Source organism: Nitrosomonas sp. (assembly GCF_040256045.1).
GTDB lineage: Bacteria > Pseudomonadota > Gammaproteobacteria > Burkholderiales > Nitrosomonadaceae > Nitrosomonas.
The window spans coordinates 1-57671 of the sequence record NZ_JBDZWD010000001.1; the positions used below are offsets into that span (position 1 = coordinate 1).

Annotated in this window: 53 protein-coding genes, 2 tRNA genes and 1 riboswitch (1 of these 56 running past the window's edge); of the genes, 22 read left to right on the plus strand and 33 right to left on the minus strand. The window is 49.1% G+C overall.

Annotation, left to right across the window (positions count from 1 at the left end):
* The first annotated feature begins 725 nt into the window (after nt 1-725).
* Nucleotides 726-1886 carry a flagellin gene (locus ABUL11_RS00005; protein ID WP_350281813.1) on the plus strand — a complete coding sequence of 387 codons (1161 nt, stop codon included), beginning with the start codon at nt 726-728 and terminating at the stop codon, nt 1884-1886.
* Between the two features lie 180 nt (nt 1887-2066).
* On the plus strand, nt 2067-2423 hold the full coding sequence (locus ABUL11_RS00010; RefSeq protein WP_350281814.1) for a flagellar protein FlaG: 357 nt from the start codon (nt 2067-2069) through the stop codon (nt 2421-2423).
* Nucleotides 2424-2554: 131 nt separating this feature from the next.
* Here the strand turns inward: ABUL11_RS00010 and ABUL11_RS00015 are convergent, their stop codons facing one another.
* The gene (locus tag ABUL11_RS00015) at nt 2555-2830 is read right to left on the minus strand and encodes a type II toxin-antitoxin system RelE/ParE family toxin (protein ID WP_350281815.1); all 276 of its coding nucleotides are present in this window, start codon (nt 2828-2830) and stop codon (nt 2555-2557) included.
* A gap of 3 nt (nt 2831-2833) precedes the next feature.
* Nucleotides 2834-3091, minus strand: coding sequence for a type II toxin-antitoxin system Phd/YefM family antitoxin (locus ABUL11_RS00020; RefSeq protein ID WP_350281816.1), 258 nt, complete (start codon nt 3089-3091; stop codon nt 2834-2836).
* 319 nt (nt 3092-3410) lie between these two features.
* Here ABUL11_RS00020 and fliD point away from each other — a divergent pair, with 319 nt between their 5' ends.
* From fliD to ABUL11_RS00040, 4 genes are all read left to right on the plus strand, one after another.
* Nucleotides 3411-4856, plus strand: coding sequence for a flagellar filament capping protein FliD (fliD, locus tag ABUL11_RS00025; protein WP_350281817.1), 1446 nt, complete (start codon nt 3411-3413; stop codon nt 4854-4856).
* A gap of 47 nt (nt 4857-4903) precedes the next feature.
* A complete protein-coding gene (fliS, locus tag ABUL11_RS00030) occupies nt 4904-5374 on the plus strand; it encodes a flagellar export chaperone FliS (RefSeq protein WP_350281818.1) in 471 nt (156 codons plus the stop codon).
* The gene (locus tag ABUL11_RS00035; RefSeq protein ID WP_350281819.1) at nt 5371-5742 is read left to right on the plus strand and encodes a flagellar protein FliT; all 372 of its coding nucleotides are present in this window, start codon (nt 5371-5373) and stop codon (nt 5740-5742) included. Before fliS ends, ABUL11_RS00035 begins: the two co-directional genes overlap by 4 nt.
* 392 nt (nt 5743-6134) lie before the next feature.
* Entirely contained in the window at nt 6135-6422 is a 288-nt protein-coding gene (locus tag ABUL11_RS00040; protein ID WP_350281820.1) for a GIY-YIG nuclease family protein, read from the plus strand.
* Nucleotides 6423-6831: 409 nt separating this feature from the next.
* Here the strand turns inward: ABUL11_RS00040 and ABUL11_RS00045 are convergent, their stop codons facing one another.
* Complete coding sequence (locus tag ABUL11_RS00045; RefSeq protein ID WP_350281901.1) at nt 6832-6948, minus strand: PEP-CTERM sorting domain-containing protein; 117 nt, start codon at nt 6946-6948, stop codon at nt 6832-6834.
* Between the two features lie 196 nt (nt 6949-7144).
* A complete protein-coding gene (locus ABUL11_RS00050) occupies nt 7145-9286 on the minus strand; it encodes a S8 family serine peptidase (protein WP_350281821.1) in 2142 nt (713 codons plus the stop codon).
* A 77-nt stretch (nt 9287-9363) separates the two neighbouring features.
* Nucleotides 9364-9446, minus strand: a riboswitch (cyclic di-GMP riboswitch).
* A gap of 191 nt (nt 9447-9637) precedes the next feature.
* Between ABUL11_RS00050 and apaG the strand changes: the two genes are divergently transcribed.
* Nucleotides 9638-10021, plus strand: coding sequence for a Co2+/Mg2+ efflux facilitator ApaG/CorD (gene apaG / locus ABUL11_RS00055; RefSeq protein ID WP_350281822.1), 384 nt, complete (start codon nt 9638-9640; stop codon nt 10019-10021).
* A 13-nt stretch (nt 10022-10034) separates the two neighbouring features.
* Nucleotides 10035-10781, plus strand: a complete 747-nt coding sequence (locus ABUL11_RS00060; protein WP_350281823.1) for an SAM-dependent methyltransferase — start codon at nt 10035-10037, stop codon at nt 10779-10781.
* A gap of 285 nt (nt 10782-11066) precedes the next feature.
* Here ABUL11_RS00060 and mutL read toward each other — a convergent pair whose 3' ends face one another.
* Nucleotides 11067-12881, minus strand: a complete 1815-nt coding sequence (mutL, locus tag ABUL11_RS00065; protein WP_350281824.1) for a DNA mismatch repair endonuclease MutL — start codon at nt 12879-12881, stop codon at nt 11067-11069.
* Between the two features lie 217 nt (nt 12882-13098).
* Between mutL and rpiA the strand changes: the two genes are divergently transcribed.
* From rpiA to ppx, 3 genes are all read left to right on the plus strand, one after another.
* Entirely contained in the window at nt 13099-13758 is a 660-nt protein-coding gene (gene rpiA / locus ABUL11_RS00070) for a ribose-5-phosphate isomerase RpiA (protein ID WP_350281825.1), read from the plus strand.
* Between the two features lie 142 nt (nt 13759-13900).
* Entirely contained in the window at nt 13901-14608 is a 708-nt protein-coding gene (phoU, locus tag ABUL11_RS00075; protein WP_350281826.1) for a phosphate signaling complex protein PhoU, read from the plus strand.
* A 25-nt stretch (nt 14609-14633) separates the two neighbouring features.
* Complete coding sequence (gene ppx / locus ABUL11_RS00080) at nt 14634-16169, plus strand: exopolyphosphatase (RefSeq protein WP_350281827.1); 1536 nt, start codon at nt 14634-14636, stop codon at nt 16167-16169.
* Nucleotides 16170-16313: 144 nt separating this feature from the next.
* On the opposite strand, the gene ABUL11_RS00085 is transcribed toward ppx, so the two are convergent.
* The 7 genes from ABUL11_RS00085 to ABUL11_RS00115 form a co-directional block, all read right to left on the minus strand.
* The gene (locus ABUL11_RS00085; RefSeq protein WP_350281828.1) at nt 16314-16718 is read right to left on the minus strand and encodes a type IV pilin protein; all 405 of its coding nucleotides are present in this window, start codon (nt 16716-16718) and stop codon (nt 16314-16316) included.
* A gap of 32 nt (nt 16719-16750) precedes the next feature.
* Nucleotides 16751-20191, minus strand: a complete 3441-nt coding sequence (locus ABUL11_RS00090; protein WP_350281829.1) for a pilus assembly protein — start codon at nt 20189-20191, stop codon at nt 16751-16753.
* Nucleotides 20192-20204: 13 nt separating this feature from the next.
* Entirely contained in the window at nt 20205-20777 is a 573-nt protein-coding gene (locus ABUL11_RS00095; protein ID WP_350281830.1) for a pilus assembly PilX family protein, read from the minus strand.
* Between the two features lie 24 nt (nt 20778-20801).
* A complete protein-coding gene (locus ABUL11_RS00100; RefSeq protein ID WP_350281831.1) occupies nt 20802-21809 on the minus strand; it encodes a PilW family protein in 1008 nt (335 codons plus the stop codon).
* Nucleotides 21810-21823: 14 nt separating this feature from the next.
* Nucleotides 21824-22255, minus strand: a complete 432-nt coding sequence (gene pilV, locus ABUL11_RS00105; RefSeq protein ID WP_350281832.1) for a type IV pilus modification protein PilV — start codon at nt 22253-22255, stop codon at nt 21824-21826.
* Nucleotides 22249-22770 carry a GspH/FimT family pseudopilin gene (locus ABUL11_RS00110; protein WP_350281833.1) on the minus strand — a complete coding sequence of 174 codons (522 nt, stop codon included), beginning with the start codon at nt 22768-22770 and terminating at the stop codon, nt 22249-22251. The genes pilV and ABUL11_RS00110 overlap by 7 nt, the downstream gene beginning before the upstream one ends.
* Before the next feature lie 423 nt (nt 22771-23193).
* Nucleotides 23194-23844, minus strand: coding sequence for a Spy/CpxP family protein refolding chaperone (locus ABUL11_RS00115; protein WP_350281834.1), 651 nt, complete (start codon nt 23842-23844; stop codon nt 23194-23196).
* A gap of 160 nt (nt 23845-24004) precedes the next feature.
* Here ABUL11_RS00115 and ligA point away from each other — a divergent pair, with 160 nt between their 5' ends.
* The 3 genes from ligA to def all read left to right on the plus strand — a co-directional run bounded on the left by ligA (nt 24005) and on the right by def (nt 27474).
* Nucleotides 24005-26053, plus strand: coding sequence for an NAD-dependent DNA ligase LigA (ligA, locus tag ABUL11_RS00120; protein ID WP_350281835.1), 2049 nt, complete (start codon nt 24005-24007; stop codon nt 26051-26053).
* Between the two features lie 151 nt (nt 26054-26204).
* The gene (locus ABUL11_RS00125) at nt 26205-26951 is read left to right on the plus strand and encodes an S-methyl-5'-thioinosine phosphorylase (RefSeq protein ID WP_350281836.1); all 747 of its coding nucleotides are present in this window, start codon (nt 26205-26207) and stop codon (nt 26949-26951) included.
* A complete protein-coding gene (gene def / locus ABUL11_RS00130; RefSeq protein WP_350281837.1) occupies nt 26944-27474 on the plus strand; it encodes a peptide deformylase in 531 nt (176 codons plus the stop codon). Before ABUL11_RS00125 ends, def begins: the two co-directional genes overlap by 8 nt.
* A 23-nt stretch (nt 27475-27497) precedes the next feature.
* Here def and hemJ read toward each other — a convergent pair whose 3' ends face one another.
* The gene (gene hemJ, locus ABUL11_RS00135; protein WP_350281838.1) at nt 27498-27911 is read right to left on the minus strand and encodes a protoporphyrinogen oxidase HemJ; all 414 of its coding nucleotides are present in this window, start codon (nt 27909-27911) and stop codon (nt 27498-27500) included.
* An 87-nt stretch (nt 27912-27998) separates the two neighbouring features.
* Between hemJ and ABUL11_RS00140 the strand changes: the two genes are divergently transcribed.
* From ABUL11_RS00140 to ABUL11_RS00155, 4 genes are all read left to right on the plus strand, one after another.
* On the plus strand, nt 27999-28412 hold the full coding sequence (locus ABUL11_RS00140; RefSeq protein ID WP_350281839.1) for a hypothetical protein: 414 nt from the start codon (nt 27999-28001) through the stop codon (nt 28410-28412).
* Nucleotides 28409-30676, plus strand: coding sequence for a VanZ family protein (locus tag ABUL11_RS00145; RefSeq protein WP_350281840.1), 2268 nt, complete (start codon nt 28409-28411; stop codon nt 30674-30676). The genes ABUL11_RS00140 and ABUL11_RS00145 overlap by 4 nt, the downstream gene beginning before the upstream one ends.
* A 21-nt stretch (nt 30677-30697) precedes the next feature.
* Nucleotides 30698-30773 (plus strand) — tRNA-Lys (locus ABUL11_RS00150).
* 148 nt (nt 30774-30921) lie between these two features.
* On the plus strand, nt 30922-31572 hold the full coding sequence (locus tag ABUL11_RS00155; protein ID WP_350281841.1) for a DedA family protein: 651 nt from the start codon (nt 30922-30924) through the stop codon (nt 31570-31572).
* 35 nt (nt 31573-31607) lie between these two features.
* On the opposite strand, the gene ABUL11_RS00160 is transcribed toward ABUL11_RS00155, so the two are convergent.
* From ABUL11_RS00160 to htpG, 3 genes are all read right to left on the minus strand, one after another.
* Nucleotides 31608-34253 carry an MMPL family transporter gene (locus ABUL11_RS00160; protein ID WP_350281842.1) on the minus strand — a complete coding sequence of 882 codons (2646 nt, stop codon included), beginning with the start codon at nt 34251-34253 and terminating at the stop codon, nt 31608-31610.
* A 331-nt stretch (nt 34254-34584) separates the two neighbouring features.
* Nucleotides 34585-35634, minus strand: a complete 1050-nt coding sequence (locus tag ABUL11_RS00165; RefSeq protein WP_350281843.1) for a hypothetical protein — start codon at nt 35632-35634, stop codon at nt 34585-34587.
* A 205-nt stretch (nt 35635-35839) separates the two neighbouring features.
* The gene (gene htpG / locus ABUL11_RS00170; protein WP_350281844.1) at nt 35840-37762 is read right to left on the minus strand and encodes a molecular chaperone HtpG; all 1923 of its coding nucleotides are present in this window, start codon (nt 37760-37762) and stop codon (nt 35840-35842) included.
* Between the two features lie 109 nt (nt 37763-37871).
* On the opposite strand from htpG, the gene ABUL11_RS00175 reads away from it, so the two are divergent.
* Nucleotides 37872-38972, plus strand: coding sequence for a PQQ-dependent sugar dehydrogenase (locus ABUL11_RS00175; RefSeq protein WP_350281845.1), 1101 nt, complete (start codon nt 37872-37874; stop codon nt 38970-38972).
* Nucleotides 38973-39004: 32 nt separating this feature from the next.
* Here the strand turns inward: ABUL11_RS00175 and nuoN are convergent, their stop codons facing one another.
* From nuoN to tpiA, 17 genes are all read right to left on the minus strand, one after another.
* A complete protein-coding gene (nuoN, locus tag ABUL11_RS00180) occupies nt 39005-40450 on the minus strand; it encodes an NADH-quinone oxidoreductase subunit NuoN (protein WP_350281846.1) in 1446 nt (481 codons plus the stop codon).
* 63 nt (nt 40451-40513) lie between these two features.
* Nucleotides 40514-41995: an NADH-quinone oxidoreductase subunit M gene (locus tag ABUL11_RS00185; protein ID WP_350281847.1), complete on the minus strand. Its 1482-nt coding sequence runs from the start codon at nt 41993-41995 to the stop codon at nt 40514-40516.
* 85 nt (nt 41996-42080) lie between these two features.
* Nucleotides 42081-44027, minus strand: coding sequence for an NADH-quinone oxidoreductase subunit L (gene nuoL, locus ABUL11_RS00190; RefSeq protein ID WP_350281902.1), 1947 nt, complete (start codon nt 44025-44027; stop codon nt 42081-42083).
* Nucleotides 44028-44092: 65 nt separating this feature from the next.
* Nucleotides 44093-44398, minus strand: a complete 306-nt coding sequence (gene nuoK, locus ABUL11_RS00195; RefSeq protein ID WP_350281848.1) for an NADH-quinone oxidoreductase subunit NuoK — start codon at nt 44396-44398, stop codon at nt 44093-44095.
* A 56-nt stretch (nt 44399-44454) separates the two neighbouring features.
* Nucleotides 44455-45060: an NADH-quinone oxidoreductase subunit J gene (locus ABUL11_RS00200; protein ID WP_350281849.1), complete on the minus strand. Its 606-nt coding sequence runs from the start codon at nt 45058-45060 to the stop codon at nt 44455-44457.
* 17 nt (nt 45061-45077) lie between these two features.
* The gene (gene nuoI / locus ABUL11_RS00205; protein WP_350281850.1) at nt 45078-45566 is read right to left on the minus strand and encodes an NADH-quinone oxidoreductase subunit NuoI; all 489 of its coding nucleotides are present in this window, start codon (nt 45564-45566) and stop codon (nt 45078-45080) included.
* Between the two features lie 13 nt (nt 45567-45579).
* On the minus strand, nt 45580-46680 hold the full coding sequence (gene nuoH / locus ABUL11_RS00210) for an NADH-quinone oxidoreductase subunit NuoH (protein ID WP_350281851.1): 1101 nt from the start codon (nt 46678-46680) through the stop codon (nt 45580-45582).
* A gap of 23 nt (nt 46681-46703) precedes the next feature.
* Nucleotides 46704-49109 carry an NADH-quinone oxidoreductase subunit NuoG gene (gene nuoG, locus ABUL11_RS00215; protein ID WP_350281852.1) on the minus strand — a complete coding sequence of 802 codons (2406 nt, stop codon included), beginning with the start codon at nt 49107-49109 and terminating at the stop codon, nt 46704-46706.
* 62 nt (nt 49110-49171) lie between these two features.
* Nucleotides 49172-50449 (minus strand): NADH-quinone oxidoreductase subunit NuoF, encoded by a 1278-nt coding sequence (gene nuoF, locus ABUL11_RS00220; protein WP_350281853.1) that lies wholly within the window; start codon nt 50447-50449, stop codon nt 49172-49174.
* Nucleotides 50446-50922 (minus strand): NADH-quinone oxidoreductase subunit NuoE, encoded by a 477-nt coding sequence (nuoE, locus tag ABUL11_RS00225; RefSeq protein WP_350281854.1) that lies wholly within the window; start codon nt 50920-50922, stop codon nt 50446-50448. Before nuoE ends, nuoF begins: the two co-directional genes overlap by 4 nt.
* Nucleotides 50923-50930: 8 nt before the next feature.
* Complete coding sequence (locus tag ABUL11_RS00230) at nt 50931-52184, minus strand: NADH-quinone oxidoreductase subunit D (protein WP_350281855.1); 1254 nt, start codon at nt 52182-52184, stop codon at nt 50931-50933.
* Nucleotides 52185-52244: 60 nt separating this feature from the next.
* Nucleotides 52245-52865: an NADH-quinone oxidoreductase subunit C gene (locus tag ABUL11_RS00235; RefSeq protein ID WP_350281856.1), complete on the minus strand. Its 621-nt coding sequence runs from the start codon at nt 52863-52865 to the stop codon at nt 52245-52247.
* Nucleotides 52866-52881: 16 nt separating this feature from the next.
* On the minus strand, nt 52882-53358 hold the full coding sequence (locus ABUL11_RS00240) for a NuoB/complex I 20 kDa subunit family protein (protein ID WP_350281857.1): 477 nt from the start codon (nt 53356-53358) through the stop codon (nt 52882-52884).
* Between the two features lie 3 nt (nt 53359-53361).
* Entirely contained in the window at nt 53362-53718 is a 357-nt protein-coding gene (locus ABUL11_RS00245) for an NADH-quinone oxidoreductase subunit A (protein ID WP_350281903.1), read from the minus strand.
* Nucleotides 53719-53798: 80 nt separating this feature from the next.
* Nucleotides 53799-53883, minus strand: a tRNA-Leu gene (locus ABUL11_RS00250).
* Nucleotides 53884-53920: 37 nt separating this feature from the next.
* Nucleotides 53921-54295 (minus strand): preprotein translocase subunit SecG, encoded by a 375-nt coding sequence (gene secG, locus ABUL11_RS00255; protein ID WP_350281858.1) that lies wholly within the window; start codon nt 54293-54295, stop codon nt 53921-53923.
* Nucleotides 54296-54311: 16 nt separating this feature from the next.
* Nucleotides 54312-55070 (minus strand): triose-phosphate isomerase, encoded by a 759-nt coding sequence (tpiA, locus tag ABUL11_RS00260; protein WP_350281859.1) that lies wholly within the window; start codon nt 55068-55070, stop codon nt 54312-54314.
* 208 nt (nt 55071-55278) lie between these two features.
* Between tpiA and gpmA the strand changes: the two genes are divergently transcribed.
* The 3 genes from gpmA to ABUL11_RS00275 all read left to right on the plus strand — a co-directional run.
* Nucleotides 55279-56028 carry a 2,3-diphosphoglycerate-dependent phosphoglycerate mutase gene (gene gpmA / locus ABUL11_RS00265; RefSeq protein ID WP_350281860.1) on the plus strand — a complete coding sequence of 250 codons (750 nt, stop codon included), beginning with the start codon at nt 55279-55281 and terminating at the stop codon, nt 56026-56028.
* Complete coding sequence (locus ABUL11_RS00270; RefSeq protein ID WP_350281861.1) at nt 56028-57299, plus strand: murein hydrolase activator EnvC family protein; 1272 nt, start codon at nt 56028-56030, stop codon at nt 57297-57299. The genes gpmA and ABUL11_RS00270 overlap by 1 nt, the downstream gene beginning before the upstream one ends.
* Before the next feature lie 91 nt (nt 57300-57390).
* Nucleotides 57391-57671: the 5' end (the start) of a S41 family peptidase gene (locus ABUL11_RS00275; protein WP_350281862.1), read on the plus strand. Its footprint extends 1150 nt past the window's final position; 281 of the gene's 1431 nt are visible here — the first part of the coding sequence; its start codon is at nt 57391-57393; its stop codon lies off the right edge, out of view.

The window sequence follows — 57671 nt, forward strand, 5'->3', positions numbered from 1 at the left end:
CCAAGAAAATTATTGGATTTGCAGCTTGGTAAATGTATGGTTATCGACAGATTCTGCACCGTTTGCACCTCAGGAAACATAGCTATAAACAGGCGAAAAACTCCGCCCTCCAACAAGGTTTTCTAAACCAATCAAACCTTGCATTCTCATCAAACGACACTTCGCTTTTTGCATTTAGGCAAATCTAAAAAATTCCGGGTCATTTGGATGGTTGACGCTGGCTGAAGGCAGTTACCTTATCCAAGCTGAGCAGCAGATAAAGCAAGCACATGTGTGAGTGTAATGTGGCAGGTAGTAGTCCAGTACCGGCCAGTGATAAAAATTGCCATCTTTGCGAGGAAGCGCAGCTGACGAAGCAATCCAGTGCCTTCGTTATCATTGCTGCTGGATTACCGCGTCGGCCTGCGGCCTCCTCGTAATGACGGGGAGGTGGATACTAGATTGCTTCACGCTGCGCGTTCGCAATGCCGCCTTTTAGTCAAACACCCAAATAGCCGCTGATTTTCCCTTCAATTCCAGCCTTCACTGGTTAAAAAATAAAACTGTTTTTTCTGTTTATTCCGCTAAACCTTTCCGCAGGCTGTCCGTTTACTGCTCTCAACGGCGGTTGAAAACTCTGCAAACATTGAACGCGGATCAAGGCCGGGAAACGATGGTGGGCCTTATGGAAAAGGCGCCACAATACTTTAAAAAGTAACCCCCTTTACAAGGAAGGAGAAATACAAATGGCACAGGTCATTAATACCAATATCGCATCGCTGAACGCGCAACGTAACCTCAATACCTCGCAAAGTGCACTGAGTACCGCACTGGAACGCTTATCCAGCGGGCTGCGCATCAACAGCGCCAAGGACGATGCCGCCGGGCTCGCAATTTCCGAACGGATGACCGCACAAATCCGTGGTCTGAATCAGGCTGCGCGCAATGCCAACGACGGTATCTCACTGGCACAGACGGCTGAAGGTGCACTCGGTGAAATTGGTAACAATCTGCAGCGTATCCGCGAGCTGGCCGTACAGTCGCGCAATGCCACAAATTCCATTGATGACCGTGAAGCATTGCAGAAGGAAGTAGCCCAACTGAAGTCTGAAATCGATCGCGTCGCCACCCAGACCAGCTTCAATGGCACCAAACTGCTTGATGGCAGCTTTTCCAACAAGGCTTTCCAGGTCGGCGCCAACGTTGGTGAAACGATCAGTATTGCCAGCATTACAAGTGCCACAAGCGCCACGCTCGGTACCTCCAGCATCGCTCAGGTAACAGGAGCCGCCGCTAGCGCATTCACTGCAATCACCGCCGGCCACTTGACTATTAATGGAGTAAGCGTCGGCGCCATCGCTGCTGATACCAATGCCGCAAACCGTGCCTCAAGTATCATGAGCGCTATTAACTCTTACTCCTCTCAAACGGGAGTTTATGCAACAATTTTATCCTCTGCTCCGGAACAGGTGGTGTTAACCAACTCTGGTTCTGTGCCTGCCACACCGAATATCGTAATCGCCTTCGCCGGAGCTAGCGCAGATGCCACGACAACTGGTCTGACTGCTGCAACTACCAATCCTACAACCAGCACAGGGTTTGCTGCTTTAGACGTTTCCAGTATTGCCGGAGCCGATACAGCGATCACAGCGATGGATGCTGCGCTCAAAGCCGTTAACTCAGCCCGTGCTGATCTCGGTGCGATCCAAAATCGCTTCAGCTCAGTCATCACTAATCTGCAAACAACCAGCGAGAACCTGTCTGCTTCCCGCAGCCGGATTCAGGATACCGACTTCGCCGCTGAAACCGCTTCTCTGACCCGTGCGCAGATTCTGCAACAGGCTGGTGTCGCGATGCTGGCACAGGCCAATGCATTACCGAACAATGTGTTGTCCCTGTTGAGATAAGCCCCACGTCATCGCGAGGAACAACGTGACGTGGCGATCCAGTGACGCAGGTTGATTACTGGATTGCCGCGTCGGCCTGCGGCCTCCTCGCAATGACGGCAAAAGGGGAAGTGGCTGGATTGCCACGGCGGTTTACAACCGCCTCGCAAAGACTGGTAAGTAGATTAAAAGGAGATTGACATGAATATCAACGCAGTCGCTACTGAACTATTCCAGACGGTAGCACCTGTTCAGCCGGCAGTATCGGCCACCCGGACAGGAGAGCACGAAACGGCTGCTGCTCGCAGAGCGCCGGCTGAAACCGGCGATATCAAACCGGAGCAGGTGGAAGAGGCGGTACAGCAAATCGAGCAGTTCACTCAGACGCTATCACAGAACCTGAAATTCTCGATCGATGAAGATACCGGTAAAACGGTGGTCAAAATCGTGGATATACAAACTCAGGAAGTGATTCGCCAGATTCCTTCGGAAGAAGCGATCACGATTGCCCGCACGCTGGGAAAAATTCAGGGATTGCTGTTCAACGGCCAGGCGTAGTGGACACCCAGGCAGCGAACATGCTGCCACCCCTCTCCTTTCTCACCTCTCCCCGTGCAACGAACCGTTTTCTTGCTTTGTTCAAGGTAAAAACCGGATGCGGGAAACCACTCCCTCATTTTGTTCACAGGTTAATAAACAACATCGTGGCTTCCAATATTGATCGGGATAATTCGCTTATCCTCGATCAGGAATTCCAGTGTAATCCGATAAGAAAGATTAATTGAAATGGCATATATTCCCTGCAGTTTGCCGCTCAATGCATGCAACCGCAGAGAAGGATGATAGGGATTCGCTTCGAGGATTTGCAGCGTTTTCAAATATTGTGCACGCAAATCAGGATGATGCTTTAACCAGCGTGCCGCCCGCTGGTTATAAGCATCCGTAAAGATCAGGGAATAACCCACTGTTTACTTCAGTGCATCCAGCCGTGTAAGATGCACTTCCGGCGATGCCTGCTCATAACGTCCGGCAGCCAGATCCGCTCGTGTTTCTACCAGCGCGGCAGTCAATTCACACTCTCGTAAATAATAGTAATGTTCCAGCTGCATGACGACATAGCGATCTTTGCCTCGCACAGCAATCATCGCTTCCGGTTGCTCCTCCAGTTGCACTTCGATCGCCGCAATGCCTCTGGTTTTGAGATCATTTGCATTAATAGCATTCATTTTTCAACCCTTTAATCGTACGTTACAAACTTCCATTATACGCATTATTAATAGATCTATATAAAGTACTGTTAACCGAATGGATGCAGCAAGGCCAGCGACAGTAAATGTTAGGGGACCATCTTGCGAACGCCTCGAGCGTGAAGCAATCCAGTACGATATTGACAGAAAATGTGTAAAGTCGCTTTCGCCGCTGCCGTTATGATTCTCTGGATTGCTACTCAGCCTGCGGCTTCCTCGTAAGGATGGATGGAGGTTGGTGGAGCTTGTAAAAGCAGGCAGTGACGGAATAAAACAGATCAGATCGAGGATATAAATCATGCTTTCATCACCAGGAATCGGCTCAGGGCTGGATGTCAGCGGAATCATCAGCAAGCTGATGGAGGTCGAGCAGCGCCCGCTGACGCAGCTCAATACCAAGGAAGCGAAACAGCAGGCTCAGCTCTCTGCCTTTGGCAGCCTGAAAAGTGCATTGTCGTCGTTTCAGGATAGTGTCAAGGCGCTGGCGAAACCTTCACTGTTCAACAGCTTCAAGGCCACACTGGCGGATACGACGTTAGCCACGGTAAGCACTTCTTCGAGTGCAGCAGCGGGTACGCACCAGATCGAAGTGCGGTCGCTGGCGCAGGCACAAAAAATCAAGTCGGAAACATTTACCACCACGGATACAGTAATCGGCAGTGGCTCACTGACGATCGAATTCGGAACGTATAGCGGAGGCATTTTTACCGCTAATGCGGAGAAAACGGCCAAAACGATTACGATCGATCCGGCCAAATCGACGCTGGCAGATATTCGAAACACTATCAACGAAGCGAATGCGGGAGTGACAGCCAGTATCGTCAATGATGGCAATGGCAACCGGCTGGTGATTTCTTCCAAGGACAGCGGGCTGGCCAATGCGCTGAAGATCAGCGTGAACGATACAGATGGCAACCACACCGATAATGCCGGATTATCGAAACTTGCCTTTGATACCTCGGCCGATGGCGTCAGAAACATGACCGAGACAGTAGCGGCCCAGAACGCCGTTATGGTGATCGATGGCATCACGGTGGAAAAATCGTCCAACACCATCAGCGATGCACTGGAGGGGGTGACGTTCAATCTGCTCAAGGCCAACCCCGACACCAGTACAACACTGACGATAGAAAAGGATAAAAGTAGCACTGAGGCGGCGGTGAAGGCGCTTGTCACCACTTACAATGAGCTGGAAAAAACCATTGGCAATCTTTCCCGTTACGATGCGGCCAATAAGCAGGCAGCAGTGCTGACCGGGGATTCCACCGTGCGCATGATCCAGAGCCGGGTACGCGCCATGTTGAATGGCAATCAATCCGCTGCCGGCGGAATCAACTCGCTGTCCGAACTGGGTATCAGCTTTCAGAAGGATGGCACACTGGCGCTGGATAACAACAAACTGAGCGCCGTGCTGAATGATCCGGACAAGAATATTGCGGCGTTTTTCACCACACAGGCGGGAGATGGAGTAACCTCTGTTGAAGGTTTCGCTTCCCGATTGAGTGAGTTGATCGATGGCATGACTCGCAGCGATGGCCTGATCAATAGCCGCATGGATGGCATCAACAGTATGATCAAGGGAATCGGCAAGCAGCGTGATGCATTGGGGCACCGGCTGGAAGAAGTCGAAAAACGCCTGCGGACACAGTTCACGGCGCTGGATACAATGATTGCCAGCATGACTCAGACCAGCAACTATCTGCAGCAGCAACTGGCCAATCTGCCTAAAATCGGTGATAAATAACCAGGGCATCAACCCCTATTCTCATTTTCAAGTAGGAGAAACTGATCATGTTCATTGACTCCCCCAGCCGTGCAATCAGCAGTTATCAGCGCGTGGGTGTCGAATCCGGCGTGGTATCTGCCGATCCGCACAAGCTGATCCTGATGCTGTTCGAGGGTGCGCGCCAGGCATTGGATTGCAGCCGGCTGTATATCCAGCAGAACAAGATCGCGGCCAAAGGAGAGATGATTTCCAAGGCAATCATGATCATCGACCATGGCCTCAAAGCCAGTCTCGATAAAACAGCCGGTGGAGAACTGGCCAACCAGCTGGAACAGTTATACGACTACATGACCGCACGACTGCTTACCGCCAATCTGCAAAACGATACGGCGATCATCGTGGAAATCAGCCACCTGCTGGGCGAACTGCAGGAAGCGTGGACATCGATTGGCAATCAACCTGCCGGAAAAACAGATGCACAAACGGCTACCCAACATACAATCGGAGATACGACCAGTACAGGTGCAATGGCATGAAATTCGATACCCCATCCGGACATCCGTCAGAGGACAACAGAAACGGTATGCAGATAATCGCCACCTATGAAGCCATACTGACGATCACCGACCAGATGCTGCAAGCAGCGAAAAACAGCGACTGGGACAGGCTGGTAGCATTGGAACAGGATTGCAAACACCTGACCACCTGGCTGATAGAGCAGCATACCTACGAGCAGTTGAGTGATGAACAAAAGAAAAAAAAAGTTAGCCTCATTCACGAAATATTGGAACGTGATGCCGAAATCCGCAACATTACCGAACCGTGGATGACACAACTGCAAAATAAACTGACCAGCTATGGCCAAAAACGGAAACTGGGACAAACCTACCAGACCGATTCGTAATCGAGCTGCCAGATCCCTACACCTCGCCACCCGCTACCTGCTTCATTGCATTCGCAGTCGCGGCTAAAGACGCGTGACTCACGAAGACGGAGATGCTATGCACCACAGTGAACATTTATCCACCGCCGTCTTTGCGAATGCCCTCAGGGCATGAAGCAATCCAGAGAGTCGATTGCAAATGCACTGGATTGCCGCGTCGGCCTGCGGCCTCCTCGCAACGACGGCGTGGGCATAGTACAGTTCACATCAACTTCTACCGTCTTTGCGGAGCGACTTGTCATTGCAAGGAAGCGTAGCCTTTAGCCACGACTGCAAATGCAATGAAGCAGGTGGCGGAAACGTAGCAACCCAGTAGTTGAGAAGCAATCCAGAATGACAGCAATAAGCAGACAATGAAGGCGCCGTGCGTTTATATCATGGCCAGCAGGCGCAACGGCACGTTATATACAGGAGTCACTTCTGATCTCGTACAACGTGTCTGGCAACATAAAGAAAGTGTTATCGAAGGATTTACCCGACGATATCACTGTAAGCTGCTGGTCTGGTATGAGCAGGACGAATCGATGGAAAGTGCGATTCTGCGTGAAAAGCAGATCAAAAGCGGTAGCCGTGCAAAAAAACTTATCCTGATCGAAGTACAAAACCCAGGCTGGCGAGATTTATATCCAGCGATACTTTAAGGGAACTTCTATCGAATCCTCCATGAGCTGCAACCTTTGAAACACTGGATTGCCGCGTCAGCCGGTTGCAGAGGTAAAAGGAAAATACCTTTCCTTTATCGATTCTGGATCGCCACGTCACCATGTGACTCGCGAAGACGGAGATGCTATGCACCACAGTGGTCATTTATCCACCGCCGTCTTTGCGAATGCCGTCAGGCATGAAGCAATCCAGAGAATCGATTGCAAAAGCACTGGATTGCAGTGTCGGCTTTCAGCCTCATCACATGACGAGGTGAGTATGACCTAACTTGCGCTGTCCTTATGAACGGGAGAAAGACGGAATAAAACGCAGGGTACAAAAGAAAAGCGCCGGAAACCGGCGCTCAAGTCTATGCTTCACTTATGGTTATTTATTATCCGTTTCCGATCAGGCCTGCTTACGACGACGGATCAAGCCCAATCCCAGCAGCCCGGCACCGAACAGTAACATGCTGCTGGTCGGTTCAGGAATTTCGATTTCACCTGGTATCTTAAAGCTTTGTATCCCAACACATAGTGGCTCAAGCCTTCAATATTATAACTGTGTAGACAGCACAAAACATGCCACAACGTTATATTGTTGTTTATAAGGTCTTTAATACTCTACACGCTTAGCTCTGATATAAAATTGTCAATTTCTCCGACAAAAAACACCCTGTTTCAACAGGATCTTCTCCTTTCATAGCTGATAAAGAAAAATACTAATTTCTTACCGTGACTGTTCTGCTGGTGATATCTCCTTTGGCATTGAACGCTTCTGTCGTGACAGTAATATTACTGCCGCGCGGCATCGTTTCCCAGGTATTCCAGCGATAACTCAATGAGTTACCGTTAGCAATAGCGATGACTCCACCATTGGCTTTCAGGTTGATTTTGCGGGTATTCTTATCGGCCGTTACCCTGATATTCTGGTAACGGCTGACTTTCTGCCCGTCTCTGAGATTGAAGGAGGCAATCTGCGACAGCGGTTCGGTGTTTGCAGTTGTGTCGATATTTTTTACACTGACTGTCACTGCAGAGGAAGCACTCTGGTTGCCGGCAGCATCAAAGGCATACGCTACCAGCGTATAGTTGCCGTCCGCCAGTGATTTTGCGTCCCAGATAAAACCAGAGCCCGACTGGGGATTCTCCGCCACTTTTTTACCGTTGACGTGCAGCTCCGTACGCACCACTCCAATATTGTCGGAAGAATTGATATTGACCGGCACACTGCCTGAAACGACGGCTCCACCGGCAGGAGAGGCAATGCTGATCGTCGGTGGCGCGGTATCTGCAACGATATTTTTTACCGTAACCTTCACAGAGGAAGAAGTGCCCTGGTTGCCGGCAGCATCAAAGGCGTATGCCACCAGTGTGTAGCTGCCATCCGCCAGTGTGGTGGTATCCCAGGCGAAGGCGAAAGGTGGCTGGGTATCTTCGATTGCTTTGCGGCCATTGACGTACAGATCCACCCGCACCACGCCCTTGTTGTCGGAATAATTTACATCTACCGGCACGCTGCCGGAGACTGTTCCGCCAGTGGGAGAGGCAATGCTGATAGCCGGTGCCGTTCTATCTACGCTGATGCGTGCATAGGCAGCATTAACAGCATTGGCGGCATTGATGCGGCCATGGCCGTAGTACTGGTCATAACCGGCACTGCCAATGTCTTGCGCAGTAGCGGTCAACATCTGGTCGATGTCCGCCGGGGCAAGATCCGGGTTGATGGAAAACAGCAATGCTGCTGCTGCCGCCACGATCGGGCTGGAGAACGAAGTACCGGAAACATAGCCGTAACCGCCACCACGTAACGTGGTATAGATACTCACCCCGGGAGCAGCCACATCGACATAAGGCCCGTAACTGGACCAACTGGCGCGAGCGTCTTTGCTGTCCGTGGCTGAAGCAACGATGATGGCGTTACTGGCGGGGAAATTATTCGATCCACCGGAGTTACCCGCGGACATGACCACTACCCCGCCCTTGCTGCGCATGTAATTGGCAGCCGACTGGACAGTCAGGCTTTCCGCCCCACCGTAGCTGATATTGGCTATTCTGGCGCCATTGTCTGCCGCCCAGCGGATACCCCTGGCCATGTCGCTCAAGTATGCACGGCCATCCAGCGTGGAAATACGTACCGGCAGAATGCGTGCATTCCAGGCTACACCGGAACTGCCGGCACCGTTATTGGCGACTGCGGCTGCCGTGCCGGCTACTTTAGTACCGTGACCGTAGACATCGCTGGTATCTGTATTGTTGTCATACGCATTCCAGCCGGGGAGCATGTTAGCGGCCAGATCAGGGTGAGTACTATCTACACCGGTATCCAGAATCGCGATGGTCACACCGTCACCAGTAGCAATATCCCAGGCGGCAAGTGCCTGAATTTTAGGCAGTGCCCAACTGTTGCCAAAAGCGGGGTCCGTGACGACTTGAGCAGGTTCAACCAGCCTGTCCAGTTCAACTGCCTTGAAGCGCCGGTCTTTTTTGAGTTTATCCAATACTTTGACTTCATCCACGCCATCGGGCAGTTCGTAGATGAGCGCATTCAGCCTGTTGAGCTTGCGCCTGGATTTCACGCCATACGGTTTAGTAGCCTTATCGAATTCCTTCGCAGTCAAACCGGCACGCGGAACGACCAGCAGGCGGCCTTTCGCCCAGCGGGATGGAGAAACAGTTTTGCTGGCAGCTTTCAATTTGGCAGCTGCCCGAGCTTCCTTGCCGGAATTGGCATAGCCGCTGCCGGAAAAAGCGATCAGTAGAATCAGAAGAATCGGGAAACTGAAAGAATGATGAAAAATACCGGTAATACCATTACGAACAGTAGAATGAAAAAGTGAGTAAACTGGTTTTGCATTTGCCATGCACGGATCCTTGAAAAGTAGGTTATACGAGGCCGACTTACCAGCACGCACATCCGAATGAAAAATCGGATGCAACCCTCGGCAGTGCCGCTTTCCTGACAACAGATCAGGATCGGAAACTTTGCACCCCTGTCTCACGACAGGTTAGCCTTCATCGGTTACAGCATGATGCTGGTATGAATACGGCAGGATTGTTTTGAATCTTTACGGCGTCGATTCTGAGTTAACTCATCATCTTGTGATTCGATAGCTCAGAAAATTCTGATGCAGGTTTCCCCTTTGGCTGATACAAAGCGGCTCTGATATAGCGGCTGCTTGCTGTCACTCTCAAAATAGTGTGGAATATGGCGTATGGAAAACGGACAAAAATATAGCATCAAGGTGGAAGTACGCACAATTTATTTACCAGATCAGTCTGATGCTGAGACGGAACGGTATGTATTTGCCTACACCATTACCCTCAACAATACCGGCAGCGTAGCTTCGCAACTGGTAAGCCGTCACTGGATCATCGCCAGCGGGGATGGCGTCACGCGCGAAGTGCGCGGGCTGGGCGTAGTCGGCGAGCAACCCTTGCTCAAACCCGGTGAAACCTTCGAATACACCAGCGGAACCGCAATTTCATCGATTGCCGGTTCGATGAAGGGTTCCTATCAGATGGTGGCCGAAGACGGTTTTCATTTTTCAGTGGAAATCCCTGAATTCATCCTGAGCGTGCCGCGCGTGCTGCACTGATCTGGCAGACCTCATGCCCGCAGATGTCATGCTTCATGGCACCCTGTACCTGATCCCGACCCCCCTGGGTGAAGGCGATCTCGGCTGGATACTGCCGGCTGAAGTCCGGCAGCGAATCAGCCGGCTGGAGCGGTTTATCGTCGAACATCCCAAAACAGCTCGCCATTTCCTCAAGCAGGTAAACCCACTGCGGGCGGTACAAACTCTCAAGCTGGAAGTGCTGGATGAACATACCCCTGCAGGTGAAATAGAAGCATTGCTGGCACCCCTGCTCGCCGGCGAGAATGTCGGCCTGCTTTCCGAAGCAGGTTGTCCGGCAATCGCCGATCCCGGGGGAGCACTCGTCCGGCTGGCACACCGCAAGAAAATCCGGGTGGTGCCGTTCGTCGGCCCTTCTTCGATTCTGCTGGCATTGATGGCTTCCGGGCTGAACGGTCAGCGTTTTCGTTTCCATGGGTATCTGCCGGTTGCACTGGATATACGAAATAAAGAAATTGCCCGATTGGAACAAACATCCATCACGGCAGATGAAACCCAGATTTTCATCGAAACCCCCTACCGCAACCAGAAATTGCTGGAAGCACTGGTACAGCAATGCCATACGAAAACGGATTTATGTGTAGCCTGCAACCTGACCCGAGCAGATGAATATGTATCAACAAAATCGATTGGCGAGTGGCGTACAGGCAACTGGCCTGATCTGCAAAAAAAACCGACCGTTTTTCTGCTGCATGGACAGAAGCAATCGAAAAAATTCTGAACCAGAATAGCGAAGAGATTGCAGGCAGACGCGGCAATCCAGTGCCTTTTCAATCGAATGACTGGATTGCTTCATGCCTGAGGGCATTCGCAAAGACGTTGGTTGATAAAGGACCACTGTAGTGCATAACACCTCCGTCTTCGCGAGTCACATCGTGACGTGGCGATCCAGGAAGCCGATATAGGTAAAGTATCTCCCTTTATCTCTGCAATCGAATAACTGAGTTGCTTCGTGTCCCAGGGCATTCGAAAAGATGGTTGGGGGGTATTTCTGTCTGACTGGCAGCTATTTCCCACGCATGAACATTTTGTCCAGTTCAGCCAGACCGATTTCAAACCACGTCGGCCGTCCGTGGTTGCACTGATCCGAACGTTCAGTCACTTCCATTTTGCGCAGCAGTTCATTCATTTCAACCAGTGTCAGTGGACGATTGGCGCGAACGGCGCCATGGCAGGCCATGGTTGCCAGCAATTCATTGCGGCGAGCTGCAAGTAACTGGCCGGGATCTCCGTTTCTGATTTCATCCAGCACATCACATACCAGCTTTTCCGTATCAGCATCCTGCAGAATAGCCGGCACCGCACGCACCGCCAGTGTAGTAGCAGTCAGCACAGTTACTTCAAAGCCCAGCTGCTGCAAAAGCGGCTGGTTTTCCTCGACCGTGGCAATATCGAGACTATCTGCGTGAAATGTCACCGGAATCAGCAACCGTTGTGCGGACAGCGTCTGCTCGTCCATCTGCAACTTCAATTGCTCGTAGACGATACGCTCATGGGCCGCGTGCATGTCCACGATTAGCAGCCCTTTCCGGTTCTGCGCCAGGATATAGACGCCATGAAGTTGCCCCAGTGCAAAACCCAGCGGAGGCATGGCCGGATGCTCACTGCTTTCCCCTGTTCCGGTTTGATGAAATGGGTTCTGGGGGGCAGTGGAATCAAATTCGCTACCGGATAACACCTGATAAAAATTGAAAGGCTGCGCAATCATTTCCGATGGAAGCCCTGTTTGTCTGGGGTAGTTCAGCATCGGCGCGGCAGGTACATGCTTTTCATCAGGCGGCATGACGGCAGCCATCGTAAACTGCGAGGATGATTGCGATGATTCCATGCCGGAACGAGGTGAGGACAGCGCCTTGCTGACACCGTGGTAGATAAACTGGTGTATTGCCCGTGCTTCACGGAAACGGATCTCGGTTTTGGTCGGGTGTACGTTGACGTCCACCTGTTCGGGATCGATGTCCAGATACAGCACGAAAGCAGCATGACGATCCAGGTGCAGCACATCACGATAGGCCTCGCGCAGGGCATGGGTAATCAGCTTGTCGCGCACGAAGCGCCCGTTGACAAAGAAATACTGCATGTCACGTGCAGCGCGTGAATACGCGGGTAATGCCAGCATACCCTGCAGCCCGATGCCAGCTGATTGCTCGTCGATCCATGCCGCCGACCGGGTGAATTCCTCACCAAGCACAGTTTTTATGCGAACAGCAGCTTCTGCCGATTGCCAGTGGCTGCGCAGATTTCCGTTGTGCCGCAATGTGAAGGCAATACCGGCATGGGACAGCGCCATCCTGCGAATGATTTCCTCACAGTGGGCAAATTCCGTGGCTTCGGTTTTGAGAAATTTGCGGCGGGCAGGAAGATTGAAAAACAGATCCCGAATTTCAACTGTAGTACCTGCTGCGTGTGATGAGGGTTCCGGTTGCATGACCCGTATGCCTTCGCTGCGTATCTGCCAGGCATGCTTTCCGCCCGGCTGGTGGCTGATGAGCAATAAATTTGAAACCGATGCAATGCTGGCCAGCCCTTCTCCCCGAAATCCCAGGCTGGTGATTCTGTACAGATCCTCCTGACTGGTAATTTTGCTGGTCGCATGGCGTGTAAGGGCGAGAGACAGCTCTTCTCCCGGAATACCTCCACCGTTGTCGGTCACGCGAATCAGTTTCAGCCCGCCCTGCGCGATATTGACCGATATATCCGACGCACCGGCATCGATGGCATTTTCCAGCAACTCTTTCAATACTGAAGCCGGACGTTCGATGACTTCTCCCGCGGCTATCTGACTGATCAATCCATCGGGAAGTAATCTGATTGTACTCATTTGGGAACCGGAAGCGGGATAATGGAAACCTACAAAGGAACTAATCGAATCAGCATTATACCGGCTTCAAGTTATGGTACGCTTGAGGCTGAGCAGGTGGGATAGTATGCGATATTTGCCCGATAACAGCGGGTTATCGCAAAAAACGATGCTATCCCGGAAATTTGGCTCGATTGCAGCAATAATGAATTTCAGGAACCAAATATTTAAAACCATCATGACACAAGACGAGCAGAAACGGGCAGTGGCACAAGCAGCCCTGCAGCATGTGCCGACAGGTGAAGTCATCGGCATCGGAACAGGGTCGACCGCCAATCTTTTTATCGATGAGCTGGCCAGGATCAAACACAGGATCGAGGGTGCCGTAGCAAGCTCCGAAGTTACTGCAAACCGTCTGAAGCAGCACGGCATCGAGGTCCTGGATCTCAATTCCGTCAGTGAACTCCCGGTGTATATCGATGGTGCGGATGAAATCACTCGGAATATGCATATGATCAAAGGGGGCGGTGGTGCACTGACACGTGAAAAAATAGTAGCGGCGGTTGCACGTAAATTCATCTGTATTGCTGACCAGAGCAAACTGGTCAAGGTACTGGGAAAATTTCCGCTACCGGTGGAAGTCATTCCGATGGCACGCAGCTATGTCGCCCGGGAGATCACACTGCTGGGCGGACAACCGGCCTGGCGTCAGGGATTCACTACCGACAACGGCAATATCATTCTCGATATCCATAACCTGAATATCATGAATCCGGTTGAGCTGGAAACTGCCCTCAACCAGATTGCAGGTGTGGTAACGAACGGTCTGTTTGCCAGACGGGGAGCCAACGTACTGCTGATGGGTACCGACCAGGGAGTGGAGACCATTACAGTATAGACACAGAGCTGATTACCCTGCCGGAACGAGGCAGGGTAATCAGTCTGTCCACTGCAGCATCCCTGGCACGGCGCTCTGGCTGTCATCAGATCATCATCATCAACGTATAAAATTACATGATTATCTCTCCAGGATGCATAACATGGTCAATAAAGAACATTTCTCAAAAAAATTCGATGCTGATCTCGAAGAAATCCGCACGCGTGTCCTGCAAATGGGCGGATTGGTCGAAGAGCAGATCAAGAATGCAATCGAGGCACTGACTGAAGGCAACGAGCATATGATCGAGCTGGTGATCGACAATGATCATCGTGTCAATGCCATGGAAATCAAGATCGATGAGCTCTGCTCCCAGGTTATCGTGCGCAGACAACCAACTGCCATCGATCTGCGTATGATTATGACCGTCATCAACACCATCACTGATCTGGAAAGGATCGGGGATGAAGCAGCCAAAATTGCCCGTATGGCAAAACTGATCTATGCCGCAGACCGCATGTATACACCACGTTTTGTCGAAATACGGCATATTGCGGCCATTGCCATGGATATGTTGCGCAAGGCACTGGACGCCTTTGCCCGGGTGGATCCGAACGCATCAGCAGAAATCGTTCGCCAGGACGAACAGGTGGACGAGGAATTTCGCTCGATCATCCGGCATCTGATAACGTTCATGATGGAAGATCCGCGCAAAATTTCGACTGCGATCGAGATATTGTTTGCAGCCAAGGCAGTCGAGCGTATCGGCGATCATGCCAAAAACATGTCAGAATATGTTGTCTACATGGTCAAGGGCAAGGACGTTCGCCACGTCTCAGCCGATGAAATCGAGCGCGAAGTAGGAAAATAAACAGTCTGGGGAAAAACCGGAAATCATGCACGAATACTCTACGCTTGCTGCGGTTGATCTGGGTTCCAACAGTTTTCATCTGCAGGTTGCCAGAATAGCGGAAAAACAGCTTTATCTGCTCGACAACCTGAAGGAAATGGTACAGCTCGCGGCGGGACTGTCTGATGACCAGATTCTGGATGAAGCATCACAGGATCGTGCATTAGCCTGCCTGGAACGATTCGGTCAGCGCTTGCGCGGATTCCCGCGTCATGCAGTCAGAGTAGTGGGAACGAACTCACTGCGTGTTGCCAGGAATGCAACGGATTTTCTCCGCAAGGCTGAGAATGCCCTGGGCTTCCCGATCGAGATCATTGCTGGACATGAAGAAGCACGGCTGATTTATCTTGGCGTCGTACACAGTCTGCCGATCTCTGATAATCATCTGCTCGTAGTCGATATCGGCGGTGGATCGACCGAGCTGATCATCGGTAACCGGTTGAAATCCAACAAACTGGAAAGCCTTCCCGTAGGCTGTATCAACCACAGTCTGCACTTTTTTCCTGATGGAAAAATTACTAAAGGATCACTGAAACACGCCGAGCTGGCAGCACGCACTGAAATACAGTCCATTGCGGCTGAGTTTTCCTCATCCCACTGGCAGAAAGCCTACGGCTCTTCCGGAACCGCACGTGCACTGGCTCATATCCTCACGCTGAACGGCTATAACGATGGCAATAGCGAGGAAATCATCACGCTTGCAGGACTGGAAAAATTGCGTGAATTCCTGCTTAAAACCGGTGATATCAAGAAACTGGAAATCGCCGGACTGAATCCGGCCCGTAAAGCGATCATCGCGGGGGGATTTGCCATCATGTCGGCTATCTTCACGGAACTGAACATCGATTGCATGGCAATCGCCACCGGCGCGCTGCGTGAAGGCGTACTCTACGACATGCTGGGGCGCTTCCACAAGGAAGATACCCGTGAAATATCCGTACAGGAGTTCATGCAGCGCTACCGGGTGGACCCGGTACAGGCGGCCCGTATCGAGTCACTTGCAATTATGCTCAGCAAACAGCTGCTGGCCGATCATCCTGATAAGGAAAAAGTGGAAGATGCACTCAAGCTGCTTTCCTGGGCAGCACGTTTACATGAAATCGGCATTTCGGTGGCCCATACCAGCTACCATAAACACTCTGCATATATTCTCGATAATGCCGATATCCCCGGCTTTTCCAGAATGGAACAATCTCAGTTGAGCCAGTTGGTACTTTCACATCATGGTTCACTTGCCAAAACCCGGGATTTCCTCAGCCAGCCCGTCAATCTTGCCCGCTCGATCGCTTTACGTATCGCTGCGATTTTTTACCGCAGCCGCACGCATATCAATCTCCCGGACATGGTACTTTCCATGAGCGGAAAACATTGCATGCTGCTTATCCCGCAAGCGTGGCTCGAACGCAACCCGCTGACCGGTACACTGCTGGATAATGAAACCGGAGCGTGGGCAAAAGTGGATGTCGATTTCCGTATTGAGAACCGGGTAAAGGGCCGTCATACTCGATCCAGCGTAGCCTGAAAGCTCGATTCAGATCAACTACGCCCCTTCGTCATTGAGTAGACGCAGGCTGACGTGGCAATCCAGTGCTTCTGTAACCGACTGACAAGATGATGAAAAATTCATGCCGGATCTCATGGTTTGCAGCCTGATCAAAATCCTGACTTACCGCTGCCAGCATTCGGCAACAACCCCATCTGCACCCCTGGCACCCGTTTGGGTCAGCGTCAGCGTCCCGCAAGCATCCCCTGCCATGGAACCTTCCGGCACGGCCTCCAGCGTATAAGTGTTACGGGTAGGTGTATCTGCAGAAAACTGAATGGTGTACTTTGCTGTTCCTGTTCGTGGTGATTGCGTAACCGGCAGTGCAAAACTTTCGTAACTGTTGGTTTCGGTATAGTTCCGTTCGAGTAGTTGCGCCATTTCCAGCAGGATACCTCTGGCTTCAGCGCGATTGGTGCGGTGTACATGTTCCTGATAAGACGGATAGGCAACTGCTGCCAGAATGCCGATGATCGCCACCACAACCATCGTCTCGATCAGGGTAAGTCCACGATTCTTTGTATACATCCGAGTCATATCCATATAACCCATCCTTTTGTTCACTGTAGCTGTTTCCAGGATCGGCGCGGCGGTGGTGCACCATTGCTGATTGTTACCTTCTCAACTGCCCCAGTCGTCGTAGCTGCAATCAGGTGCGTCAGACTGCCGGCACTGATAGCTACCGATTCACTGCGAATCCCATCAGAACTTACCCCGGCAATCACACGATCACCACTATCCAATTTACCATCATGATTGGTATCAAACTGTGGCGGGGACATCATTCCACCATTTTCAGCATTCAGCAACATCAGCCAGTTGCGTCCACCCGCTTCACACGGATCGATGGAAGGAATCAATGTAGTAAAAATGACTCGCCCGAAATTCAGCATGGGCATGATGACTGAGCGCTCGCCCTGCTTTGTTTCTTCCGGCGGCTGCAGCAGATCGATATACCAGCCGCGTTTGGTTTCCCAATCGACCGAATGACTGGAAACAGTACGCTCAAAAGGCGGGATGACTGTTTCAGCCGTAATCGTCTGTTGCTGCAGCACACTGCGATTGGTTTCCGTAATTGCGCTACCTTTGTCCCAGATCCCGTACAGGCTTTGTATCTTCTTGTCGGTTTTATCACTGTCAGCGACAAATTGACCAGTCCCAAAGAAAATAATATATCCCCCCTGTTTGTGGTAGCCCACTTCCAGCGGAGAAGTAACCGGTTGTACCTGATTACTCGCGTTTCTGGCAGTAAACAGAGGCTTATTGATATACGCTACACTCCATTGAGCAGAATCAGGTTGCGATAGATCAAACTTCCAGATATTTCCCCGCAAATCACCCGCATAAACAATATCGATAATCTTGTCACCATTGGTATCCACCAGCGCCGGAGTGGAGAGACCGTTGTTTGTACTGGTACTGGTCGGAATTTTTTTGATCAGCGCTCCCGTCTGCAGATCGACAATAAAGAGATAAGCCCGATCGCTGTTACCGTTATAACCATTACCAATGATCGCTGCCCAGGAACCATCATTCAGCCGTGCAATTTTTGCCTGGCCGTGGACGAATCCCAGATCGGCATCGGTAAATTCCCACAGCACATTAGATGCGGAAAAATTGACCGGATCAGTGATATCCAGCGCAAACACACTCTTACCGCCACCACCCAACGTCCCCAGCAAAACTGTTTTCCAGGCAGGTGTCGCACCAATATAGGCATCTCCGGCATAGGCGTTGCCATCGACGAAATAACGGTGTGCATAACCGGAAGCCGTCAGACGGTTCAACCCGGCATAAACAGCTGCCGGAACGTAAGCGAACAATTCCCTCCCGGTTTCAGCGTTGAAGGCATGCAGCATGCCGTCATTTGCCCCGGTATAAACCACCGGGGTACGACTGCTGTTCGATTGTCTGTAGCTATGGTAGGACGTCTGTCCCGGCGTTGCAGGCGGAAGGGAATCGTAACTGAAATCCAGTGATTTGATATACAGCAGATCCGAATTGACGATGTCACCCAGCACGCCGTTGTTACGGTTGCGGAAACTTCCTCCCTGACTGATTTCACCATTTTTATCGCCACGCAGCCATCCGATGCGGACCATCCCCTGCCCATCACTGACACCTGATAGATTCTTATCTAATGCGGCTTGTTGCTCCGTGGAAAGCGAGGAAAAATTAGCAGCGGTAAATGCCAGACCACTCGTTCCGTTATGCGTAAAAATCGACCGGTCGGCATGCGCCGGCAACTGTTCAGAAGCTTCCCACTGCAATACACCCAACGATCCGTCGGATTCGAGATTGAATGCCAGCAGTTGTCCGCTCCAGTCGGCACTGTTGAACTTTGCCTGATAAATCTGTGCACCGGTATTGAGCCGGCTGGTATTGGTGGTTACCGCAGCGGCAGAGCTGATTCTGGCAGTCATATTGTTGAGTGCACTGCTCAGCCCGCTGGCAAAGGCAACCGGGTCCTGCGCACTGAAAAACTCACCCCGGCTGTTGACCGCAGCATGCCAGAGATCATCGATCTTCGCGGGTTCACTTTTTGTCGGATCAGGCCAGCCTGTCGGTCCACCAGGGCTGCCAGGCAGACTGGTCAGTGTGCCTTCAACCCCCAGACCAACCGTAAAATTCACCATGTGCTGCCAGAAAGCCGGATCCCTGGCATTGGTCGGCACCTTGTTGTCCAGATCGGTACGCAGATCAGTTTTCCAGTAATGCATTGCCACGTCAGCGAGAGTATTTTTGTAACTATCCGAATACGGCAAAATGGGTTTGTACTGATAAGTTGCGGGAGTGGCATTGGGAAAATGGTTAATAATGTTGCTTCCGGCAGAATTATCAGAATTTTCTATCTTAGAATCAGAAAATGAATCGCTCCAATAGCCATCCGTCATCAGAATGTGATAATTCTGCCGACATATTGGTTGAACACCACCACTCTGTCCTGGTGTATCACTCCATGGCCCTTTTTCATCATCACGCATCAGGTATTTGCCGATACCATTCATGGCGGTACGCAGCGGAGTGCCTTGAGCGGGAATAGTATGTTTATACAGTTTGTCGAAAAAATTGGTTCGATCCGTTCCGGAAAACAAGCGAACGCCTGTGATGAGGGTACTGGTGGATTTGCCATCTATGGTAGAGCTCCCCTGGTTGATAGCGCCGAACGCAACCCGCATATTGCTACTCTGTGCTGCAAACGCACGACCGACCCCGGCGCGCGCCAGCAACACGCGAGAACGGTAATAGGTATACCAGTTGGCAAAATTCTGGATTTCCTCATCGTAGGTGCACGTCGGTGCGGCTGCACAATCGGTACGGCCAGGACTCCCGGTATAAGTCTTGCCGGATCTGATTTCAACTTGTGTATAACTGCTGGCTGAATCGATGCTACCGCTTCCCTTATAGTGGAAATACACCGCCGGAAAAAAAGATTCATATACTGTTTTTTTATTCTTGCCTGTACCCGTTGTCGTAACGGTTGCATCGGTCAATGTACCTCCACTGTTAAGCCATTTCACTCCCACCGTATCCGAGTTATCTTCCTGAAAATTACGGCAACCCGCAGCAGTATTGAACGGATTGTGTGGTGCACAAGTGATGTCTGCATTATCCATCAGTGACCCGTCGGCCTTGCTCCACGGCAGATAACGCACAGTCGGATCGTAGTAGATTTTATTGACATGGCTGGAACGCAACTTGGCGGTATAACCATTATTCAAATCGAAACCAGCTACATAATTGTTGTAACTCCCCTCTCCATACGTATTGCTTACTCTAGGGTAAACAAAGCGTACATCTTTTATAATCAACCCTTCCGGCATGATCTCGAACTGCATCGAACCGGAGTCATCCAGTGTGAAAATGATGTTGGGATCGACTGCAGTCGTCAGAAACAACGGTATATCAGATAACGACAAAGCTGCCTGAACAGGCAATGGCATCAGAACGAGTGGCAGTATTGCTCTTCGGATCGCCGCTATGATATGACCGGTTTTCATTTCAGACTCCTTTTTATCTCCGATAGGTGCTCTGCAACACCACCATCGTTACGTCATTCCCCCCCACCCCGCGGGCAATGACGCAAAACATGCTTGCATTGAGCAATGAGCCGGATTGCTGGGCACTCCCACCTTCACCCATCAGTGGAACACTGGGAAGTTGTTCGATAACGTAGCGAGGCTCGCTGGCCACACCATCCATGGTGACATCGATCGTTTTGCCGCTGGTTTCCCAATCCTGCCAATTGACAGGATCGGGTGCCGGAGAATCTGCGTGATGGTACAACCCGTCCGAGCCGTTGAATTCCGGAAGGGTGACTTGTTCGAGGAAGCGCTCACCCGATCGCAAAGCAGCTTCTGCCGCCTGGAAAGCAAGTGTCTCATCGCGCAGATTGCCGGCCATTCTTTCTTCCAGCAGCGTGCCCTGCATAGCTGTCGTCCCGAGCAGCATCAGGATGACCAGAAAGATCAGACCGGTCACCAGCACAGCCCCTCGCTGACTGGAAACGATGCCATCCCTGCCATTGCAAGCAAGGAAAGCAGGCTGTTTACTGTCACCGGAGTCTGATGGAAGAATCGGATCCATTTTTCTGCTCTTCAGAAAGAATAATCAGGAAGCACGGTTGCGCAGTGTAATTACGGTGGAAAATGTCTGGCGCAATCGGCGGTCGGCCGGTGTCACGCTTAAGCCATTAAAGATATAGGTTTGCGGCTGGCTGGCAATACCATCTTCCACGGATTGCACCAGCAGATCGATGCGCACACTGACTACTGCCTCCCAGTCTGCCACCTGGTCTGCTGTACGATAAATATCGGCTGCCCGGTCTCCATTGGCGTCTTCACCATACTGGATCTGTAGATTTTCTATGCCTTCGACCAGCTCTTCGGTATTTCCTCCTCTTCTCCAGTAAAGCGCTGGAATTCCGCGAGGATTCAGTCGAATGTAATAAATTCTTGTGCCGATACGCGCCATTTCTCCGCCGGTAAAAGTCCGCCCCAGTGCGGCCGTGGAATTGGGCTTACCGGTTCCACCATCATGTTCTATGGTGTCCTGGCCGCCTGAAGTACTGATACCGGTAACCTGGAAAATGGCAGCACCCTGGCAGTTACTCACCAGAACAGTATCGTTAATCTCTAATCCGCTACCGGACGGGATACTCAAACCAGCAGAATCCGACGGGTGTGAAAGTATATTGGTGCCAGTGCCCTCCACCCCTCGTACTGCAATAATGTCCCGGCCTCCCTGTTGAGACGAAATCACTCCGGCTGGTAAAGCAGGAGTCCAGCCATTTGCACCTGTTGCTTCAAATCCTTCCAGAGGCTGATCGAGCCGCCACAGAAATCCTGTAGCATCTTCCAGAACATTGGTTACCGCAACACCGTCACCTGCGCATCCCCGGTACCCTGCCATGCGAATGTCGCGGGACAAAAGTTGAAAGGCGTAACGGGCATTTTCCTGCAGCCTTGCCATCGCTTCATTGACGCGGTAAGTGCTCTGGCTGGAAGACAGTACAGTTATTATTCCACCCAGCAGCACCAGTCCAATGGTCATGGCGACCATCATTTCCACCAGGGTCAGGCCCTGCTGATTCCGGCTGAATGTGTGATTTCCCTGCATGCTGTCCATCATTATCACAGTCGGGTAGTCATGGCGAACTGCTGGGGCACCGTGGCACCTCGACTGTCATCCCACTGGATCAGAACAGTTACTTTGTTGTCTGCATCTACATCGATGCTTCCCAAACCTTCCGGCAGCCGCAAGGCAAGTTCATCGAGCCAGTTGCTCACATCCTGCCCGGAAATAGTATCCCCGGCGGGCGCCGCATCTTCCAGTAAATGGTTATAGCTGCCTGCACCCGCCTCGACCCGGTTGGCGCGCATACTGTCCAGAATACCGTACGCCATCACAGAGGCAGTCGAACGAAAACTGGCACTCTGGTTGTGCGCCAACCCGGCCGTCTGCAGCCCCGCCATTCCCAGCAACCCGATCGATAGAACAATGATTGCCACCAGTACCTCGATCATGCTGACACCTGTCTGGAAACGTGGATAAGAGCTCAGCATGACGATACTTTCTCCACTCTTGGCCGACCGGAATTATTCACAACGACATTACGCCCGCTGGCCTGGTTACACAGGCTGAAAACTCCATTAGAAAGATTACCGCTTCCCTGGCTGCGTCCATTGGGCAGATAGGAAACCCAGTTGGCGAAATTCCCTCCCCCACCCAATGTACTGCCATTTAATCCCGGAAAAACCCGTAATACTTCATCTCTGCTATCAACTGAACCAACCGTACTCGTATCGCTGAAAATCAGCCAACCATCCTGCCAGTTACTTCCATTGGTACAGGATGCACCATCCGAACTTTTACAGAGGGTTACCCTTATCCCTCGTTTCACGGCTTCGGAGCGGGCATAATGCAGCGAAGTCATCAGCTCATTTGCCTGCGTGGTCAGGTGTGATTCCCGCATCAGGGATTGATAGCTCGGCACGGCTACGGCGAGCAGAATGGAAGCAATACTGATGGTAAGCATCAGTTCGATCATGGTGAAACCCTTGCCGACAGCTTCAGTCATCGTATCGTTTCCATCACTGGAACTGTTTATTAAAAGTAATAGCAGAATAAAGAAATAATTCCGGCAATTGCACCTTTCCCGGACGTACTGGAAATCAACGGTTGTAGCCCGCAGGAACTTTAGTTTTTATGATGGCCAGCCAGTCATGAAAATACTCCCGATTACAGATCGGTAATCAGAGAGAAACAGCCTTCTCAGCGAGGAGATGTTCAGCCGTTTTACCAACGACCAGAATTGAAATTACCCGGGCGGGAGCAGAACAAGAAAAATAGGGATAAATATGGCCGATTGAAGAATTCCGAAAAAACGGGAACTTTCAACCGGCCATCAAGAGAATAAGAATAAAATTATGGTCAGAACACAAGTTACTGCCGGCAGTACACCTTATATCTGCCGGCTGTTGGATCAGATCAGTTCCCGGGTTCAATGATCATGATCTGATTTCACCTCTTTCAATTTCCCGATCTGCTCGGAAGTCAGCATACTGCGGACGGCTTTGCGTTCGTCGATATGGTACTTGATCATTTCATTGAGGCTGTCAACAGGCGCCTGCCCCAGTTTACGCAATGTTTCATCATCGACGGCAGGGTCGGTAATCGCTTCACGGAAAGCCTGTATGCTTTCCTTCATTTTCTGTTTGATACGCTCATGCGCCTGCTTGTCCTCTTTCAGATGAAAGCGCACGATTTTGCCAAGCTGTTCATCGGAAAGACCCAATACTTCGGCCTGCATGGCAACACTGTGGGCGTAGCTGGGTGGATGCCCATGGTGCTCCATATTCCCCTTGTCTCCCTTCCCGTATCCACCATGCCCCGAGTAGCCATCCCCTCCACCGTGCCTGCTTTTTCCTCCTCCCTGTCCATGCCCGGCATGGCCTGAGCCACCTGAATGTCCCTGCCCTGCACTTCCACCCTGATGGCTCTGATGCTGATGCGCATCAGCCAGGATAAGGTAATTGGCTGTTCCTTGCCGCATCGATGTATCCACGACTGAAGAAACGGCTGTTGCCGTGGTAGCGGGAATTGCAAACAAGGCACCGATGAGGATGGATAGTCCGGTTGATCTGATATTCATGTCATTTCTCCTGTTGTAGAAATCCTGCAAAGCACACTGACAACCTGTTTTATACAAAATTATGAAACCGGGGGAATTCCTCGGCATAATCTGTTTTCCATTATCCTGGGACAAGCATTGTTCTGTTCTGTCCTGTCCCTATCTGCGAGATAATGCTGACATGATATCCGAAAACACGATCGAAGAACGCCTGCAAGCATTGCGTGCAGCCATTGCGTTACATAACTTCCATTACTATGCTCAGGATACACCGATCATTCCGGATGCAGAATACGACGCACTTTTCCGCACGCTGCAACAGCTGGAACAGCAATACCCGCACCTGGTCACGCCAGATTCCCCGACGCAGCGGATAGGTGCTCCACCGTTAAAAGTATTTGCACAACTCGTCCACCAGACCCCCATGTTATCGCTGGCCAATGCCTTCTCTGAAGAAGAAGTAATTGCCTTTGACCGGCGTATCCGTGAAGCACTGAACATAGACAGAGTCGATTATGCTGTCGAACCCAAATTCGATGGCCTGGCTATCAGCCTGATTTACACGCACGGAATCCTGACAAAAGGTGCCACTCGGGGAGACGGTTATACCGGAGAAGATATCACGCTGAATTTACGCACGATTCCGTCGATCCCCCTGCGTCTGCAAACGCCATTCCCGACTGGCCAGTTCGAGGTACGCGGCGAAGTAGTCATGCTGAAAGCGGATTTTGAGCGCCTCAATGAACAACAGCGAAAGAACGGTGAAAAAAACTTCGTCAATCCACGTAATGCTGCTGCCGGTTCCCTGCGCCAGCTCGATTCCCGCATCACCGCTGCGCGCAGACTGACTTTTTTCGCCTATGGCATCGGTGTTTATCATGAAGATCAGCCGATTTTCTCGACACACAGCGAAATTCTGACCTATCTTGCTGCACAGCAATTTCTGGTAGCACGACAAAGCAGCACAGTAACGGGTGTAGTCGAATTATTGACCTATTACCGTGAAATGAATGCTTTGCGCTTATCTCTGCCCTATGAAATCGATGGGGTAGTGTACAAAGTCAACGATCTGGCACAACAGGAAAAGCTGGGATATGTCTCGCGCGCCCCCCGCTTTGCCATCGCACATAAATTTCCGGCGCAGGAAGTCAGTACTGAACTGCTGGCGATCGAAATCCAGGTGGGGAGAACCGGTGCCCTGACTCCGGTGGCACGCCTCGCCCCGGTATTCGTGGGTGGGGTAACGGTTACCAACGCCACCCTGCATAACGAAGACGAGGTGCAGCGCAAACAAATCATGATCGGCGATACCATCATCGTGCGGCGGGCGGGCGATGTCATCCCGGAAGTAGTTGCCGTGATAGCGGAACGGCGGCCCGCCCACGCTCGAGCATTCGTCATGCCGGACCATTGTCCGGTCTGCGGATCGAAAGCTGTCCGCCTGCCGGATGAAGCAGTTACCCGCTGCAGCGGGGGGTTATATTGTCCAGCTCAGCGCAAGCAGGCAATTCTGCATTTTGCTTCCCGCCGCGCCATCGATATCGACGGGTTAGGAGAAAAGCTGGTTGATCAATTGATCGATCGCGGACTGGTTCACACGCCCGCTGATCTGTACAGACTGGATGTCGATACCCTGGCCGGCCTGGAACGCATGGCCGGGAAATCTGCCCGTAATCTGGTTACAGCCATCGAAGACAGTAAAAAAACCACGCTGCCGCGTTTTATCTATGCACTGGGTATCCGGCATGTTGGGGAAGCAACGGCGAAAGCACTTGCCAGCCACACGGGCGATCTCGATCGTCTGATGAATATGAATGCCGAACAACTGCAACAGATTCCGGATATTGGCCCGGTCGTCGCACAGAGCATCGCGGACTTCTTCTCAGAAATACATAACCGGGAAGTAATCGGACAACTGCTGAGCCACGGACTGCAATGGAAGAAACCCATCCCTGCTGCGCAGCCATCATTGCGCACGAACCCGGCTGTTTCCGGTAAAACTTTCGTTCTGACCGGAACTTTACCGACCATGACACGCGATCAGGCCAAAAACAGAATCGAACAACAGGGCGGCAAAGTAACCGGCAGTGTTTCATCTACTACCAGTTACGTTATCGCCGGATCAGACCCCGGCAGCAAATATGCCAGAGCCATTGGACTGGGTATCCCGGTTCTCGATGAAGATCAGCTGCTGCTGTTGCTGCTGCAGGATACTTCTTCCGGTAAATGATGGCAGAGCGGATATCGGCGCCTGTGGCTGATGAATTTCATCTGTACGTCGATTACGTGCATATTATTCCCGTTCTATATAATGAAGCGTGCAGAAGCGTCCGGTTCAATGGCATTCTGCAGTAAACGAATAATTTCTAATATAAACCAATATGCTTGCAATCATCGGTGGCAGAAGTATGAATAAACTTGCCGGCCTGGAAGTCACCCACCGCCAGGTCATGCGAACCCCTTACGGAGAACCTTCCGGTGCATTGATTTTTGGCACGATCGGCACACGGGAAATCGTTTTCCTGTCCAGACATGGGCACGGCCTTACCATTCCCCCTCATGCGGTCAACTATCGAGCCAACATCTGGGTCTTGAATACACTGAAAATCAGAACGATCATTGCTGTCGCTTCAGTGGGCGGTATTCGCAAAGACATGGGACCCGGAAAAATTGTCGTTCCTGATCAGATCATCGATTACACCCACAGTCGAGAAGCCACTTTCCATGGTCGCTCTAATGACACGATCACCCATACTGATTTCACACAGCCCTACTGTCCTCAGACGCGGGCAAGCCTGCTGCAGGCTGCCCGGAATGCAGGTGAACCAGTCATCGATGGCGGTGTCTACGCCGCTACTCAGGGACCCCGATTCGAGACTGCTGCCGAAATCAATCGCCTGGAGCGTGATGGTGCAGATTTAGTAGGAATGACAGGCATGCCGGAAGCCATCCTTGCCAGAGAGTTGGGTATTTCCTATGCGACCATCGCTGCCGTCGCAAATCATGCAGCCGGGCGCGGGGAAAGCCTGCAAGCCATCCCGCTGCAGGCTGCCCATCTGGCGCTGGAGAATGTGATGGTAAGCGTCCGGAATATACTGGAACACCTGGTGAGGAACTACGATGATTAAACCTGTACTGAAAATGGGCGATCCGTGCCTGCTGCAACCTGCACACCGTGTTGATCAGTTTGGCACACCGGAGCTCGAAGCATTGCTGCAGGATATGCAGGATACAATGGCTGCACTCAACGGTGCCGGCCTGGCTGCTCCGCAGATCGGAGTAAGCCTGCAAGTGGTCATATTCGGGGTTGAGCACTCTCCGCGCTATCCGGATGCTGAAAGTGTACCGTTTACCGTGCTGATCAACCCCGTACTCACACCGCTGACCGAACAGATGGAAGAAGACTGGGAAGGTTGCTTGAGCATCCCGGGAATGCGCGGGCTGGTCCCTCGCTACACTCACCTGCGTTATCAGGGCGTGGATGCAGCCGGTGCTTCCATCGACAGAACCGTCACAGGATTTCATGCGCGTGTGGTACAACACGAATGCGACCATCTGAACGGAATACTTTATCCCATGCGCATCGATGATTTACGCAAATTCGGCTATACCGATACGCTGTTCCCGGGCCAGACAATCGTGGATGACTGAGTCATCCTCCACGCTTTGCTCTGTCAATAGGGCTTGACCACGACCAGTATGACGATCGCAAACAATGCCAGCACCGGCAATTCGTTGAACCAGCGGTAGTACATGTGGCCATGCCGGTTGCGATCGTTTCTGAAATCGATCAGCAACTTTCCGCAATAGAGGTGGTAGGCAACCAGTAACGCGACCAGTGCCAGTTTGGTATGCAGCCACCCCCCGGAAAAACCGTAGCCCAGCCACAACCATGTACCAAAAATGATCGTCAGCAATCCACCGGGAGTCATGATGCCATAATAGAGCTTGCGCTCCATCACCTTGAATCGATCTATACCCGCCTGATCCGTACACATGGCATGATAGACAAACAGTCGGGGCAAATAAAATAACCCGGCAAACCAGGTCACCATGGAAACGATATGTAATGATTTTATCCAGAGCATAAGAAAAATTACGATAAAAATTTCAATCAGGCTGATAAGAAACTGCTGTAGTACATCTTGTATCAACCTTACGCATCAAAAAATCCCATGAGGAATATTCAACAGAACATAATCGTCCGCTTCAGTCATTATAGCCTTCGGTTGGAATTCTTAAGCTGTTCCAGTACCTGGATTTTAATTTTGCTGGCCGTATCCGTTGTTTCTGCTGGAAACATTTATACAGAAAATCCAGATACATATTTGGTCAAATTAAAAGTACTGCAGTCCTGTGAACATATGCTGCGCCTGCCGGGTAAATACAAGAGCGACCTACCCATCATTTCCTGCGTAGTGAAGCAAAAATTTCCAGATTGGAAAACAGTCCACATGCCCTATTTGTCGCCTACCTTAATGTACTCGTCGGGCATTGGCCGCTATCCGGTTCTGGACAGCATGATCAATACCGGATTTACGGAAACTTTTTATAGCAGAATGCACACTCCACAGAGTAAACAGCCATGATCATCAGAAATTTATCCCCCAATACAAAGATTCTGATTGTCCTTGTTCTGCTGATTACGTACGGATCGCTCTATCCCGGTAATTTTTCGCATGCTGACCCGGACTCGTTTGAACAGTTTTTTACCAATATGCTCTGGATAACATCGATTGGTGATCTGCTGGGAAATATCGCACTATTTTTGCCGCTGGGAATTAACGGTGGATGGGTCATTCATGCACGGTACAGAACGACTCATTTACTGCTATGGCTGACCGCCGGTTTTGTCTTTGCGCTGACTTTGCAAATCTTGCAAATATGGCTGCCTACCCGGTCTGCAACCCTGGCTGATGTGCTCTGGAATATGGTTGGATTGGTATCCGGAATCGGGATCGGTTTTCTGGCAAGACGATTTCTTTCTTCTCGTTCCCTTGGCAAATTGTCACCTCTTCAAACTGGAACCATCATTCCTTTCGTAATACTCCTTTTGTGGACAAGCAGCGAATTGTTACCGCTGGTTCCTTCCCTCGACTGGCAGAAATTCAAGGATGCGCTAAAGCCGCTGCAGGAAACCGATTTCAGTTTTCCATATTTCTGGTTGCATGCAACAAGTTTTATGGCTGCCGGCAGTATTCTTTCGCTGCAAATCCGCAAGCCGACAGTCTGGCTGACCTGCACCCTGCTATTTGTACTTGCCGGAAAAATTGTCGTTGTAGATCAGTCTCTTGATTCATCAACCTTAACAGGATTGCTGGCAGGCTATCTGGCAAGTATTTTGCTTCTGCAGACTAACCATCGTATCAGAGCTGCAGTTGCTTTCTGGTTGTTACTGTCCGCCTGGTCTCTTTCCGCCCTCACGCCTTTTTCTTTTATGTCCGGCGGCACATTCAATCTTATCCCTTTCACCACCATGCTGGAAGGATCAATGCTGGACAATACGACAGGACTGATCCGTTCACTTTATATTTATTCAGCTCTACTATGGCTTGGATGGCAAACAGGTGGAAATTTTCGTGGCATGGCTCTGGCACTGATCTTCTGGTCGATAGTCATCGAACTGATTCAGATGATCCTGTTAGGGCGTAATGCCGATATCACGGAACCGGTACTAATCGGACTGATTACATGGGGATTGTCTGAATCCAGGAAACTTGAACGCCATACTGAGATATCCCACTCTATCACCAGCCCCGTACCAGGCAAGCCTATTCCATCCCTATCTCATTCTTATCGGACTGGTTCCTCCGAAAATCAGCCTCTGTTCAGGGAGTGGATTCCCGTAATCTTTCTGTCGATAGGAACTGCAAGCCTGATTTGGCTAACTTTGCGCTTGCCCAAAATACCTTATAACTTAAAAGAGCTATTTCTATTTGATGGCAACATATTATTCATATTCATTTTTGTTCTGGCATTATTATGGATCGGAGCAGGAGCTGCATGGATCAGCTCCAGGATACTTTCCAGCAACAGGCCATTTATAAGCCTGCCGGGATGGGTGTTCACAGCCAGTCTTATCAGCCTGGGACTGCTCTCAATCAGCGTAACCCAGGAAAGTATTACCGATATCACCGGATCGAATAATCTTTACTGGTTTGTCGTTAACAAAGATCTCTGGGGTGAGGGCTGGCGACATATTTTTGAATGGCTTGGCCCGACATTGATTTCCATCCTGGAAAGACTGGTTCGCTATACGGCACTATATGCCCCCCTTGTTATTTTTCTGGCACTGATTATCAGCTTCTTCAGCCTGCGCAAGCAACATGAACAAGTCGCAAGAAAAACGCTTATTCTGATTATCAGCGCACTACCCTGGCTCTGGTTGGCCAAAACCATTGCTTTTAGCTGGTCCTCGACTGACAACCTGAATGAATTGATTGCTCGCAATGGTGCCTTGGGTATGGAAGGCGGCTTCTATCTTTACCTCCTGCTTTTCGCTCTCTGTGCCAACGCTATCATGCTCGCCAATATGTCTGGCCACATTAGGGAATGGATCGTGGGGATAATGCTATCCCTCGCAATGCTGCCACTAGGATGGTTGCTCCTCTCTCTGGGGCTGGAACCCGAAGTTCATAAATATGAACATATTTTCCCCGGAACCCAGTTTCTGCTTGGCCCTGATCGCAAGCAGATTCTGCCCGAAACAGAATTATTTGCCCGTTGGTGCCTGGTACAAGTCGGCTTCATCTCTATTATCAGCTCGGGCATACGCAGTTTTGGCAGAGTAACCCGGCACCCAGGTAGTCACTATTCTTCTAATAGCGATAAAGTGTTTCACAACAAGGAATGAGTTGGTATAATTGCCGCCTTCGGGTCGTTAGCTCAGCTGGTAGAGCAGCGGACTTTTAATCCGTTGGTCGCGCGTTCGAATCGCGCACGGCCTACCAGATACAGGCACTTGATCAGTATATGACCAGGTGCCTTTTTTATTGCTCAGATTTTTTAGGTTTAGACCTGATCCGAGCCATACCACATTGGTTGTGATGCGATCCGGCCCATCGTAGAGAAAACCATTTTTCCTCTTTCCTCCCTTCAATGTTTCTTATTGATTTCATCATTCATATAGATAGCCACCTGCAGGAGCTTGTCTCGGAATACGGGGCATGGGTGAATGGCATTCTTTTTCTGATCGTGTTTTGCGAGACCGGGCTGGTCGTATTTCCTTTTCTGCCTGGAGATTCCCTGCTGTTTGCCGCAGGTTCACTGGCATCACTGCAGGGGTCACAGCTCGACCCTCATCTCCTGTTTGCCGGACTGACGCTGGCGGGTATTCTGGGAGACAGTGTCAATTACTGGGTAGGTAAAAAATTCGGAATAACGATTTTTACTTCAGGAAAATTCCGTTTCCTGAAACAGGAACATTTGGACAAAACGCACGCCTTTTACCTCAAATATGGTGGCAAAACCATCATCATCGCCCGCTTTATCCCCATCATCCGTACATTTGCCCCGTTTGTCGCAGGTATTGGCACGATGCCTTATCGCAAATTCATTGCTTACAACATCATCGGTGCCGTTCTGTGGGTCGGCATATTCGTTTACGCCGGATTTTATTTCGGGCAACTGCCGCTGATACAAAAAAATTTCAAGCTTGTCATTCTTGCAATCATCATTTTATCGATCACCCCTCCACTCATCGAATATCTCAAACACCACTTCGGGAAAAATAAGCGGGATGTGAGTTGATCTGCTTTGTTCGGATACGTTAGATAACAAAAACCTTATGCCACTGCCTGCCGTCGGCCAGGGTTTCTCAGGAGGGAAGGCAGGATGATGAGTGTACAGATCAGGGTAAATGCCAACCCGACCGTAAGTAGGGCCCCCATGCTGGCCGTGCCTTTATGCGATGAGAACATGAGGCTGGCAAAATCAACCAGAGCGGTCAGAGCACTGTAAAAAATGGCCCGTGCCGTACTGGTATGGATCAGGATTTCGTTTTCGACCCTGTTATCCATACTGCGGTGGACCATGTGCAAACTGCTGTCGATACCCAGGCCCAGCAAGAGCGGCAACGCAATGATATTGGCAAAATTGAACGGTATATCCAGCAGAACGGTGAAAACCCCGGTGAATATGCAGGATAACAACAACGGGATCAGCACCAGTACAGTATATTTTATGCTGCGCAGCATGATCAGTAGTGCAACCACCACTCCCACCAGTGCCAATGAAAATGCCTGGATGAAAGCATCGATTACAGCATCGCCTGCTTCCAGACTGATCACCGGCATCCCTGTCGCCTGGGGAGCCACCTGCTGTACCGATCTGACGAAATGGCGCAGTGATCCGTTATCACCAATGTCTTCCGATGGATACACGGCGATACGATATTCTCCTGTATGGCTGTGCCAGCGGCCGGCGATCGATTCCGGTAATTCCTGTTCACTGAAAGGCACCGCCTCGATCAGATTGTATAAACGCTGAAGTGCGATCGATAACGTGGAAAGCAGATCTTCCTCCAGCGAATGCAGCAGTTTCCGCCTTTCTCCCGAATCTGCTTTATCCAATCGGTCGAGCAATGATGTGACTGAATCTCTGAGCCCCCGTGCAGAAGCCGATACGGCCGAATCAGGGTGCTGGACCAGGTATCGATCCAGTGTCTTATTCAGGGTGGCAAGCGCTTGTATTTGTTGAGATACGGTATGTTCATGTGTGGCTGATCTGGTAACGGACAACTCGGGGCCCATGATCAGTGACATTTCTTCGATGACTGCCAGTTTCGCTTCCTGTTCTGATGGCACGAGATCCAGAATCGAAACCACCTTGCTTACCTCGGGCAACTTGACCAGATTGTCCTGCAACTGCTGGATCTCCTTGTGATCCTCAGTTAGCACAACCGCGTACCACGGTGAATGGTCGGGTGATGCCAGCAACTCGCGGAAGGTTTGAACGGCCTCTCCTTTTGGATCCTGCATATTGAGCAGGTTGTAATCAAATCTGATCTGCGGCCACAGTACGATGGCAAGCAACAGTAACAAACCAACCGAAATATGCGTCAGTTTTCGCCACTTGAGCGAAAATTCGAGCGCCTTGCCCAGTGTTTTTCTATGGTTGGGCTCAACAACCGATTTCCCCGATAAATACCGCAATAATGCAGGCCCGATGATGAAGGTGACGATCAGGCTGATCAGCATACCTGTACCGGAAATGATGCCCAACTCTGCCACTCCGCTGTAACTGGTCGGTATGAATGCGTAGAAACCAAGCGCATTTGCAACGGTGCAGGCAGTCAAGGCAACACCGGCTTCGCCTCCGGCCTTGTATATCGCGTCGTTCACGGACAGCCCGCCCTCCAGCATTTCCCGGAAGCGAAGCAGGAAATGGATGGCAAAATCCGCACCCAGGCCGATATACAGCACCGCAAAAGCGATGGATATCACGTTCAACTGACCAATTGCAACCGTTGCAAAAGCGGCTGTCAGAATCAGACCCACTCCCAGGCAAATCAGCACGGCAAGAGTCATACCCACCGTATGCATGGCTGAGTAAAGTACCGCACCCACCAGGATGAATGTAACCACTCCGGCGACTTCCATACCATCCAGTGAACTCTTGAGCTCGTCATCCGCCAGTGCCACGTCTCCCGTAATACGCAGTTGGATCGGGCCATCATCCGTCAAACCGATCTGCTCTGCTGCCGCACGCACCGCCAGTATGGGCTGCTTGCCTGGAAGCAGCTCAGAATAATCCGGCCTGGGTTTGGCAATGATTATTTCCTGATAGCTGATTTTGACAGGCTCACCACGAAACAGCGTCTGCCACGACAATGGTCGTGATTTTCCGGCAAGCTGCGCATTCAGCGTTTCACTCACACCGCTGAAAACCGGCCCCAATTCCAGGTACTGGCCTTTATTCAATTCATCAACCGCCTGCGTGAGCAACCCAGTAAAGGAATACAATGTGGGATCACGGCTGATCTGTGCAATCAGTGGCTGTGCCTCAGCCAGATGATCTGCAATGTAATTGAGCTGTGGAATATCTTCATAGAGCAGTCCGTTACGCCCGAAAAAATCATCCGTACCGGGTGCATAAACATCGGAAAAATTTTTACTGTCTTTTTTCAAAGATGCTGCCAGACGACTCGCAGTGGAATAAGCCTGTTCAGGAGTGGGCGCACTCAGCACCAGCAGCAGAATGCCCGAATCCTGCGGAAATGCTTTGTCGTACTTTACGCTATTGATACGAAACGGCAAATTCTCGGAAAGCATATCCGTAGTATCGGTATTCATGCCCAGATTGCGTGCGGTATAAACCGCACTTGCCACGGTAAGAAGCAATGCAATCAGCAAAACCCAGGGAGCGTAGCGATAACTGAAGCTGGTACAAAACGCGAAAAGATTGTAGGTACGGTTATGTGAAAATTTCATTGTTCCCTGCCCTGGTTCCAGATCATATATTGCATTTCAGATTTCTTATTACGAACAGTATTTTAGAGCAGTTGGAGTGAAAATACCGTCAGATCTCTGTCATGATGGCTGCACAAAGCAAGTGCGGGTAATACCAATAAAGAATAATTGACGCGAGAATTGCTCGGGAGATGCAGAATGAATCAGATGTCCAGCCATGCTATGCACTGACCAGTAGTTCAGTGCAGGGAATCCATAAAAGATCCAGGATTCCCCATATTTTTAAAGGCTGATCAGCTCCGGAAAGCTGATCGTGAATCTATTTTTCTCAACCGCTTTTATAAATCCTGATTCAGCCTTTGTTGCTGTTGATAAGCAGGTTGGATAGAGGACCGATCGGCTCGAATGTTTTCAACAAGGGAATATCCTCTTTGCTTATCCAGCGGATATCCGTATCAAACGTGTTTTGTGGTCCCCAGCTGCCGGTAAATTTCTTACCATCAGGCGTGAAAGTCCAGCACATTTCCTCACCCGGAGTATTGATGACATCACCGAGATTGATCGGTTTTTGCCATTCTCCCCTGGCATCCTGATGTGAGATCCACATATCGTGCCCACCCCGGGAATCCGGATCGATCCGTGTGCTGGTGATGACCATACTTTTGCCATCTTTCGATACCCCGGTCCAGTGCATGTGGTCACGCTGCGGAGAATTGATTTTCGCCCCCAGGCTCACCGGTTTCTGCCATACACCATTCTTCTTCTCGACTTTCCAGATATCACTCTCCTGGGTGATCCCGGGTTGGCTGTAGTTGAAATAAATCAGGCTGTCAGAAACGATGATCGGACAATGCTCTTCGCCGGTCGGCGTATTGATACTGGGAAGTTCCGGAACATCGTTCCAGTTTCTGGCCGACTGCCATACACCATTCACTTTCTGAACGACATAAAGATCGCCCGACAGCAGGTTACCCGGTTCATATCTCGTGAAATAAATGACATTGCCATCATCCGAGAAACTCGGCTCCAGTTCCCAGGCTGCTGTATTGATATTCGGCCCTACCGTCGGATCGATGTCAGCACCGAGATGAACAGGTTCCTGCCACACACCATCCACATTACGCGCCATCCATATATCGAAATTGTAAGGAGTGCCAAGGGATTCGACACTGCCCGCGCGGGTCGAAACAAAAATAGCTGTTTTACCATCGGCACTGTAAGTAATCTCTATTTCCGAACCCGGCGAGTTGATGGGTGCGCCCATATCTTTCGATGCAGCCGGCGGCTCAGTCACTCCATTATCCTCGGCTCCATGCATGCCCGGCATGGCATATGACAGATTACTTGCCAGTATTAAAACTGGTAACGCAGCACAAAATTTCATAACAGAGCTGTCTTTCATTCTGTTTCTCCTCTTCTCCAGACAAAAGTAAACCAATCGTTCTCTTTTCGAGATTGAGAAGGTATACGATGAATTATCGGGATGTCAAGCTGGAGAAATAGAGCCACCTTTCACTCTATTTCTCCTCCTGAGATTAATGAGTTGAACTTATTACCAACACTCATCAAGTGAATTCACGGTAAATGGACGACACATCTCTGCTACTTCATTTTCCGCTCAAGACGTTTTGCAGTAGTAAATCATTCAGCCGTTTGACGAAACCGGCCGGATCTTCAAGCTGTCCTCCTTCGGCCAGTAAAGCCTGATCAAACAGAATGTGGCTCCAGTCAGCAAACTTGGCTTCTTCATATTTCAACCGCTGAATCATGGGATGATGCGGATTGATTTCCAGGAAGGGTTTGCTGTCCGGAACTTTCTGCCCGGCAGATTTCAACAAACGCCCAAGATTGCCACTCACATCATGAGTATCAGCCACCAGACAGGCGGGTGATTCTGTCAGGCGGTAGGTGATACGCACATCTTTGACCTGTTCGCCCAGCACTTCCTTCATTTTGTTTGTCAATTCCTGGAAATCCCCTGCCTCTTTTTCATGCTCTTTCTTTTCTTCTTCGTCTTCCAGTTTGCCCAGATCCAGATCACCCTTGGCAATGGATTGTAAAGACTTGCCCGCATATTCATTCAGATTAGCCACCAGCCATTCATCGATACGGTCACACAACAGCAGTACCTCAATTCCCTTCTTACGGAATATCTCCAGATGCGGGCTGCTTTGGGCAGCCTTCAGGCCGTCAGCAGTAATGTAATAGATTTTTTCCTGTTCCGGCTTCATCCGGGCAATGTAATCATCCAGCGAAACAGTCTGTTCTTCACGCTCATCATGTGTCGAAGTGAATCTCAACAGCTTGGCGATACGCTCGCGGTTGCTATAGTCTTCTGCAATTCCCTCCTTCAGCACCTGGCCGAATTCGCGCCAGAAGGTTTTGAATTTTTCCTGATCTTCACTCTTGTCACTCGTGGCAAGCTCTTCGATCAGTCCCAGCACCTTCTTGACCGAGCCTGCACGAATACTGTCGATATCTTTCGACTCCTGCAGAATCTCACGCGAAACATTCAGAGGCAGATCACTGGAATCAATGATACCGCGGACAAAACGCAAATATCCCGGCAACAGTTTCTCCGCGTCATCCATGATGAATACCCGCCTGACGTAAAGTTTGAGACCATGGCGATGTTCACGATCAAACAGATCAAACGGGGCATGAGCCGGGATATACAGCAACTGGATATATTCCTGCTTACCTTCGACTCGGGCATGCACATGAGCAAGTGGTGGTTCGAAATCATGAGCAACGTGCTTATAGAATTCGTCGTACTGCTCCTGCGTAATTTCATTCTTTGGCCGCGCCCAGATCGCGCTGGCCTGATTAATGGTCTCATCCTCGTCACTCAACCGGTACGATTTGCTCTCGTCATCCCACACTTCCTTTTTCATGATTATGGGAAGCGTAATGTGATCAGAATACTTGCGGATGATGGAACGCAGCTGAAAACTGCTCAGCAGTTCATCTTCTCCTTCCCGCAAATGCAGAACGATTTCAGTACCTCGACCCAACTTTTCTACAGTTTCCAGCGTGTACTCACCCTCCCCCCCGGATTCCCAGCGCACACCGTGTTCGGTTGTCAATCCGGCGCGACGCGTAGTCAGGGTTACTTTATCCGCAACAATGAATGCCGAATAAAAACCCACACCAAACTGTCCGATCAGGTTGGCATCCTTGGCCTGGTCACCCGTCAGTGAATCAAAAAATTCACGCGTACCGGATTTAGCAATAGTCCCGATATTGTTGATCACTTCCTGTCTGGACATACCGATACCGTTATCGGTAATCGTGATGGTGCGAGCCTCTTTATCGTAAGCAATACGGATCTTAAGATCAGGATCGGATTCGTACAGCGCCGCATCGGACAACCCCTCAAACCGCAGCTTGTCTGCCGCATCTGATGCATTCGAAATCAACTCTCGCAGAAATATTTCTTTATTGCTGTACAGGGAATGGATCATCAGCTTCAAAAGCTGGTTGGCTTCAGCCTGAAAGTTCAAATGTTCGATGTTTTCCGCAGTTTGCATGCTTTCCTCCTTTAAAAATACGCTAACATTGTGCGGTCAGATTTTCTGATTTCAAGCTGTTTCAACTTCGAAACCCTTATTCCGCAATTTTTCACTTTGTTAGATTTGTATGAAATTGTTATCTTTTATTTTTCTGGTGTCGCTGTGTGCTGTTACTTCTCAAATCAACGCTCAGGCGCCAGAACTGCCACTCGACAAAATCAAGTTACCGCCAGGTTTTTCCATCAGTGTCTGGGCGAATGTACCGGATGCACGCACTATGACACTGGGTGACAAAGGAACAGTATTTGTCGGCTCAAAATCAGCCGGTAACGTTTATGCCATCACGGAAAAGGCGGGAAAACGCCAGGTCCGAATCATTGCCAGCAAGCTTAAAATGCCAAATGGAGTCGCATTTCATGATGGGGCATTATATGTCTCCTCTGTCAACAGGATCCTGCGTTTCGATGATATCGAGAACACACTCGACCAGCCTTTACCGCCGCACATTATAACGACCGATTACCCCAAGGAAACCTACCATGGCTGGCGTTTCATCGCATTTGGCCCGGATGGTTGGCTGTATGTCCCGGTTGGTTCATCCTGCAATGTCTGTGAGACAGATCTGGAACATTATGCCCTGATATCACGTATCCGACCTGATGGTACAAATTATGAAGTATTCGCAAAAGGTATTCGTAATACCGAAGGATTTGATTGGCATCCCGTCACTAAAGAGCTATGGTTTACCGATATCAGCCGGGAGTGGATGGGAGACAATTTACCGCCCGATGAGCTGAATCATGCATCTGCTCAAGGCTTGAATTTCGGCTTTCCGTATTGTCATGGCAGGGAAGTTTCTGATCCCAAACTCGGAGCAAAGCATGATTGTAATAAATTCATCTCTCCTGTCACTGAACTTGATCCTCATGTTTCTCCCATGGGAATGCGATTTTACACCGGGACCCTGTTCCCTGCTGAATACCATGATGGCATTTTCATTGCAGAGCATGGTTCATGGAACCGCAGTACAAAAATCGGCTATCGCCTCGAATGGGTGCAACTCGAGGTAAATAAAGTCGCCAAAAAAGAAATTTTCGCTGAAGGCTGGCTGCAGGAAAACGAAGCCTGGGGCAGGCCGGTTGATGTTCTGGTAATGCCGGATGGCGCGTTGCTGGTCTCGGACGATATGGCGGGTGTGGTTTACCGTATCAGCTACGAGCAACCATAAGAACTGTCTTCACCTGCCAGTTCAAGCCCGAATCACATGGAATGCTGAATAGCGGATAGACTCAGTCCCATGAGCATCTGAGGGAACATGCCCAGCAATATGATGGCCAGACCATTCACGCTAACAAGCACTTTAACGTCTGGCTTGAATATAATCGGCTGGGTTTGTTCCGGCGCATCGAAATACATAAATTTGATGATGCGCAGGTAGTAAAACGCACCTATCAGGGAAAGCATGACTGCAACCACTACCAGCCAGACATACCCCGCTTCCAGCACGGCCTGTAACACAGAGAGTTTTGCGTAAAATCCGATCATGGGTGGAATACCAGCCATCGAAAACATTACCAATAACATCATGAAAGCAAGCCATGGACTGCGCTGGTTAAGCCCTTTGAAATCACTGATCTTATCCGCTTCAAATCCCTCTCGCGAAACCAGCATGATGATGCCAAACGCGCCTAAGGTCATCAGCACGTAAGCGATCACATAAAACATGGACGAGCTGTAGCCATTTTCTCCCGCTGCGATAAAACCGAGCAGAACGAAACCCATATGTGAAATAGTGGAATATGCCAGCATCCGTTTAATATTCTGCTGTGCGATCGCCACGATATTCCCCACAGCCATGGAAGCAACCGCCAGTAATACCAGCATCCCCTGCCAGTCAGTCACGAGATCCCCCAGCCCTTCCACCAGCAATCTCATGACAAAACCGAATGCGGCAAATTTGGGTGCTGATCCGATGAATAAAGTAACTGCCGTAGGCGCACCTTCGTAGATATCCGGTGCCCACATATGAAACGGTACCGCACTCAGCTTGAAACCGATGCCTGCAACAACGAAAACCAGTCCAATGATAAAAATTTCATGATCTGCCTGACCGGAACCAATGACTTTTGCCAACTCCGGCAAATGCAACGTACCGGTCGCACCATATAGCATGGACATACCGTACAACAGAAAACCGGAGGCCAGTGCACCCAAGACAAAGAATTTAATGGCAGCCTCGGTTGCAACGGCTGATTCACGCTGTAATGCCACCATGGCATACAGTGAAAGAGACAGAAGCTCAAGCCCCAGATAAAGGGTTATCAGGTGGTTTGCCGAAACCATGACCATCATGCCCAACGTTGCAAACAGTGCAAGGCTGAAAAACTCACCTTTCAACAATCCTCTGGTACTGATATAGGATCGGGAGTAGATCAATACCGCTGCAACCGTCACATAAATCAGCAACTTCAGCGTATCTGACATCGCATCACCGACGAACATGCCAGAGAATGTGTATCGAACTTCTGTGGAATAAATTCCACAAGTAACCAGTGCACATCCTGCAAGTGTCAGTAAAGATAAATAAAACGCCAGATAGCGATTTCTCTCACCAGCAAATAAATCGGCAAGCATCACCACACAAACCATGAACAGCAGGAAAATTTCAGGGTAGGCTGGTGTAAAGTCAGGTAACAGAAAATCCATGAAAAATCCTTAATTCCCGGTCAGGAAAAAACCTTCATCATCCAAAAATATTATTCAAATATCTCAAAGCTTGGTACGTGAGACATGTTCAAGTAGATTATCAACCGTGACATGCATGACCTCAGTCAGTGGTAACGGATAGATACCAAACCCCAGAACCATTACCGCCAAAATAGCCAGGATCAGAAACTCACGTGAGGAAATATCCTGCATCCCTTCTACATTACTGTTGGTAACTTCACCAAATATGACCTTTTTATACATCCATAAAGTATAGGATGCACCGAGTATCAAAGTGAGTGCCGCGAAGAAGCCATACCAGAAATTGACTTCGATGGATCCCATGATGACCATGAATTCCCCGACAAAACCACTGGTACCCGGCAATCCGGCATTGGCCATTGCAAACAGCATGAACAGTGCCGCAAATACCGGCATCCTGTTCACCACACCACCATAATCTGCAATCTGGCGAGAATGCAGGCGGTCATACAGGACGCCTACGCACAGAAACATTGCGCCTGAGATGAATCCGTGAGAAATCATCTGTACCATGGCTCCCTCGATTCCGTATGCATTAAACAGGAAAAAACCCAATGTCACGAACCCCATGTGGGAGACCGACGAATACGCAATCAGTTTTTTCATATCCTGCTGCATCAACGCAACGATACCAATATACACAATTGCAATCAGGGATAAAGCAATCAGGACTCCCGACAGCTCCTGGCTTGCATCCGGAGCCACGGGCAAAGAAAATCTGAGAAATCCATATCCACCCAGTTTCAGCAGGATGGCGGCCAGTACGACAGATCCTCCGGTAGGTGCTTCAACGTGTGCATCGGGCAACCAGGTATGTACCGGCCACATCGGCACCTTGACCGCAAATGCAAGCATGAATGCAATGAATATCAGAATCTGTGCCGTCATCGGTAAAGGCAGATGATGATAGTCCAGAATCGAGAAACTCCCCCCTGAAGTCTGATACAGATAAATCAGGGCAACGAGCATCAACAATGAGCCGAGCAAAGTATAAAGAAAAAACTTTATGGCAGCATAAATCCGGTTAGGTCCTCCCCATACACCGATGATAATGAACATCGGTATGAGTGAAGTTTCCCAGAACGAATAAAACAACACGGCATCCAGGGAGGAAAATACACCATTGACGACACCGGACATGATCAGAAATGCTCCCATGTATTGAGCAACACGCTCCTGAATCACCTCCCATCCGGCAATCACAATAATCGGGGTTATAAAGCAGTTCAGAATGATCAGCGGCATCGATATTCCGTCCACTCCCAGAGAGTAGAAAACATTGAGCCGCTCAAACCAGACGAGATGTTCCGTAAACTGCATTGCACTGGTCGACGGATCAAATCCGCTGTAGAGAGGAAGAGCTACCAGAAACCCGGCCACAGCCCCAATCAGGGAGAACCAGCGTACAGTCCGTATATTCCGATCGCCCATTATCAATACGATCAAACCGAAAATAATTGGCAGCCAGATAATCAGACTTAACAGCGGAAATCCAAACAACATGATCTTTTCGTCTCAAATTGCATATCAATGCGTATTATTTATCTCAGAGAGTCAGCAACAGTAAAAACTACTTCTTCCCTGAATCCTAGAAATGAAACAGCCACAGACTCATCAACACGAAAACACCTACAATCATGCTGAATGCGTAATGGTAGATATATCCTGACTGGAATCGACGAGCTACCGTAGAAAACCATGCAACAGCTTTTGCAGAACCATTCACCATCAAACCATCAATAACTTTGATATCTCCGTATTTCCAGAGAACACTACTCAGGGAACGCAAGCCACCCGCAAACAGCCATGAATAAAATTCATCGATGTAGTACTTGCGATCCAGAAGAGTATAAACAGGGCCGGCAATTTTCCGAATTTTCCCCGGCAGTTCGACCTTATACTGATACAGGAACCAGGCAGTAAAAATACCGGCCATCGCCAGCCAGAAGGGCAGTGTCATCAATGAATGGACCATCATGCCCACTATACCTGTGTAGTGTTCTTTCATGAGCGCCACCACATCATGCTGTTCCTGTATTTCAATAACCCCGGCAAAATAATCTCCAAAAAGCAGCATACCAATCAACCACCCTGATGCGACAGTTGGAACAGCCAGCACGACCAGCGGAATTGTTACTACCCAAGGTGATTCATGTAAATGCTCCCGCGTATGCTTATCCATTCGTGGCTCACCATAGAAAGTCATGAACATCAGCCTGAAGGTATACAATGCAGTAACAAAAACCGTTGTCAATACACAGAAATAGGCAAAGCCCGACCCGGGAAGCTGGGAAAAATGCACCGCTTCAATAATCGCATCTTTGGAAAAGAAACCTGAAAATCCGGGGACTCCGGCACTGGCCAAAGCAGCAATAAACATGGTCGCAAAAGTAATTGGCATATACCTTCTAAGCCCTCCCATCTTGCGCATATCCTGCTCGTGGTGCATCGCAATGATGACCGAGCCAGCCCCAAGGAAGAGTAAAGCCTTAAAAAAGGCATGCGTCATCAAATGAAAAATAGCTGCTGAGTATGCGGATGCACCCAGTGCGACTGTCATATAACCAAGCTGCGACAAAGTAGAAAAAGCGACAACCCGTTTAATATCATTCTGAACTACTGCAACCAACGCCATAAACAGCGTCGTAATACCTCCTATTACCAGAACGGTCGACAGTGCAGCTTCAGAATGCTCAAACAGTGGCGACATACGGGCCACCATAAATATACCGGCTGTCACCATAGTGGCAGCATGTATCAAAGCGGATATCGGCGTGGGCCCCTCCATTGAATCCGGCAGCCAGACATGCAAGGGAAACTGGGCAGATTTACCCATCGCCCCGACAAATAACAACAGGCAGATAACAGTCATCAACATCCAGGACTGGCCAGGCCATATTTCGACTGAACGGGATGCCATATGCGTTGTATGAGCAAACACAAGTTCGTAATCCAATGTACCGAAATACATCAGTACCAGACCAATCCCAAGCAAAAAACCAAAATCTCCGACTCTATTGACAAGAAAAGCTTTCAGATTCGCATAGATTGCCGTGGGACGGGTGTACCAGAATCCGATCAAGAGATAAGAAACCAATCCAACAGCTTCCCAGCCGAAAAACAACTGCAGGAAGTTATTGGACATCACCAGCATCAGCATCGAAAATGTAAATAACGAAATGTAGCTGAAAAAGCGCTGATACCCGGGATCTCCGTGCATATACCCGATCGTGTATATATGGACCATGAGCGATACACTGGTCACCACGACCATCATCGTGGCAGACAAGGTATCTATCAGAAAGCCGATTTCAAATATCGTCTCACCAGATGTCAACCAGGTATAGACACTGCCGTTATAAGTATTCCCCTGTAGTACATCGATAAAAATAATGATGGAGGAGATAAGTGACAGCGCCACTAAAATGATCGTTGCACGATGGCTCCATATCAAACCAACCCGTCGCCCGAAAAGGCCAGCAATAATGGCTCCCAACAAAGGGGCCATTGGAACCAGTAAATAAAGATTTTCCATGTAAGCCATCAATTACCAGAATTGGTTTAACAAATTGCTTTTTATCTCAAAGAAACAGGGAATGCTCAACCTTTTAATTCATCCAGATCATCTACGTTAATAGTGTGCAGATTTCTGAATAGAGCAACTAAAATAGCCAATCCGATGGCTGCTTCAGCTGCAGCGACAGTCAGAATAAAAAATACGAAAATCTGCCCTGCCGTATCCTGTAAAAAATGTGAAAAAGCGACAAAATTCATATTGACGGCCAATAGCATCAATTCAATCGACATCAGCAGAATAATGACATTTTTCCTATTGAGAAAAATACCAACGACCCCAATGGCAAACAGGAGAGCACCCAGCACAAGATAATGTGATAACGATACCAAGATGATTACCTTTTAGATGAAGAAAATAGGAAACAGATGGGGATCCTGAGCAAAAGTTATTCTTTTCTTTCTGCTGGTATAGATATAACTTTTAACCGTTTTTCACGACTAGCAGTTACTTGTTTTGAAACATTCGAAGATTTTTTATCTGTTCGATAACGCAATGTTATAGCAATGGCAGCAATCATTGCCACCAGAAGAATAACGGCTGACAATTCAAAAGCATATACGTAGTCGGTATAAAGCAATTGTCCCAATTCTTTCGTATTACTGTAGTCCGCTGATTTGGGAGCTGAAATTTGTATATTTTCAGGTCCGAATTGCTTGCTCATCAGTACCATCCCTATCTCACCTGTCATAATCAGGGCCAGTACGGCACCAAACGGGAACCACTTCCAGAATCCCTCCCGCATACGTTCCAAATTGATATCCAGCATCATTACCACGAACAGGAACAACACCATGACTGCACCGACATATACCAGAATCAGAACAATGGCCAGGAATTCTGCTTCAAGCAGTAACCATAACCCGGAAGATGTCACAAAAGCGAGCACCAGTAATAGCGCCGAGTGAACAGGATTGCGCAGTGTAATCACTCCCAGTGCAGCAATGACCACTACACTCGCCAGGCTATAAAAAACGAAATCCTGTAAATTCATAAACTTATATCTGTTTGTTAGCGATAAGGAGCATCTGCTGCCCTGTCTCTGGCTATCTGTTCTTCATAGCGGTCACCCACTGCCAGCAGCATCTCTTTCGTATAGGTCAGATCTCCACGAATTTCGCCATGGTATTCCAGGACACGAGTCTCAACAATCGCATCAACCGGACAGGCTTCCTCACAGAATCCACAAAAAATACATTTAATCATGTCGATATCGTAACGGGTAGTCCGGCGCGTACCATCGTCACGCTGTTCTGATTCGATAGTAATCGCCAGGGCAGGACATACAGCCTCACACAGCTTGCATGCAATACAACGTTCTTCTCCGTTAGGATAACGGCGCAACGCATGCAACCCCCGAAAACGAGGTGATTGAGGTGTTTTCTCTTCCGGGTAATGTACAGTGATTTTGGGTGCAAACAGGTAACGCCCTGTTACTTTCATTCCTTTCAGCATTTCAACCAGCAGAAAGGATTTAAAAAACTGTTTGATACGTTCCATTTCGCTATTACTCTCAGTTAAACCAGAGATTCAACGGGAAATTTTGCCGAACAGTCTCTGGCAATTGCATCACCATGCCCAGCAATACAATCCAGACAAGGGTGAGCGGGATAAATACCTTCCAGCCCAGTCGCATGATCTGGTCATAACGATACCGCGGAAAAGTAGCACGGAACCAGAGAAAAAAGAACAGCATGAAGGCTATTTTCAGGAGCAGCCACACCATTCCAGGAATCAGATTAAAAGGAGCAATATCCACAGGGGGCAGCCAGCCGCCCAAGAACATAATGCTGGCCAAAGTTGCAACCAGAATCATGTTGGCATACTCAGCAAGGAAAAATACCGTAAAGGCCATGCCTGAATAATCCACATGGAAGCCGGCGACGATCTCTGATTCCCCTTCCGCCACGTCAAAAGGTGCCCTATTCGTTTCAGCCACACCGGATATAAAATAAACCAGAAACATCGGGAATAACGGGATCAGGTACCAGTTCAGAAAACTGCTACCCTGCTGACCCGCCACAATATCTCCCAAGTTGAGGCTTGAAGACATCATCAATACACAGACCAGTGCAAACCCCATTGCCAGCTCATATGAAACGACTTGTGCAGCAGAGCGCATAGCTCCCAAGAAAGCATATTTTGAATTTGATGCCCAGCCAGCAATGATGACACCGTAAACTCCCAGCGATGTCATGGCCAGAATATAAAGCAGGCCTGCATTGATATCCGCCAGCACCAGTTCCGGCGAAAAGGGAACAACAGCCCAGGCGGCCAATGCAGGCCCTATGGCGAGAACCGGTGCAAGCAGAAACAGGAATTTATTAGCGCCTGTCGGGACAATGATCTCTTTCATGATCGCCTTGACGGCATCGGCTATAGGCTGTCCCCAACCACGCAACCAAGGGATATCAAAGAAAGTTACCCTGTTTGGCCCTACCCTGACTTGCATATAAGCGATAACTTTTCTTTCTGCAAACGTAAGGTAAGCAACTGCCAGAAGTAACGGAATGACAATCGCCAGGATCAGTAATAGATTCTTTATCAACAGAAAGAAAGGTTCTCCCCACTCACTGCCAAATAATTGCTCAAATAATGGTTGCAAGCTATCCATTGATCAAATCCCGATCTAGATTTCTATAATTTTTCAAGCTCGATTTCATCGAACATCCCGCCTAATCTAGATGTCTGTGAGTGAGCACATGCCAGTCGGATACAATTATCAGGCAGGTTAGTATCGGCAGAAATTTCCAGCTGAATCGTCTCATCCTGCTGTTTTATTTTGATTGTTTCACCTGCCTGTATTCCAGATTTATTAAGCAGGATGGGTGAAGCAAACGCAACGGGCAGTGCAGCATCATGTGTTTTCTGTAATGAGCCTGCCCGCCTTACGATTGGATCAGCCTGATAAATTGGTATCTCACCAATCCTTTCAATGCCACTATTTTTTTGATAGTTCCCCGAGACTGAAAACGCTTCCAATGCATTATTCAAGCCACACACAAATTCTTCTTCTGCAGATACTATTTCTGTACGAACCTGTTCTGATGAATCGTAATCAAACCCTTCCAGCTGTAACAGGTTTCCCAATACCCGCAAGACTTTCCAGGCAGGACGTGCTTCGCCGAGAGGAGGTACTACACCACTGAAACTTTGTATTCTTCCTTCAGTATTAACAAAAGTACCGGATGTTTCAGTAAAAGGAGCAACAGGTAAAATAACATCTGCATAATCAGGAATATTTCCTTCGTAACTGCTTAATGAAACTACAAATTCAGCTTGATTCATTACCTTAAGTGCCCGCCCCGTATCATAACAATCCAGTTCCGGCTCAAGGTTCAACAGTACGTAAGCACTACAGGCTGATTCACCATCGGGCACGCCTAACCCCAGCATCTGTCCCGCATTTAAACCAACGTTCTCGGATACAGTTTTATTTACAGAATTAGCCCCAGTACTCCATGGTAACGCACCCACAGAATAGGCTCCCACACTATTTGCAGCTTCACCCAGCAAACCAAACCGTGCCTCAGTTATTTTTGAAACAGCCAGTGCCGCACAATGTAAATCAGAAAAATGAGGGTGATGCTGAGCAAGATTACCCAGAAAAACAGCCACCGGAGCGTGGTTGATGAGACTATTCGCAATTCCCCGTGCAACTTCAGAAACTTCAACTGCATTTGCAGCAGATTTAATATGCCCCGGCACAGGAACATTCTTGATTTCTGCTGCTGCTTTAAGTACCTGTAATACCATGTCAAGCATGGCTGAAGGAGCAACAATCGCGCAATGGGTAACCGTAGTCAACTGATCATCACCTGATGGATTGATCAGATTTAACTGCCCCCCTTGTTTTACCGCTTGGCGCATCCGTTGGGCAAGTAGCGGATGGTCTTTGCGCAGTGTGCTGCCAATGACCAATATTGCTTTCAACTGTGAAATCTCGGCAATTTGCATTCCCAGCCATGGCGTTCCTCGCAATACGGCATCGGTACGAAAATCAGATTGGCGCACCCGATGATCGATATTGTGACTCCCTAATCCACGCATCAGTTTTTGCAGTAAGTAGAGCTCCTCCAACGTGCTATGGGCAGATCCTAATGCACCTACACTCTGAGGGCCCTGCTTTTTAATCACATTACTGATGCCCTCCGCAGCATAAGCCAAAGCCTCCTGCCAGCCACATACCTGCCATTGTCCGGATTTTCTGATCATTGGTACCGTCAAACGGTCTTCCGAATTCAGTCCTTCATAAGAGAACCGGTCTTTATCCGACAACCAGCATTCATTGACAGCCTCATTCTCACGCGGGAGTACTCGCATGACCCGATTTTTCTTCACTTGTACGATCAGATTACTACCCAATCCACAGTGTGGACTGATCGACTTTCTGCGCGATAACTCCCAGGTTCTTGCTGAATAGCGAAAAGGCTTACTGACCAGTGCACCAACCGGACATAAATCGATTACATTACCGGAAAGTTCAGAATCAACCGCTCTGCCGACGAACGTCAGAATCTCGGAGTGTTCTCCTCGGCCAGCCATTCCAAGCTCCATGATTCCGGCGATCTCCTGGCCGAAACGAACACACCTCGTGCAGTGGATACAGCGAGTCATGTCCGTTGCTATGAGCGGGCCAAGATTTTTGTTGGTCACGGCCCGTTTGGGTTCCTGATAACGGGAACCACTTGAACCATAGCCGACAGCCAGATCCTGCAGCTGGCACTCTCCTCCCTGATCACAAATCGGACAATCCAGTGGGTGATTGATCAATAGAAATTCCATCACCCCTTTTTGTGCTGTCACCGCCTGCTGAGAGTGTGTCGATACTTTCATCCCTTCGGCTACCGGTGTTGCACATGCAGGTAACGGCTTAGGCGCTTTTTCGACTTCTACCAGACACATCCGGCAATTAGCCGCTATTGACAACTTTTTGTGATAACAAAAATGGGGAATATAGACCCCGAGCTGCCTGGCAGCATCCATTACGGTACTACCCTGCGCAACGGTTACCTGTTTGCCATCAATTTCAATATTAATCATCAGCAATAAATCCCAGAATCAGTGGGAATCAGATAAACATGACATAAAAAACCACAGCCCACCTAGACCATGCACTTTTTATGTTCGATATGGAAAACAAATTCATCCCGGAAATGCTGCAGCATCGCTCTCACCGGCATTGCGGCAGCATCACCCAATGCACAGATAGTCCTACCCTGAATGTTATCTGCAAGATTATCAAGCAAATCCAGATCTTCAACTCGCCCCTTTCCATGCTCGATCCGGTTGATGATCCGGTAAAGCCAGCCAGTTCCTTCCCGGCACGGGGTACACTGGCCACAGGATTCCTCATAGTAAAAATAAGAAAGTCGCTCCAGTGCGCGCACCATACAGGTCGTGTCATCCATGATGATCACTGCACCCGAGCCCAGCATGGAACCCGCTTTTGCTATCGAGTCGTAGTCCATATCCGTTTCCATCATGATGTCACCAGGCAGAACCGGCATTGATGAGCCACCTGGAATACATCCTTTTAATTTTCTGCCATCACGCATCCCGCCAGCAAGTTCCAGCAGTTTTACAAAAGGTGTCCCCATGGGTACTTCATAGTTACCCGGCTTATTGACATGCCCGGAAACCGAAAATATTTTGGTACCGCCATTATTTGGTTTACCGAGCTGCAGGTAACGTTCTCCTCCGTTACGTATGATCCAAGGGACAGAAGCAAATGTTTCTGTATTGTTGATCGTCGTAGGTTTACCGTACAGACCAAAATTAGCAGGAAATGGCGGCTTAAAGCGCGGCTGACCTTTCTTACCTTCTATGGATTCCAGGAGGGCGGTCTCTTCCCCACAAATATAGGCACCGTATCCATGATGGTTATAAAGTCGGAAACTAAAACCGGAGCCCAGGATATTATCCCCCAGGAAACCTGCGACATTGGCCTCTTCGACGGCTTCCTCCATGCGCTCGTAAACATCCCATATTTCCCCGTGTACATAGTTATAACCAGTGCGGATACCCATCGCATAGGCTGCAATCAACATACCCTCAATTAAGATATGAGGATTGTAACGCATGATATCACGGTCCTTGAATGTACCCGGTTCGCCCTCATCAGAATTACAGACGAGATATTTCTCACCTGTATACTGTTTGGGCATGAAACTCCACTTCAGCCCCGTCGGAAAACCCGCTCCGCCGCGGCCGCGCAATGCAGACTTCTTGACTTCATCAATTACTGCTTCTGGAGAAATTTTCTGTAAAAGAATTTTTTTTAACGCAGCGTATCCATCACGCTTCAGATAACTCTTTAATCGCCAATTATCCCGATCTGCAATATCCACGCCTGCCATGATGACTTGAGTAGGTTGAGTCATCCCTTTAATTCCTCAAGCAGTTTATCTATCTGGTCGTCAGTCATAAAACTGCACATACGCTTGTTATTGACCAGAAGTACCGGTGCATCCCCGCAGGAACCCATACATTCACCTTCTTTGAGAACGAATAACCCGTCTGCCGTAGTTTCATTGAAACCAATACCCAGTTTCTGTTTAAGATAATCTGCTGCCTGGTTTCCACCTGACAATGCACAGGGCAGATTGGTACAGACCGTAAGCTTGTACTTCCCAGTTGGCTTCAGGTTATACATGTTGTAGAAAGTCGCAACCTCATAGACAGCAATTGCAGGCATCTCGAGATAATCCGCAATAAAATCCATCGTTTCAGTTGCCAGCCAACCTTTTTCATCCTGTGCAATCGCCAGTGCAGACATCACAGCCGATTGTTTCCGGTCGGCAGGATATTTAGCGATTTCCCGATCAATTTTTCTCAGAGCTTCAGTGCTTAACATCGACGAACTCATCTGTCTATCTCACCGAATACAATATCCTGAGTACCAATGATTGCTACAAGATCGGCAATCATATGTCCCCGGGTCATTTCATCCAGTGCTGCTAAATGTGCAAATCCAGGAGCACGAATTTTCAGGCGATAAGGCTTATTAGCACCATCTGAAATAATATAAATACCAAATTCACCCTTAGGATGCTCCACAGCGGCATAAGCTTCACCCCGCGGAACGTGCATACCTTCCGTGAACAATTTGAAGTGGTGGATCATTTCTTCCATGTTCTGCTTCATGGCCAGCCTGGATGGTGGGGCAACCTTATGATTGTCAGTAATCACAGGACCAGGATTCTTTCTCAACCATTCGATACACTGCTCTATTATACGATTTGATTGGCGCATTTCCTCAATACGCACCAGGTAGCGATCATAACAATCACCATTAACGCCAACGGGAATATCAAAATCTACCTGATCATAAACTTCATATGGCTGCTTCTTGCGCAAATCCCATTCCACTCCGGATCCACGCAACATTGGACCGGTAAAGCCCAGTGCTTTGGCACGATCAGGTGAAACCACCCCAATATCGACCAAACGCTGCTTCCAGATCCGATTATCTGTCAGTAATGCTTCATAATCATCAATGTAGCCTGGAAATCTGCGAGTAAAATCCTCAATGAAATCAAGCAGAGAACCTTGCCGATTTTCATTACGTGCGCGTGTTGCCTTCTCATTGTGTATTGCAGATGACTGGTACTGTGGCATACTGTCAGGCAGGTCACGATAAACTCCGCCCGGCCGGTAATAGGCGGCATGCAACCGGGCCCCTGACACTGCCTCATAACAATCCATCAGATCTTCCCGCTCACGGAAAGCATATAGAAAAACCGTCATTGCCCCGACATCCAGTGCATGAGCACCCAGCCACAACAAATGATTGAGGATACGTGTTATTTCATCAAACATTACACGAATATATTGTGCCCTGATAGGCACCTCAATCTGTAACAGCTTCTCGATCGCCATCACATACGCATGTTCGTTGACCATCATGGAGACATAATCCAGACGATCCATGTAAGGTACTGACTGTACGTAAGTCTTGTTTTCTGCCAGTTTCTCCGTAGCCCGGTGCAGTAATCCGATATGAGGATCAGCACGCCGGATCACTTCGCCGTCCAGTTCCATCACCAAGCGCAAAACACCATGAGCTGCAGGATGCTGCGGCCCAAAATTCATAGTGTAATTACGAATTTCAGCCATTTCCCAAACATCCTCTCATTTTTAAATCCCATACGCCTCGGCAATCAGTCATAGAGTGCTTCATATTTCATCTCTGCCATATTGTTCTTCACGGATGACATACGGTGTAATTTCACGAGGCTCAATTGTAACAGGCTGGTAAATAACCCGTTTCTGATCAGGGTCATAACGCATTTCCACATGTCCCGACAAAGGAAAATCCTTACGAAAGGGATTTCCAATAAATCCATAATCCGTAAGAATTCTTCTGAGATCAGGGTGATTATTGAAAACAATTCCAAACAGATCAAACGCCTCGCGCTCAAACCAATTAGCTGAAGGCCATACAGGCATCACCGAATCGACCATGGGAAATTCATTGTCTTCCGCGAAAACACGCACACGCAGCCGGTGATTATGTTTGACTGAAAGCAGGTGGTACACGACAGCGAACCGCCTATCCTCTCGTTTATATCCAGCATGTGTATCCGTCGAATATTCACTGTAATCCACGCCACACAGATCAACTAGCGTATCAAACCCCAGATCCTGATGATTTCTCAGTACTTCGGCAATATCTGGCAGATCTCGGGAATGTACCAGAAGCGTCAGTTCCCCAAGTGCACGGCTGATATCAAGCTGCCAATCACTCAATACCCTCTGTAAATTCGCCGCAAGTTTTTCAAGGCGACTTTCTGTCATTTCACCTCCCCTTAAACTAGCGCGCGATTGTATTGGTACGCCTGATTTTATTCTGTAACTGGATGATTCCGTAAAGCAGTGCCTCTGCAGTAGGCGGACAGCCCGGCACATAAATATCGACAGGTACTATCCGGTCACATCCACGCACGACTGAATAAGAATAATGATAATATCCGCCACCATTTGCACAGGATCCCATGGAGATTACCCAGCGAGGTTCAGCCATCTGGTCATAAACTTTACGTAATGCAGGTGCCATCTTATTACACAGCGTCCCGGCAACAATCATGACATCCGACTGACGGGGACTGGGGCGAAAAACAATACCGAACCGATCCAGATCATAACGTGATGCACCTGTTTGCATCATCTCGACCGCGCAACATGCCAATCCAAAGGTCATAGGCCACATCGAGCCAGTACGCCCCCAATTGATCAAGGAATCAAGGCTGGTCGTAACAAATCCTTTTTCTAATGCACCCTCAATACCCATTATTTAATCCCACTCCAAAGCACCTTTGACCCATTCGTAAATAAAACCTACTATGAGTAATCCAAGAAATACCAGCATCGCAACAAAACCAAACCACCCGATTTCTTTCAAAACAACCGCCCAAGGAAATAAGAACGCAATTTCCAAATCGAATAATATGAATAAAATTGCGATCAGATAATAGCGCACATCGAACTTCATACGCGCATCTTCAAATGCACCAAAACCGCATTCATAGGGTGACAATTTTTCGGTATCCGGTTTGTTTGGCGCAAGCAACCATCCCGCCAGCATTGCCAACACGCCAATCGCCAGCCCGACCAAAATAAATAACAAAATCGGGAAATAATTCCCGAGCATGGTGTTCAGCATCTTCAATATCCTTACTAAAATCACCAGACTCAGGTCACATAATGACCTGACATTTAAATATGTTTGCTTGGTGCCGACGGCGAGAATCGAACTCGCACAGCTTTCGCCACCGCCCCCTCAAGACGGCGTGTCTACCAATTCCACCACGTCGGCCAGAAATCTCAACCGCCCGCTTTCCAGTGAGCAAAAGTTATTCGGGAATCTCTCCAACTCTGGAAGCAGCATCCCCCTCTCCTTCCTTATCTGGGGTTCCAAGTTTATCTCCTCCTGCAGGAGCAGCTGCTTCACCCGATTTCATATCCAATTTTTGCATGACACTCTCTTCACCAGAATGACTGCCACTGGAAAAATATGTCAACGTTAAACTAGTGATAAAAAAAACCGTAGTGGCTAATGCAGTCATTCTGCTCAGGAAATTAGCCGACCCACTGGCACCGAATAAACTTCCGGATGCACCACTACCGAAGGCTGCCCCCATATCAGCACCTTTTCCTTGCTGTAACAGGATCAGAATGATAATTATGACTGCAGCGACGATATGCACTGACCAAATAAGTGTTTCCACAATACATTATCCCTAATTAATTCTGTGCTGCCAGGCAAATCGAAATAAATTCTTCGGCAACCAGCGAAGCTCCTCCGATCAGTCCGCCATCTATATCAGGCATTGCGAACAGTTCACGTGCATTATCCGCTTTTACACTTCCACCATAAAGTATCTGAATATCCCCGGCAATTCTGCTGTTATGAACAGCTATCCGACTTCTTATAAATTCATGGACATCCTGTGCCTGTTGAGGAGTAGCAGTTTTGCCCGTGCCGATTGCCCATACCGGCTCATAGGCTATGACTGAGTGCCGGAGTGTTTCGATACCCGCCAGATCGATCACGGCATCGAGTTGCGTGGCGATCACCTGTTCGGCCTCACCTGATTCACGCTGAGCCAGAGTCTCACCCACGCAGAGTATTGGTGTTATCGAACACTCTTGCGCAGCACGGAATTTTTCAGCCACGACCCGATTCTCTTCACCGAACAGTATTCGTCTCTCCGAATGGCCCACAATCACATACCGACATCCTAAGTCGGTCAGCATATCTGCCGATACTTCGCCGGTATAAGCTCCGTGGTGATATTGACTGACATTCTGCCCTCCCCATGCCACATGAGAACCTTCAAGTACCGACTGTGCCTGTACTATGTAAGGGTAAGGTACGCACACTGCACAGGATACATTCTGCAACGAACGGGTTCCTGAAACAACCGCTTCAAGTAACTCCTGATTCCGAGCCAGGCTGCCATGCATTTTCCAGTTCCCGGCTACAAATCCTGCACGCCCCATCACCCCTCCTGTTTATCCAGCTTCAGACTCGTAAAACCGGGGGATGCTACCCGCGAAACCGGGTTGCGTCAATGCCCGTATCACCTGATCTGATGTATCCACGACTGGAATTACTCTGATTTACTGCGTCCTTAAGCAAAATATAATAAAATACTGTACATAGTATTTTGCATAAATTTGCCCCCCCCCCCGTTTAACCAAGGTTGACATGAAAAAACTCGTTCTCCTGCGACACGGAGAAAGTATCTGGAATCAGGAAAATCGCTTTACCGGCTGGACTGATGTCGATTTAACGCAGACAGGGTTAAAAGAAGCCAAAGATGCCGGCAGACTGCTTCGCGAAAACGGCTTTTCCTTTGACATTGCTTATACATCCTTACTCAAGCGGGCAATTCGCACACTCTGGATCGCACTGGACGAAATGGATCAGATGTGGACCCCGATCGAGCTCAGCTGGCGACTCAACGAACGGCATTACGGAGCGCTCCAAGGTCTGAATAAAGCAGAAACTGCTAGACAATATGGTGATGAGCAGGTGCTCGTCTGGAGGCGTAGTTACGATATCCGCCCGCCTTCCATCACAACCGACGATGAACGCTATCCTGGACTTGATCTTCGCTACAGAAACCTATCATCCAACGATATTCCAATTGCGGAAAGTCTCAAGGATACGGTCGCAAGATTTCTGCCCTACTGGAATCAGTCAATCGCTCCGCAAATCAAGGCAGAAAAAAAGGTAATCATTGCTGCACACGGAAATTCGCTGCGCGCCTTGATCAAACATCTCGATAATATCTCGGATCAGGATATCCTGAATTGCAACATACCTACAGGGATTCCCCTGGTCTATGAGCTGGATGATGACTTGAAACCGCTCAACAGTTACTATCTGGGAGATGCCGGCCGGATCGGAGAAGCCATTTCGACAGTCGCCAATCAGGGTAAAGCCGGAGCCTGATGTCTGCTGATTTAATTACGAGCTCAAAATCACCGCAACCTTGCCTTTCCCGGAAAGCAAATGGATTGCTTAAAGCTACCTTTCTGCTGCTTTCAGTCAATGTATTTTCACCTTCCTTGCTGTATGCACTCCCCCAAGCCAACCGGGATAATCAAAAACAGTTACAGGAACTACGTACCCGCATTGATACTCTGCAGAAGGATCTGGTCGATAAAAAATCTTCCAGAACCAAAGCTGCTGATGCATTGCGTGAATCTGAACAATCCATAAGCGATCTGTACGCTAAACTTTCCCGGCTCGCACAACAGCAGAAAGAGGCACAAGAAAAGCTGGATCAACTGCAAAACGAATCAGCACTGCTTCAAGACAATATCAGCAACAGGCAGAAACAGCTTGGAAAGCTGATCTATCATCAGCATCTGGCAAAATATGGAAATTACTTGCCATTGTTACTCAAGCAACAAAACCCGGCTCAAGCTACACGTAATTTTTATTATTACAGTTATATTGCACAGGCACGCTCAAAAAATATCGATAACTTACGCAACCAACTGACCGCTTTAGATGCACTGGCTCACAAAAGCCATATTCAGAATGAATCGCTTAAACGGATACATAACGAGCAAATCCATCATAAACGACAGCTTGAACTGGAAAAAAACCGGAAATCAGAAATTCTGGCAACACTCTCTGAAGAGGTTACCCGCCAGCAGAAAAAAATTGATGAACTAAAACAAGATGAGCAACGTCTTTCCAATCTCATTGAGAAACTTAACAGACAACTTGCCCGAAAAAAAAGTACTCCGGCCAAAGCAGACGGAAAACCGGTACTACGCAACGATAAATTACCTGATATCACTGGATATAGGGGTTCTTTTGCAGCGCTGAAAGGGAAGTTGAGACTGCCTGTCAAAGGGGAACTAGTCAATCGCTTTGGAAGTCCGCGCGAAAGCGGAAGTATCAAATGGCAAGGACTGTTCATTCGCTCTGCCGGAGGTAACGAGGTCAAAGCGATTGCGGGTGGAGAAGTAATATTTGCTGACCGGTTGAGAGGATTTGGAAATTTAATGATTCTGGATCATGGCAACCACTACATGAGCCTGTATGGTAATAATGCAGCAATCCACAAACGGGTAGGCAGCAAGGTTAAAAGTGGTGATACGATAGCAACCGTTGGTAACAGCGGTGGCAATGCTGAAACAGGTTTATATTTTGAACTCAGATATCAGGGGAAGCCGTTTGACCCGTTGAGCTGGGTAAAACTGGAGTAATCTGGATTAAACCGATCCCTCTAACAACTTAAATTTTAATTGGCATATACAGAATCTTCCGAAAACACAAAGCGCAGAGCAAACATACACTATGCATAATTTTATGAAGAAAATCAGTTTAGTTTTTGCTGGCCTCATTGCTGGAATCATGGTCAGCCTGAACTTCTCCGCCATCGCCGACAAAGAAATCAAAGAGGAATTGCAAACGCTCCCGATTGAGGAGCTGCGTACATTTTCCCAGGTTTTCGGTCGCATCAAAAGCGACTATGTCGAACCTGTAGAAGATAAAAAACTGATTACTGAAGCAATCAACGGGATGCTGGTCGGGCTGGATCCACATTCGGCTTTTCTGGACAGTGAAGAATACAAAGA

What these genes read in the sequence shown, in the direction of transcription:
- ABUL11_RS00090 (WP_350281829.1), bottom strand. Translation starts at nt 20,191, where the DNA reads ATGAAAACCGGTCATATCATAGCGGCGATCCGAAGAGCAATACTGCCA.
- ABUL11_RS00125 (WP_350281836.1), top strand. Translation starts at nt 26,205, where the DNA reads ATGCTTGCAATCATCGGTGGCAGAAGTATGAATAAACTTGCCGGCCTG.
- ABUL11_RS00085 (WP_350281828.1), bottom strand. Translation starts at nt 16,718, where the DNA reads ATGTATACAAAGAATCGTGGACTTACCCTGATCGAGACGATGGTTGTG.
- ABUL11_RS00245 (WP_350281903.1), bottom strand. Translation starts at nt 53,718, where the DNA reads ATGCTCGGGAATTATTTCCCGATTTTGTTATTTATTTTGGTCGGGCTG.
- ABUL11_RS00010 (WP_350281814.1), top strand. Translation starts at nt 2,067, where the DNA reads ATGAATATCAACGCAGTCGCTACTGAACTATTCCAGACGGTAGCACCT.
- ABUL11_RS00035 (WP_350281819.1), top strand. Translation starts at nt 5,371, where the DNA reads ATGAAATTCGATACCCCATCCGGACATCCGTCAGAGGACAACAGAAAC.
- ABUL11_RS00110 (WP_350281833.1), bottom strand. Translation starts at nt 22,770, where the DNA reads ATGACTGAAGCTGTCGGCAAGGGTTTCACCATGATCGAACTGATGCTT.
- ABUL11_RS00175 (WP_350281845.1), top strand. Translation starts at nt 37,872, where the DNA reads ATGAAATTGTTATCTTTTATTTTTCTGGTGTCGCTGTGTGCTGTTACT.
- ABUL11_RS00165 (WP_350281843.1), bottom strand. Translation starts at nt 35,634, where the DNA reads ATGAAAGACAGCTCTGTTATGAAATTTTGTGCTGCGTTACCAGTTTTA.
- htpG (WP_350281844.1), bottom strand. Translation starts at nt 37,762, where the DNA reads ATGCAAACTGCGGAAAACATCGAACATTTGAACTTTCAGGCTGAAGCC.
- ABUL11_RS00005 (WP_350281813.1), top strand. Translation starts at nt 726, where the DNA reads ATGGCACAGGTCATTAATACCAATATCGCATCGCTGAACGCGCAACGT.
- ABUL11_RS00270 (WP_350281861.1), top strand. Translation starts at nt 56,028, where the DNA reads ATGTCTGCTGATTTAATTACGAGCTCAAAATCACCGCAACCTTGCCTT.
- nuoI (WP_350281850.1), bottom strand. Translation starts at nt 45,566, where the DNA reads ATGGAACGTATCAAACAGTTTTTTAAATCCTTTCTGCTGGTTGAAATG.
- phoU (WP_350281826.1), top strand. Translation starts at nt 13,901, where the DNA reads ATGGTCAATAAAGAACATTTCTCAAAAAAATTCGATGCTGATCTCGAA.
- ABUL11_RS00240 (WP_350281857.1), bottom strand. Translation starts at nt 53,358, where the DNA reads ATGGGTATTGAGGGTGCATTAGAAAAAGGATTTGTTACGACCAGCCTT.
- hemJ (WP_350281838.1), bottom strand. Translation starts at nt 27,911, where the DNA reads ATGCTCTGGATAAAATCATTACATATCGTTTCCATGGTGACCTGGTTT.
- ABUL11_RS00160 (WP_350281842.1), bottom strand. Translation starts at nt 34,253, where the DNA reads ATGAAATTTTCACATAACCGTACCTACAATCTTTTCGCGTTTTGTACC.
- nuoN (WP_350281846.1), bottom strand. Translation starts at nt 40,450, where the DNA reads ATGGATTTTCTGTTACCTGACTTTACACCAGCCTACCCTGAAATTTTC.
- ABUL11_RS00100 (WP_350281831.1), bottom strand. Translation starts at nt 21,809, where the DNA reads ATGCAGGGAAATCACACATTCAGCCGGAATCAGCAGGGCCTGACCCTG.
- nuoE (WP_350281854.1), bottom strand. Translation starts at nt 50,922, where the DNA reads ATGTTAAGCACTGAAGCTCTGAGAAAAATTGATCGGGAAATCGCTAAA.
- ABUL11_RS00060 (WP_350281823.1), top strand. Translation starts at nt 10,035, where the DNA reads ATGCCCGCAGATGTCATGCTTCATGGCACCCTGTACCTGATCCCGACC.
- ABUL11_RS00235 (WP_350281856.1), bottom strand. Translation starts at nt 52,865, where the DNA reads ATGACAGAAAGTCGCCTTGAAAAACTTGCGGCGAATTTACAGAGGGTA.
- ABUL11_RS00020 (WP_350281816.1), bottom strand. Translation starts at nt 3,091, where the DNA reads ATGAATGCTATTAATGCAAATGATCTCAAAACCAGAGGCATTGCGGCG.
- gpmA (WP_350281860.1), top strand. Translation starts at nt 55,279, where the DNA reads ATGAAAAAACTCGTTCTCCTGCGACACGGAGAAAGTATCTGGAATCAG.
- nuoF (WP_350281853.1), bottom strand. Translation starts at nt 50,449, where the DNA reads ATGACTCAACCTACTCAAGTCATCATGGCAGGCGTGGATATTGCAGAT.
- nuoL (WP_350281902.1), bottom strand. Translation starts at nt 44,027, where the DNA reads ATGGAAAATCTTTATTTACTGGTTCCAATGGCCCCTTTGTTGGGAGCC.
- ABUL11_RS00230 (WP_350281855.1), bottom strand. Translation starts at nt 52,184, where the DNA reads ATGGCTGAAATTCGTAATTACACTATGAATTTTGGGCCGCAGCATCCT.
- nuoH (WP_350281851.1), bottom strand. Translation starts at nt 46,680, where the DNA reads ATGGATAGCTTGCAACCATTATTTGAGCAATTATTTGGCAGTGAGTGG.
- fliD (WP_350281817.1), top strand. Translation starts at nt 3,411, where the DNA reads ATGCTTTCATCACCAGGAATCGGCTCAGGGCTGGATGTCAGCGGAATC.
- ABUL11_RS00040 (WP_350281820.1), top strand. Translation starts at nt 6,135, where the DNA reads ATGAAGGCGCCGTGCGTTTATATCATGGCCAGCAGGCGCAACGGCACG.
- ABUL11_RS00140 (WP_350281839.1), top strand. Translation starts at nt 27,999, where the DNA reads ATGAGGAATATTCAACAGAACATAATCGTCCGCTTCAGTCATTATAGC.
- ppx (WP_350281827.1), top strand. Translation starts at nt 14,634, where the DNA reads ATGCACGAATACTCTACGCTTGCTGCGGTTGATCTGGGTTCCAACAGT.
- ABUL11_RS00145 (WP_350281840.1), top strand. Translation starts at nt 28,409, where the DNA reads ATGATCATCAGAAATTTATCCCCCAATACAAAGATTCTGATTGTCCTT.
- tpiA (WP_350281859.1), bottom strand. Translation starts at nt 55,070, where the DNA reads ATGGGGCGTGCAGGATTTGTAGCCGGGAACTGGAAAATGCATGGCAGC.
- ABUL11_RS00095 (WP_350281830.1), bottom strand. Translation starts at nt 20,777, where the DNA reads ATGGATCCGATTCTTCCATCAGACTCCGGTGACAGTAAACAGCCTGCT.
- ABUL11_RS00200 (WP_350281849.1), bottom strand. Translation starts at nt 45,060, where the DNA reads ATGAATTTACAGGATTTCGTTTTTTATAGCCTGGCGAGTGTAGTGGTC.
- apaG (WP_350281822.1), top strand. Translation starts at nt 9,638, where the DNA reads ATGGAAAACGGACAAAAATATAGCATCAAGGTGGAAGTACGCACAATT.
- ABUL11_RS00155 (WP_350281841.1), top strand. Translation starts at nt 30,922, where the DNA reads ATGTTTCTTATTGATTTCATCATTCATATAGATAGCCACCTGCAGGAG.
- pilV (WP_350281832.1), bottom strand. Translation starts at nt 22,255, where the DNA reads ATGCTGAGCTCTTATCCACGTTTCCAGACAGGTGTCAGCATGATCGAG.
- mutL (WP_350281824.1), bottom strand. Translation starts at nt 12,881, where the DNA reads ATGAGTACAATCAGATTACTTCCCGATGGATTGATCAGTCAGATAGCC.
- def (WP_350281837.1), top strand. Translation starts at nt 26,944, where the DNA reads ATGATTAAACCTGTACTGAAAATGGGCGATCCGTGCCTGCTGCAACCT.
- rpiA (WP_350281825.1), top strand. Translation starts at nt 13,099, where the DNA reads ATGACACAAGACGAGCAGAAACGGGCAGTGGCACAAGCAGCCCTGCAG.
- ligA (WP_350281835.1), top strand. Translation starts at nt 24,005, where the DNA reads ATGATATCCGAAAACACGATCGAAGAACGCCTGCAAGCATTGCGTGCA.
- ABUL11_RS00185 (WP_350281847.1), bottom strand. Translation starts at nt 41,995, where the DNA reads ATGTTGTTTGGATTTCCGCTGTTAAGTCTGATTATCTGGCTGCCAATT.
- ABUL11_RS00115 (WP_350281834.1), bottom strand. Translation starts at nt 23,844, where the DNA reads ATGAATATCAGATCAACCGGACTATCCATCCTCATCGGTGCCTTGTTT.
- nuoG (WP_350281852.1), bottom strand. Translation starts at nt 49,109, where the DNA reads ATGATTAATATTGAAATTGATGGCAAACAGGTAACCGTTGCGCAGGGT.
- ABUL11_RS00050 (WP_350281821.1), bottom strand. Translation starts at nt 9,286, where the DNA reads ATGGCAAATGCAAAACCAGTTTACTCACTTTTTCATTCTACTGTTCGT.
- fliS (WP_350281818.1), top strand. Translation starts at nt 4,904, where the DNA reads ATGTTCATTGACTCCCCCAGCCGTGCAATCAGCAGTTATCAGCGCGTG.